Origin of the sequence: Aeribacillus composti, assembly GCF_007827555.1 — a bacterium.
Taxonomy (GTDB): domain Bacteria; phylum Bacillota; class Bacilli; order Bacillales; family Aeribacillaceae; genus Aeribacillus; species Aeribacillus composti.
Genome location: NZ_VISS01000032.1, coordinates 1 through 51,030, shown reverse-complemented (window position 1 = coordinate 51,030; position 51,030 = coordinate 1). Strand labels below are relative to the sequence as shown.

Annotated in this window: 42 protein-coding genes and 2 pseudogenes; 30 read left to right on the top strand and 14 right to left on the bottom strand. The window is 38.5% G+C overall.

Going from position 1 to position 51,030, the window contains the following annotated elements; translation table 11 throughout:
- Positions 1-378 precede the first annotated feature (378 nt).
- Positions 379-2,721, bottom strand: a complete 2,343-nt coding sequence (gene helD / locus FB379_RS15140; RefSeq protein ID WP_144598306.1) for an RNA polymerase recycling motor HelD — start codon at positions 2,719-2,721, stop codon at positions 379-381.
- Between the two features lie 1,473 nt (positions 2,722-4,194).
- On the opposite strand from helD, the pseudogene FB379_RS19315 reads away from it, so the two are divergent.
- Positions 4,195-4,317, top strand: a pseudogene (locus FB379_RS19315) (IS256 family transposase); the annotation flags it as partial.
- Positions 4,318-4,603: 286 nt separating this feature from the next.
- Here the strand turns inward: FB379_RS19315 and FB379_RS15130 are convergent.
- Positions 4,604-5,386, bottom strand: coding sequence for a CsxC family protein (locus tag FB379_RS15130; RefSeq protein WP_063388272.1), 783 nt, complete (start codon positions 5,384-5,386; stop codon positions 4,604-4,606).
- Between the two features lie 150 nt (positions 5,387-5,536).
- Entirely contained in the window at positions 5,537-9,181 is a 3,645-nt protein-coding gene (locus tag FB379_RS15125) for a BC_2427 family protein (RefSeq protein ID WP_144598305.1), read from the bottom strand.
- Positions 9,182-9,642: 461 nt separating this feature from the next.
- Between FB379_RS15125 and FB379_RS15120 the strand changes: the two genes are divergently transcribed.
- Both FB379_RS15120 and FB379_RS15115 read left to right on the top strand, forming a co-directional pair.
- Complete coding sequence (locus tag FB379_RS15120) at positions 9,643-10,029, top strand: hypothetical protein (RefSeq protein WP_117016906.1); 387 nt, start codon at positions 9,643-9,645, stop codon at positions 10,027-10,029.
- A complete protein-coding gene (locus tag FB379_RS15115; protein ID WP_412674451.1) occupies positions 10,004-10,375 on the top strand; it encodes an antibiotic biosynthesis monooxygenase family protein in 372 nt (123 codons plus the stop codon). The genes FB379_RS15120 and FB379_RS15115 overlap by 26 nt, the downstream gene beginning before the upstream one ends.
- Positions 10,376-10,726: 351 nt before the next feature.
- On the opposite strand, the gene FB379_RS15105 is transcribed toward FB379_RS15115, so the two are convergent.
- A complete protein-coding gene (locus tag FB379_RS15105) occupies positions 10,727-11,905 on the bottom strand; it encodes an oxalate decarboxylase family bicupin (RefSeq protein ID WP_117016905.1) in 1,179 nt (392 codons plus the stop codon).
- A 683-nt stretch (positions 11,906-12,588) separates the two neighbouring features.
- Here FB379_RS15105 and FB379_RS15100 point away from each other — a divergent pair.
- From FB379_RS15100 to FB379_RS15085, 4 genes are all read left to right on the top strand, one after another.
- The gene (locus tag FB379_RS15100; RefSeq protein WP_066251505.1) at positions 12,589-13,500 is read left to right on the top strand and encodes a LysR family transcriptional regulator; all 912 of its coding nucleotides are present in this window, start codon (positions 12,589-12,591) and stop codon (positions 13,498-13,500) included.
- 466 nt (positions 13,501-13,966) lie between these two features.
- Positions 13,967-15,016: an NAD(P)/FAD-dependent oxidoreductase gene (locus tag FB379_RS15095; RefSeq protein ID WP_144598304.1), complete on the top strand. Its 1,050-nt coding sequence runs from the start codon at positions 13,967-13,969 to the stop codon at positions 15,014-15,016.
- Between the two features lie 334 nt (positions 15,017-15,350).
- Positions 15,351-15,866, top strand: a complete 516-nt coding sequence (locus tag FB379_RS15090; protein WP_082829614.1) for an acyl-CoA thioesterase — start codon at positions 15,351-15,353, stop codon at positions 15,864-15,866.
- A gap of 24 nt (positions 15,867-15,890) precedes the next feature.
- Complete coding sequence (locus FB379_RS15085; protein ID WP_063388277.1) at positions 15,891-16,262, top strand: hypothetical protein; 372 nt, start codon at positions 15,891-15,893, stop codon at positions 16,260-16,262.
- A 233-nt stretch (positions 16,263-16,495) separates the two neighbouring features.
- Here the strand turns inward: FB379_RS15085 and FB379_RS15080 are convergent, their stop codons facing one another.
- Entirely contained in the window at positions 16,496-17,914 is a 1,419-nt protein-coding gene (locus FB379_RS15080) for an NAD(P)-binding domain-containing protein (protein WP_066251499.1), read from the bottom strand.
- Between the two features lie 608 nt (positions 17,915-18,522).
- Here FB379_RS15080 and FB379_RS15075 point away from each other — a divergent pair.
- The 3 genes from FB379_RS15075 to FB379_RS15065 are packed head-to-tail and all read left to right on the top strand — an operon-like array spanning position 18,523 to position 20,952.
- Positions 18,523-19,245: an ABC transporter ATP-binding protein gene (locus FB379_RS15075; protein ID WP_144598303.1), complete on the top strand. Its 723-nt coding sequence runs from the start codon at positions 18,523-18,525 to the stop codon at positions 19,243-19,245.
- The gene (locus FB379_RS15070) at positions 19,242-20,267 is read left to right on the top strand and encodes an ABC transporter permease (protein WP_094244781.1); all 1,026 of its coding nucleotides are present in this window, start codon (positions 19,242-19,244) and stop codon (positions 20,265-20,267) included. Before FB379_RS15075 ends, FB379_RS15070 begins: the two co-directional genes overlap by 4 nt.
- A gap of 31 nt (positions 20,268-20,298) precedes the next feature.
- Positions 20,299-20,952 (top strand): TetR/AcrR family transcriptional regulator, encoded by a 654-nt coding sequence (locus FB379_RS15065; protein ID WP_144598302.1) that lies wholly within the window; start codon positions 20,299-20,301, stop codon positions 20,950-20,952.
- A 216-nt stretch (positions 20,953-21,168) separates the two neighbouring features.
- Here FB379_RS15065 and FB379_RS15060 read toward each other — a convergent pair whose 3' ends face one another.
- Complete coding sequence (locus FB379_RS15060; protein WP_066251483.1) at positions 21,169-21,918, bottom strand: DeoR/GlpR family DNA-binding transcription regulator; 750 nt, start codon at positions 21,916-21,918, stop codon at positions 21,169-21,171.
- Between the two features lie 171 nt (positions 21,919-22,089).
- Here FB379_RS15060 and FB379_RS15055 point away from each other — a divergent pair, with 171 nt between their 5' ends.
- The 5 genes from FB379_RS15055 to FB379_RS15035 all read left to right on the top strand — a co-directional run bounded on the left by FB379_RS15055 (position 22,090) and on the right by FB379_RS15035 (position 26,581).
- Positions 22,090-22,785, top strand: coding sequence for a ribulose-phosphate 3-epimerase (locus FB379_RS15055; RefSeq protein ID WP_117016900.1), 696 nt, complete (start codon positions 22,090-22,092; stop codon positions 22,783-22,785).
- A 14-nt stretch (positions 22,786-22,799) separates the two neighbouring features.
- Positions 22,800-23,360, top strand: coding sequence for a 6-phospho-3-hexuloisomerase (hxlB, locus tag FB379_RS15050; protein ID WP_066251479.1), 561 nt, complete (start codon positions 22,800-22,802; stop codon positions 23,358-23,360).
- Between the two features lie 72 nt (positions 23,361-23,432).
- Positions 23,433-24,590: a mannitol-1-phosphate 5-dehydrogenase gene (locus tag FB379_RS15045; protein ID WP_144598301.1), complete on the top strand. Its 1,158-nt coding sequence runs from the start codon at positions 23,433-23,435 to the stop codon at positions 24,588-24,590.
- 33 nt (positions 24,591-24,623) lie between these two features.
- Positions 24,624-25,061 (top strand): PTS sugar transporter subunit IIA, encoded by a 438-nt coding sequence (locus FB379_RS15040; protein WP_066251473.1) that lies wholly within the window; start codon positions 24,624-24,626, stop codon positions 25,059-25,061.
- Between the two features lie 101 nt (positions 25,062-25,162).
- Entirely contained in the window at positions 25,163-26,581 is a 1,419-nt protein-coding gene (locus FB379_RS15035; protein WP_066251470.1) for a PTS mannitol transporter subunit IIBC, read from the top strand.
- A 938-nt stretch (positions 26,582-27,519) separates the two neighbouring features.
- Here FB379_RS15035 and FB379_RS15030 read toward each other — a convergent pair.
- A complete protein-coding gene (locus tag FB379_RS15030; RefSeq protein WP_066251467.1) occupies positions 27,520-28,797 on the bottom strand; it encodes a cation:dicarboxylate symporter family transporter in 1,278 nt (425 codons plus the stop codon).
- 283 nt (positions 28,798-29,080) lie between these two features.
- On the opposite strand from FB379_RS15030, the gene FB379_RS15025 reads away from it, so the two are divergent.
- Positions 29,081-30,388: a sensor histidine kinase gene (locus FB379_RS15025; protein ID WP_082829613.1), complete on the top strand. Its 1,308-nt coding sequence runs from the start codon at positions 29,081-29,083 to the stop codon at positions 30,386-30,388.
- Positions 30,389-30,392: 4 nt separating this feature from the next.
- On the top strand, positions 30,393-31,322 hold the full coding sequence (locus tag FB379_RS15020) for a response regulator (RefSeq protein WP_066251463.1): 930 nt from the start codon (positions 30,393-30,395) through the stop codon (positions 31,320-31,322).
- Between the two features lie 139 nt (positions 31,323-31,461).
- On the opposite strand, the gene FB379_RS15015 is transcribed toward FB379_RS15020, so the two are convergent.
- Positions 31,462-31,872, bottom strand: a complete 411-nt coding sequence (locus FB379_RS15015; protein ID WP_063388285.1) for an Rrf2 family transcriptional regulator — start codon at positions 31,870-31,872, stop codon at positions 31,462-31,464.
- A 184-nt stretch (positions 31,873-32,056) separates the two neighbouring features.
- Between FB379_RS15015 and FB379_RS15010 the strand changes: the two genes are divergently transcribed.
- A complete protein-coding gene (locus tag FB379_RS15010) occupies positions 32,057-32,686 on the top strand; it encodes an NAD(P)-dependent oxidoreductase (protein WP_094244775.1) in 630 nt (209 codons plus the stop codon).
- A gap of 237 nt (positions 32,687-32,923) precedes the next feature.
- On the opposite strand, the gene FB379_RS15005 is transcribed toward FB379_RS15010, so the two are convergent.
- The 4 genes from FB379_RS15005 to FB379_RS14990 all read right to left on the bottom strand — a co-directional run bounded on the left by FB379_RS15005 (position 32,924) and on the right by FB379_RS14990 (position 37,384).
- On the bottom strand, positions 32,924-34,846 hold the full coding sequence (locus FB379_RS15005) for an ABC transporter permease (RefSeq protein ID WP_117016895.1): 1,923 nt from the start codon (positions 34,844-34,846) through the stop codon (positions 32,924-32,926).
- Complete coding sequence (locus tag FB379_RS15000; protein WP_066251459.1) at positions 34,836-35,597, bottom strand: ABC transporter ATP-binding protein; 762 nt, start codon at positions 35,595-35,597, stop codon at positions 34,836-34,838. The genes FB379_RS15005 and FB379_RS15000 overlap by 11 nt, the downstream gene beginning before the upstream one ends.
- A 94-nt stretch (positions 35,598-35,691) precedes the next feature.
- Complete coding sequence (locus FB379_RS14995; RefSeq protein ID WP_144598300.1) at positions 35,692-36,696, bottom strand: sensor histidine kinase; 1,005 nt, start codon at positions 36,694-36,696, stop codon at positions 35,692-35,694.
- Positions 36,689-37,384 carry a response regulator transcription factor gene (locus tag FB379_RS14990; protein ID WP_144598308.1) on the bottom strand — a complete coding sequence of 232 codons (696 nt, stop codon included), beginning with the start codon at positions 37,382-37,384 and terminating at the stop codon, positions 36,689-36,691. Before FB379_RS14990 ends, FB379_RS14995 begins: the two co-directional genes overlap by 8 nt.
- A gap of 382 nt (positions 37,385-37,766) precedes the next feature.
- Here FB379_RS14990 and FB379_RS14985 point away from each other — a divergent pair, with 382 nt between their 5' ends.
- The 6 genes from FB379_RS14985 (at position 37,767) to FB379_RS14960 (ending at position 42,066) form a co-directional block, all read left to right on the top strand.
- Positions 37,767-37,964: a hypothetical protein gene (locus tag FB379_RS14985; protein WP_144598299.1), complete on the top strand. Its 198-nt coding sequence runs from the start codon at positions 37,767-37,769 to the stop codon at positions 37,962-37,964.
- A gap of 284 nt (positions 37,965-38,248) precedes the next feature.
- Positions 38,249-38,602: a hypothetical protein gene (locus FB379_RS14980; RefSeq protein WP_066251453.1), complete on the top strand. Its 354-nt coding sequence runs from the start codon at positions 38,249-38,251 to the stop codon at positions 38,600-38,602.
- A 239-nt stretch (positions 38,603-38,841) separates the two neighbouring features.
- Entirely contained in the window at positions 38,842-39,747 is a 906-nt protein-coding gene (locus FB379_RS14975) for a carbon-nitrogen hydrolase family protein (protein WP_063389120.1), read from the top strand.
- A complete protein-coding gene (locus FB379_RS14970; RefSeq protein WP_232515623.1) occupies positions 39,713-40,381 on the top strand; it encodes a GNAT family N-acetyltransferase in 669 nt (222 codons plus the stop codon). The genes FB379_RS14975 and FB379_RS14970 overlap by 35 nt, the downstream gene beginning before the upstream one ends.
- Before the next feature lie 247 nt (positions 40,382-40,628).
- The gene (locus tag FB379_RS14965; protein WP_063389119.1) at positions 40,629-41,174 is read left to right on the top strand and encodes a hypothetical protein; all 546 of its coding nucleotides are present in this window, start codon (positions 40,629-40,631) and stop codon (positions 41,172-41,174) included.
- A 442-nt stretch (positions 41,175-41,616) separates the two neighbouring features.
- Positions 41,617-42,066: an SgcJ/EcaC family oxidoreductase gene (locus FB379_RS14960; protein ID WP_063389118.1), complete on the top strand. Its 450-nt coding sequence runs from the start codon at positions 41,617-41,619 to the stop codon at positions 42,064-42,066.
- A 274-nt stretch (positions 42,067-42,340) separates the two neighbouring features.
- On the opposite strand, the gene FB379_RS14955 is transcribed toward FB379_RS14960, so the two are convergent.
- On the bottom strand, positions 42,341-43,912 hold the full coding sequence (locus FB379_RS14955; RefSeq protein ID WP_066251451.1) for a bifunctional metallophosphatase/5'-nucleotidase: 1,572 nt from the start codon (positions 43,910-43,912) through the stop codon (positions 42,341-42,343).
- 188 nt (positions 43,913-44,100) lie between these two features.
- On the opposite strand from FB379_RS14955, the gene FB379_RS14950 reads away from it, so the two are divergent.
- The 5 genes from FB379_RS14950 to FB379_RS14930 all read left to right on the top strand — a co-directional run bounded on the left by FB379_RS14950 (position 44,101) and on the right by FB379_RS14930 (position 49,552).
- Entirely contained in the window at positions 44,101-45,042 is a 942-nt protein-coding gene (locus FB379_RS14950) for a phosphate/phosphite/phosphonate ABC transporter substrate-binding protein (protein ID WP_133309174.1), read from the top strand.
- A gap of 114 nt (positions 45,043-45,156) precedes the next feature.
- Entirely contained in the window at positions 45,157-45,948 is a 792-nt protein-coding gene (gene phnC, locus FB379_RS14945) for a phosphonate ABC transporter ATP-binding protein (RefSeq protein ID WP_063389115.1), read from the top strand.
- A complete protein-coding gene (gene phnE, locus FB379_RS14940) occupies positions 45,932-46,723 on the top strand; it encodes a phosphonate ABC transporter, permease protein PhnE (protein ID WP_144598307.1) in 792 nt (263 codons plus the stop codon). The genes phnC and phnE (FB379_RS14940) overlap by 17 nt, the downstream gene beginning before the upstream one ends.
- Complete coding sequence (gene phnE, locus FB379_RS14935; RefSeq protein WP_395994397.1) at positions 46,717-47,520, top strand: phosphonate ABC transporter, permease protein PhnE; 804 nt, start codon at positions 46,717-46,719, stop codon at positions 47,518-47,520. Before phnE (FB379_RS14940) ends, phnE (FB379_RS14935) begins: the two co-directional genes overlap by 7 nt.
- A gap of 109 nt (positions 47,521-47,629) precedes the next feature.
- Positions 47,630-49,552, top strand: coding sequence for a motility-associated ABC transporter substrate-binding family protein (locus FB379_RS14930; RefSeq protein WP_144598298.1), 1,923 nt, complete (start codon positions 47,630-47,632; stop codon positions 49,550-49,552).
- A 288-nt stretch (positions 49,553-49,840) separates the two neighbouring features.
- On the opposite strand, the pseudogene FB379_RS19310 reads toward FB379_RS14930, so the two are convergent.
- Positions 49,841-50,120: pseudogene (locus FB379_RS19310) on the bottom strand (hypothetical protein); the annotation flags it as partial.
- A 342-nt stretch (positions 50,121-50,462) separates the two neighbouring features.
- On the opposite strand from FB379_RS19310, the gene FB379_RS14925 reads away from it, so the two are divergent.
- Entirely contained in the window at positions 50,463-50,882 is a 420-nt protein-coding gene (locus FB379_RS14925) for an ATP-grasp domain-containing protein (RefSeq protein WP_199757350.1), read from the top strand.
- Positions 50,883-51,030: the final 148 nt, after the last annotated feature.

The window sequence follows — 51,030 nt, the reverse complement described above, 5'->3', positions numbered from 1 at the left end:
CTTACGGATGAAATTCAAAAAAATGGTTCGCTAACCTATGACTTACATCTATTTTCAGCGAACCAAAAAAATTCCCACAAAGTCTTGACTGACTCAATTGGATATTGTGTATTGATCTGTTCGCGATATCCTAGTAAAAAAGCTTTTACCGAAAAATTACGGAACCTTGCTGCTTACAGAACTTTTAACACATCATATATAATTTCACATGTCTGATATAATTATTTCAGTCACTGCTGACATCCCTTCATTACCTTCCATTAAACAAGTTGCCTAACTCGGAGTATGGTATTGAAGGGATGCTGGCAAGTGGTTTTTTATATCATATATGGCCGTTTAATGACAGTGATACATTTCAGACACCAGACCAGTTTCGTGTTAACCCGGGATCTGAAGGAAACTACCCGGCGCAACGTTCTGTAAAAAGGGGCTCGGTTCGCCTACACTGTAAAGCTGCAAGTAATGCATAGCCCGGGTGCAGGCGGTGTAGAACAATCTGCGCAGGCTCTCAACGCCGTATACGTGCGATGAAGCGTTATAAATGATGACGGCGTCGAATTCGATGCCCTTCGCCAAATACGCCGGTATAACGACAACACCTTGTTCATATTCGGTAGAGCCGCTCTTCACAAGTTTTATATCTTCAACTCTTTTCAGTGCTTCGTATGCGGCGGTGCTTTCCGCAGCAGATTTACATATAATCGCGATCGTATTATATCCCCGTTTCCGCAAGTCCGCGACTTTGGAAGCAATACAGCGGTGCAGTTCAGCTTGATCGGACACTCTCGTCAACACAGGCTTATCGCCGTCGCGTTCAAAAGCAGTGATCCGTTCGCCATCGGGTACGAGTCCGCGCGTAAATTCAATGATCTGTCTTGTGGATCTGTAACTGCGGGTCAAGGTGATCGAATCCGTTTTATCCGGTCCGTATAGGCTGGTAAGCGTGTGGAAATCGACTGTTTCACTGGCATGAGCGAATATCGCTTGGTTAAAGTCGCCGAGCACAGTCATCCTCGCCGAAGGGAACAAACGCTTCAAAAATTCGAATTGAAACGGAGAATAATCTTGCGCTTCGTCTACAAGCACGTGTTTGATCGAGACGTTCGTCTGAAAGCCTTGAATCAGCTCTTTCAAAAATAAATACGGAGTTGCATCTTCGTAAAACAGTTTGCCTTCGTCTAGCGTTTTTACAGTCAATCGGCAAATATCCTCCCACTCCTCGGGTGTTTCCCCTTCCATCCACTGTTTGACCCGCGTTGGATCGACGAAAAGCTGCTTGTATACTCCCTTCATGTCGATGAAACGAAGCGTTCGGATCCGTTTGCGCAACGGTTTCAGCTTCTTGCGAACGATCAATTGGCCCAGCGCTTCGATCTCGTTCTCATAGTTGTTCAACGTTTCTGCTTTAAAGCCGTGTTTTTTCCGTAAGAGAGTATGAGCTTTATGATAATCCTCGTTGCTAAGCAGCTCGATTTCTTCCTGCACCCATGGCTTAGTCCGTTCAAGCTTCTCCGCTTCATCGATTTGCTTGTTTAGCCAATCTGCCAGCTTTTCAAGTCTGCTGTGAAAACGGAGCGAGGTGTCGCTGCTATAAAACCTTTCTGTGATTTGTTTGGCGGTGATGATCGGTTTTCCTCTAAATAGAATATCTTTGAATAGCATGCCGGATAATTCCAGCGACTTACAGTATGTTTTAATCGTCTCGAAGAAACGGGTTGATGCCTTGAATCGGATGCTCGCAGTTCTAGTCCGGTATAAAGAGTCATCCGCTTCAGTCAACATATATTCCAATTGCTCGTATGGATCCTCGATTTGAAATTCTTTGCTCAGCCGATATTCCAAATATTCCTGAAAGGTGACCTGCTGCATATTCTCTTCGCCTAGTTCGGGCAGCACATTGGATACGTAGCTGTTAAACATCGAATTAGGTGAAAATAAAATGATTTGATCGGCTCTCAGCTTATCCCGATACTTGTAGAGCAAGTAAGCGATCCGCTGCAGGGCAGCCGATGTCTTGCCGCTGCCGGCGGGTCCTTGCACGATGAGCAGCCGCCCGCGATCATGACGGATGATCTGGTTTTGTTCCCGTTGAATGGTGGCCACGATGTTGTGCATATTTTTGTCTGTCACTCTGCCAAGCACCTGCTGTAAAATGTCGTCTCCAATGGTGAGACTCGTATCGAACATCGACTTGATAACGCCGCCGCGGATGATATATTGCCACTTTTTCTCCAGCATGCCGCGGACTGTGCCTCCAGGAGTAGTATATTCGGCCGGGCCGGGCGCGTAATCGTAGTAGACACTCGAGACCGGCGCCCTCCAGTCGTAGATCAGTATGTTCTCTCCGCTTGTATCCGTGAGCGTGGAGATACCGATATAGATTCGTTCAGCAGCTGAAGTCCCTTCCTCAATGAAATCGATTCGACCGAAATAAGGCACCTCCTGCATGCGGCGCAGGGTGGACAACCTCTTGAAGGCTTGTCTGTGGGTGCTTTGGCTCACGGACAGGTTCTGCGCCTGTTGTCTCAAGGCGATGATCGTCTCAAGATAATCGTCGAACGTATCAGTATTCACCTTGACGTCATCCCAAAAATGTTTGCGGAAATCAATCACTTCTTTTCGACGCTGGGAGGTTTCGTTTTCCAGCATGCCGATTTGCTCCACAATGATCGCCATTATGCTGTCCAATCGTTCTTGCTCCTGCCGAAGTTCTGTATTCATATTAAGCACTCCTTTAAAAAATAAAAATGGGGATTGACTGAAGAGGATTTATGTTTTATAATTATAATAGGGATACTATTTTTATAATTTAAACAAAATGTGTTTCTTTACTAATTTATCATAGTTTCTCAATTTTTTCAATGTATTTAACGCTGTCGTCGATATTATAAACAAGTTGAAATTGTATGTGATGAAGATAAAAAGTTACTGTAAGGCCATTAATTAAAGTATTTCTCATGCATGGAAGAGAACCGATGGTTTTCTTTTAGACCGTCTAATAAAGTTTGCAAAATCGTGTTATAATTGAATAAGTTTGTATATATAAACAGTCTAACTAAATTAGTTAGGCTGTTTTTTTTGTTTTGTAAAAATTCTTAAATAACTATGAAAGAAGGAATTTGGAATATGTATAAAGTTGATTACAAAGATTATCCTTTAAAGAAGTTGGAAACAAAATTTAATAAAAAATCAATTATTGTCCATTTCCGAGTAGCATGCGAATTTTATCGGATAAATCATATAAGCGGATAAATCGACTATATAAAAGGATGTGACATCCTTGAATACAGGTGAAACTAATGGGGAGACATATTCCAAAGTTGATACTGTAACTAAAACGAAAGCTGGATCTTATCGTGAAAGAGTAGAGGGAAAGAAACAATAATTTTTAGACAAGCCCATTGTGCTTGTCCATTTTAAATGCGAGGGAGATTTTATGACCGAGCTGCTTGAAATTTTTGTGATTTTTAGTTTTGCCTGCATGTTTCATTTAATTTAACAATACGGCTGCTATTAATGAAAAAATACAAAATTCAAATAAAAACTGAATGGTTTCGTTTGGCGATACTATCGTATACAATTTTTTAATATATTTAGTTTGGCTGAAACCAACGGTCACTCTTGATCAATTGTATTTAAATGTAATTCCTTTTAAAACGTTAAGTCAATATATATCCGACATGTTGTATGGTACTTTGCCTTTTTCAATTGCGGTGACGAATTTATTAGGAAATATACTTCTTACCTCTCCCATCGGATTGTTCTTGTCGAGAAAAAATATGAAAAATATTAAAGTGATCTATTTATAGGTATACCTGTCTTGGTAGAACTGGTTCAGTTGCTGCTTTATCTGTTCAAAATTGGTACTAGGACAGTAGATAAAGATGATGTTCTCTTAAATATGCTCGGTATCATGGTAGGCTGTTACTGTTCAAGAATGGTTTTAAGCAAAAAATACGGATTCTTCGTCACTTTTTGTGAAATGACATAATATACATTCCGGAACATTTTCCTCAACACTTCAGCTTCATGTACGTATTCTCATGTATGTATACATATTGACGGACTGCACCTGTAGAAAATTCAACTCCATACTTGCGTTATTGCCGCTTTACGGCCTGAACTCATCAGAGTGATTTTATGTCTCAGAAATTAAACTGTACGCAATCAGGTGATGGAAGATTATACACGGACTTTGATGATGCCTCTGCTGTTCTTGCGTTTCCTAAACGCTGCGAAAACCGCTTGAGACTTACCGAGCGTGTGGAACAACTCATTGAAGAGATTCGTATTTTTCCAAACCGTGAGTCCATCCTGGTGATTGGGCTGTCTTTCGAGAAATCGATGAACAACCTAACATGACTGAATACTAAGAGCGGCGCAAAAGCACTGGAACATATCAGAGTTACTCAAGATAATGGCAAATAAGCTACGCTTAGAGCTGCAGTGAGTGAACAAGGGAAAACGTTTAGGAAAGCCTGAGCTCTCGCAGCAGGTTCAGCCGATAAAGGGCTTAAATTTTCTTTTAACGAGAAAGCGAAGAAATAACAGTTAAAAAGAAAAGTAGAAGCCATGACCCAAAAAGTCACGGCTTCTGAACTAGTTATTTGTGTTTAGATCTGTTTGCGGCAGCATCTAAAGTTCCTTCAGGGAAACTAGGAGTTACTTGTGTAGCTGTAGTTTGAAATTGTTGAACTTGTAATAATTTCACAGTAAGATCTAAGACGATTTTTTCGCGCAATGTTTTAAACTGGCCTTCAGGTCCTACTTTAACTGGTGAGAAATCAAGTTCATAGAAGTTTGCGGCTATTAATTCACCGTATGGTTGTTCATTATATTTGACGAGATTTTGGAAGAAATATTTATCCAAACGAGGAACAAGGTCATTTTTCTCATTTAAGAAGAGAGCTTTGCTTTGATCAGAAATTCCTATTATTGGGAAAAGAAGGAAATCTCCGGTTGGAGCAGCGTCTGCAAGTTCTGTAAAACCAGAGAACGGAACGTCTGCAATTCTGTCTTGAAGTGCTCCATTGCAGTCTCTGGAAGCATATTCAATATCTTTGCGAATAAATCCTGATACAAATAATTTCGCTCTAGTTACTCTAAAATAGTCCGTTGTACCAATACGTGTAAATCTAACAGGTACTAGTTTCGCTTGTTCCAAAAATACGTTTTTTGTCACTCTCTTAATTTCAGTTGCTGGCGGATCAAGTGGAATATCTGCCTCTACTACAACTTGAATAGTTTTTTCTGCTAATACAACAGGAGTTTTAAGAGTTACAGTAACATCTGGTGTAAGAACTAAATCGGTATTTTCATTTGATAATGGTACTTGTTCTGTCGATTTTACTGGGCAAGCTGGGATTTGATGATCGTCTTTACTCATGAAAAAATCCACTCCTTAATTTTTTTTTTGAGTTTTCCAAACTCTGCATTAATACAATATGCAGCATTCATTTTTAAGTTTGGGCTTTTCACATAATCATTTTTCTCATTTTTAAATCAAAGAGTGGATTTCGTATACATTCGATGATCTCTAGATTCCATTGCTAGCATAACTGACTCGAACTTGTTGTACTTGTAATAAATGAACGATTAAATCCAATATAATTTTTTGGTGCAATTGACGATAGTAAGGTACTGATTCATTTTGTTTGGAACCTTCATTTCCGTTGTCTGCGGCAGTGTACTCAATATTTTGTGATATATATCCTTTTATAAATAAATTTCCTTTCAGTGCTGTACATGTTCCATTATCTAATGATGGGGAGAATTGAGTAGGTACGAATTTACAATTTGTTAGTACGACCTCTTTAGAGATTTCTTTAACGCCCAAAATCTCTTCTTCAAATACAACATCTTCTTCTAAAATTATTTCCATTTTGTATTCCCCTGCTACAACTGGAACTCTAATTTGTATAAAGTCATGAGATGTACAAGTTTTGTTATCTGTTTCGCTTGTTTTCGCAGCTTTTGAGTCATGCAGGGGAACTGCAATAGATTGATAATGATTGTTTTTATTATTCTTACTATAACTGGAAACAGTGTCAGTTAAAGAGATCATTTCATGAATTTTAGAGCAAACTAAACGGCAATCAGGCTGTTCAGGATAATAAGTTGTAGTATTGAGTAATTTTGTGTTTAATTGAGGAGTTTGTTTATTGTTTAAGTCAAGAAATTCAGCTGAATTTTGAACTATACTGCTAAAGATAGGAGAATGAAGAAAGTCATCTATTTCTACAAAAGTCGAAAATGGTCTTTTTATAGTCATCGAACATGTTTTTCCATATTTGATAGATTCATCTGCATTATCAAAATTAATAGCTTTTTGATCATTCGTTCCATCCGATTCGGATGAAGGATGAACAGGCTCAAAAACAGAATCGGTCGGAGATTTTTTATTTATCTCCTGTTCAGCATGAGAAACCTCATCCGTTTTCACAGTATGCTCAACATCAGCTGAGGAAATTTGTTCAGGAACGACACCATCCGACGAATGATCCGGCTCAACTTTATGGTCAATAAAATTGGTTTCATGGATATTTTCTTGATCATTTATTTCATCCGGGCCGGATGAAGCAGGAACAGGTTCAAAAACTGAATCGGTTAGAGCATGATCCTTTATATCCTGTTCAAGACCAGCAGCATGAGGAGTTTCATCCATTTTCGAAGCACGAACAACATCTGTTGTAGGAACTTGTTCAGAGTCGGCAATATCCAATGGACGAGTTAGTTCGACTGTATGGTTAATAAAATTGATCTTAAAGACATCTTGATCGTTCATTTCATCCGAACTGGATGAAGCATGGGCAGGTTCAAATGCTGAATCTGCTGGATGATCCTTTTTATCCTGTTCAAGATCAGCATGAGAAGCCACATCCGTTTTCACAGCATGTTCATCAACAGCTGAAGGGGATTGTTCAGGATCAGCTCCATCTGATAAATGAACCGGCTCAACTGTATTGTTAATAAGATGGATTTTAAAGATATCTTGATTATTTATTTCACCCGAATTGGGTGAATCATGGGCAGATTCAAAAACGGAATCGGTTGGAGGATGATCCTTTGTCTCCTGTTCAAGACCAGCATGGAAATACTCATCCGTATTCACAGCATACTCATCAACAGCTGGAGGAGATTGTTCAGGAACGGCATCGTCCGATGATGAATGAACTGGCTCGACTGTATAGTCAATAGGATTGGTTTCACTGATATTCTCTTGATCATTTATTTTATCTGAGCTGGATGAGTCATGGGCAAATTCAAAAACGGAATTGGTAGTAGATTGATTATTTGTCTCCTGTTCAAGATCAGCATGGGAATACTCATCCGTATTCACAGCATACTCATCAACAGCTGAAGAAACTTGTTCAGGAACGGCATTGTCCGATGAATGAACTGGCTCAACTGTATAGTCAATAGGATTGGTTTCACTGATATTCTCTTGATCATTTATTTTATCTGAGTTGGATGAATCATGGGCAAATTCAAAAACGGAATCGGTTGGAGGATGATCCTTTGTCTCCTGTTCAAGACCAGCGTGGGAATACTCATCCGTATTCACAGCATACTCATCAACAGCTGGAGGAGATTGTTCAGGAACGGCATCGTCCGATGATGAATGAACTGGCTCGACTGTATAGTCAATAGGATTGATTTCACGGATATCCTTATGATTGTTTATTTCATCCGAGCTGGATAGAGCATGAACTAGCTCAAAACCCGAATTGGTTGAAGGTTGATCATTCGTCTCCTGTTCATCAAGACCAGTTAGAGAAATCTGCTTAATATGAGAAGACTCATCCGTATTCACAGCATGCTCATCAACAGCTGGAAAAACTTGTTTAAGATTGTTTTCATCCAATAAATGAGCAAGCTCGACTGAATAATCAAAAGAATTGGTTTCAAAGTGACCCTCTTGATCATTTATTTCATTCGAGCTGGATGCAAAGGTATACACAAGTTCAAAAACTGAATCCATTGAATCTTGATCGTATTTCTCATGATGTTCAAAATCAGTTAAAGAAATACGCCTAACATGAGAAAAACCATCCATTTTCAAAGTATGATCATTACTAGCGAAGAGAACTAGTTCAGAATTGGTTCTATTCGATGATGAATGAGCGGGCCAGACTGAATGATCAATAGGATCAGTATCAAAGTCATCCTCTTGATCATTTATTTCATCCGAATTGGATGAAGTATGAACAGGCTCAAGAACCGAATCGGTTGGAGGCTGATCCTTTGTCTCATGGTCAGGGCTAGGTAGAGAAATCTGCTTAATATCATGGGAAGAACAATCCGTTTTCAAATCATGATCAGCATTAGCTAAAGGCATTAGTTCAGAATCGTTTCCATCCGATGATGAATGAGCTCTATCGACTGAATGATCAATAGGATCAGTATCAAAGCCATCTTCTTGATCATTTATTTCATCCGAATTGGATGAAGGATGAACAGGCTCAAGAACCGAATCGGCTGAGGGATGATCCTTTGTCTCATGGTCAGGGCTAGGTAGAGAAATCTGCTTAATATCATGGGAAGAACAATCCGTTTTCAAATCATGATCAGCATTAGTTAAAGGCATTAGTTCAGAATCGTTTCCATCCGATGATGAATGAGCTCTATCGACTGAATGATCAATAAGATCAGTATCAAAGTCATCCTCTTGATCATTTATTTCATCCGAATTGGATGAAGGATGAACAGGCTCAAGAACCGAATCGGCTGAGGGGTACTCCTTTGTCTCATGGCTAGGGCTAGGTAGAGAAATCTGCTTAATATGGGAATCATCCGTTTTTAAAGTGTGGTCATCAGTTGAGGAAACGTGTTCAGGATCAGTCGTTCTATTCGATGGTTGAGTAGGACCACAGATGCTGCCTGTATGATTTCCTTTAGACATATTATACTTTTTGTATAAATTCATCAGTTTGGAAACATTATTTTTATTTTTGTTTAGTTTGGTCACCTTTTTTATACCGTAATTTTCATGTGAATCATCTGCTTCTGCTGTATCAATGCGATTTGGCACAATATCTGATTTGTGACTATCATCATCTTCTTCTGTATGCTGAAAATTGGGACATACAGATTTTTTTTGAACTCTTGAAGATTTAAAAATGTTCATTTGTTTAGAACGTATTTGCTGCATCCTCTCATGGTGAATCCATGGAGTTTTCATGACACCTCACTCCCAAATTAACGAATTTTTACTGTATTTATTTATGCTTTATTTCCCGCATTTGTCCCTGTACAATTCAGGAAATTTCAAAAATAAGCTCTATGTAGCATTTTTCTCAAATCAGATGATTTGCCGGCTGGGTGTTTCATCGTTGGAAGAATCTTGAGCTTTCTGACGTTGTGCTTTCTTGATTCCTCCATTCGTTCGCTTCATGAATGATTTCCAAGCCTGATTGTTTGCGGAAATGAGGCATCAGAGAGGGATTAAACGGTTGACCTTCTTGAAACTCTGGAAAACCAAAGAAGTATCGTCGATAGTGGCGGTTTTTACATTTTTAAAAAGGGCAATTATGAAGTTGATTCAGTGACATAAAAATTTCCCATAATGGAAAATTTGACATGTTGTATACAAATGTATACAATAATAATCGTATACATTTGTATATAGAAAGGAGTGCACAAATGAGAGATAAATTCGGTAAAGGGTTCGGTCCGAACGAGAAATTTTCACACGAAGGGCAACACCATCCAAAAGAGGGGGGATACCGCAGAAAAAAGCATCATCACGGTGCAAAAACATTCCGTCGTGGGAGAGCTATTGAGTTTTTAAACAGGCTGAATGTAAAACGTGCGACATTAAAACAGCAGCTGGCTGCACCAGAACTGCAATCGATTAACCAAGTTTTGGTTGGAGAGCTGAAAGCCATTGAAATGGTGATCAACGAATTCACCCAACTGTTTGAAATTCACGAAGAAGAAATTGAGCAATACGACAGCCTGACAGATGGGAAAGACAAATCCGGAGAAGAGTCAGCAACTGAGGATGAAGAAACACAGTCTGATCAATAAAAAATGGGAGAAAAAATATGTTTGTACAATTAAGAAAAATTACGGTGACAGAAGGAACGCAGAGAAAGTGGTTGAACAATTCAGCAAACCGGGAATCATTGAACAGCAGGAAGGGTTTGTTGACATTAAAATTATGGTGAAAAAACAAAGGGATGGGAAGGAGAAGTCATTGTCCTTCACCTGGGAATCAGAAGAACATTGGAAGCGGTGGAAAAAAAGCGATGCGCATATTGCCGCTCGCAGAGAAAAGCGCAACCATCCGAAACCAGAATACATGCTTAATGTTGAAGTAGGCATGTACGAAGTAAAAGCAGTAAAAGAAAGAAACGTGAAACAAGCAGAATGAATCATCTGTGTGAAGCGCCGTCACAATTAGAATAAAAGGGCGAACATTCGGGGATAGGAAGAAGCAGAGACCATGGAATGATCAATCGCTAATTCTTTCGCCACCGTTTTGTAGCCCATGTCCTCTTTCAAATATAAATCCACAACGTTACATCATAGGTTTTTCGTATTTTCCCCATAGAAAAAGCTCCTCTATAATAGTCAGATGAATGGGCTTTCTTTTTTCTGTCTACTATGAGGGGATCGTATCAAATGAAGTGATTCTTTATAACTATTGTTTTTTTAGCAACTGTAATTGACTGAGCGAAAGTACAAAATAATTCCCATCTGTTTAGGAATTTCCTATTTGCCGTTAGTTCCCATCGTATTTAACGACCGGCCATTTTTCCTTCCGCAGTGCATTCATCAGTTCCGGACCTGCATGCAGGTTGTTCTCTACCAGCTCCCGAGGAGTCAGCGCCATCCATTGGTTCAGTGACACATCGGCGAAACGGTCGCTTTTGAATATCTCCAGAAACCACAGACTTTGGTCACCAGTGTTTTGAATGTAATGTCCAAAAGCGAACGGTACGTATCCTACATCACCAGCCCGGAAATTGAAGGTTCGAGCCTTGCCGTTTGCTGCAAATACCGTCATACGCGCTGTGCCCGTGAGGTAATACTGCCATTCGTCGTTATTCGGTTGCCAATGCATTTCCCTCATTCCGCCCGGCTTGACTTCTACCAGCGCGGCTGCAACCGTAGTTGAAATGGGAAAGTTAGTGGAATCGACTATGCGCACCGTCCCGCCCGGGGTAACGATTGGCTTCTGTGCAAGCAGCCGGTGAGTGAAGCTCTTTGGAACAGTACCGTAAGGATCCGGCACTTTTTGACTTTCCAGAGGGCCGGGCACCTTCGATTGAAAAATATATCGCTGTTCCGTCGGAATATGAGCGAAGGCACTTTCCGGTACACCGAAATTCGCCGCTAGCACGTCCTTCGGTGTGTGTGCGAACCAATCGGAGATGGAGAAGGTATCGAGGTCGGAAAAGTTGCCATCGTCGAAGACAAGCAGAAACTCACAGCCTTCCTCCAACCCTTGAATCGAGTGGGGAATACCTGGGGGAAAGTACCATAAATCGCCTGGACCGACATCGGCTATAAAATTCCTCCCGTTCTGGTCGACCGCTGTGATTCGTGCCCGGCCCAAGATCATGTAGGACCACTCCGCTTGCTTATGCCAATGCAACTCTCGAACACCGCCCGGCGTCAGACGCATGTTCACCCCCGCAAGCGTGGTCGAGATCGGCAGCTGACGAACTGTTACTTCCCGTGACCAGCCGCCGTGATTTAACTGCATATTAGTGTCGGAGAAAGAAAACTTCAAGTTGGGGATTGTTCCGGCATCGGTAGCCGGCGGAACGAACATATCGGGGTTTTCAAGGTCCCGCATGACGTCACGCGGACCGAAATCGGTCGCACCGGCACCATCGTCCCTTATCGGCTGCGGCACATTTCCATACGCTGGATGATTCCGAGTTGGATTATCCATGAAATACGCTCCTTTTCTTTGGATCATACAGTAAGCATTCTCTATTGGATTGTATGATGGTTTTGATATGTGTATGTCTGGCGGTGTTTATTAAAAATTTAAAACATATCATGTCAATCACGGTTTTACGGCAAGTGAGGCTTCCGATAAACAAATATGCCGTATACAGTAGAAAGGAAATTTTATTTGGTGGGATTTAATTAAGAACACTGCGAAAGTGAATGGAGAGAAAAAGATTCAAGATCTATAAATGAATGGTTTAAAGAGGAAAATGATAATTCAAAAAAATATTCGTAAGGTTGATAGTATTCGAAAAGCGTTTTGTAAACAGGATTCAGGATAGAGCCAGTGGGATTAAATTTACAATATTAGTGAAAATATAAAGGTAGAGGCTCGACTTGATAAGACATTTTTTCAACTATTAAAGCTATTAAGAGAAAAGCATAAAGGCATTGCGATAGCGCTTCCTAGTACAGCTTGCCAAGTATTAATAAACTTTTGCGGGATTCCATTTTGATCCTTTTAAAGTAAATGCTTCTGATTCCCATTGAATATATTCCTAATCCTAACAAGAACATCAAGGTTTTATGCTTCGTCAATTTGATAAAACAAATTTAAAGCGCTAAAGTGAAAAGTATGGTAAACTTTATTATCATTAAAATGTAATAGGGTGTTTGATTCAATTGGAAATTAAACAATTGAAGTGTTTTCTTGAGGTTACACGTACCGGCAATTTTACCACTGCATCTGAGAACCTGTTCATTACGCAGCCTGCTCTCAGTAGAATTATCAAATCATTGGAGGATGAAATTGGAGCACCGCTTTTCATACGTACTAGAAAAAAGCTGATATTGACGGATGCAGGCCGTATTTTAAAAAAACATGCTTTAAAAATTGAAAATCAGTTGCAGCAATTGGATGCAGAACTAGATAAAATGTTTATGCAAAGAAAACGACAAATTCGCATCGGGCTACCTACGATTACGAATTCCATTTTCTTCTCAAAATTGATTGCATCGTTTCATGAAGAATATCCAGAGGTGATTTTCCTACTAGAAGAGGATGGTTCCAAACCAGTTGAAGAGAAGGTTCTCAATAATTTATTGGATTTTGGGGTCGTTGTTCTTTCTGAGGAAAATGAAAATCTTGACAGTATTATATTTGTGAATGAGAAATTAAAACTAGTTGTCTCTTCGTCTCATCGTCTGGCGGGAAAACAAGAAGTGTCTTTGCAGGAGCTAAAAAAAGAGGACTTTATTATGTTCGACCGGGATTTTGTGCTAAGAAATCTTGTCATCAATTCTTGTAAAGAAGCCGGTTTTCAACCGAAAATTATTTCGGAAACATCACAACTGGAGTTTATTCAAGAATTGGTTGCCTACAATATAGGTATTACTTTGCTGCCTGAAAGTACGTGTATAGAACTAACAGATGATTTTAAAACGATCACCGTCACTAATCCGGAAATCGAATGGAATCTGGCAATGATTTGGAGAAAGGATGCAAGCTTATCACAGATTGCGCAGGAATTTATACGATTTGCAAAAGAAAAGCTGTCGACGGCTAATCCCGGCCAGGATTCTAAATCCGATTGAGTCAACTATAAGAAGGCTTCCTTTTATGAAAGGAAGCTTTTTTTACTTGAAGCAGAAACAAGAAAAAAGTGTCTTTTTTGTGTGGAGCCGTCTCTTGTACTTAAGCAGGGGCTAGGAAGGATTCATATGAATATCATGTTTCATATGTTCGTGGAAGCGGCCGCTATCTTTTCATGAAGAATAGATAGAGGTTCTAGATGTCCGTTGCTTTCCTGCATCTACAAACGATTTTCATAGATAGCTTGAAGAAAGACGGATGTTTCCAACGGTTAGGGACCGTCTGGGACTTGCTCTCGTTGTGCGAATGCGAGACAGTGGTCCGACCGTCCATAAACAATACGAGCTCTATATGGTGTAAACATTTTTTTCAATAGTCAATCACTATTCGTTGTAAAAGAGGTAAAAACAATGTATATTTAATTGAGAATGATAATCATTTCCTGAGTTCTAGGAGAGGTGGAAATAGATGAAACATGACGAATTATACGATGTGACGATTATTGGCGGCGGACCAGCGGGGTTGTATGCGGCATTTTATAGCGGATTGCGGGAAATGAAAACAAAGCTGATTGAGTATCAGCCGCAATTGGGCGGCAAGCTTCATGTTTACCCGGAGAAAATGATTTGGGATGTTGGAGGACATGCACCGATTACAGGAGAGCAATTAATTAAGCAGCTTGTCAAGCAAGGATTAACATTTAATCCTACAGTGGTTCTAAATGAAAAGATTGAATCGATGAAACGAAAGGAAGATGGCACTTTTATATTGCAGACCGCTTCTGGACGGCAGCATTTTTCCAAGACGGTCATTGTCGCAGTGGGAAGCGGTATATTGAAGCCGCAAAAACTGGAGATCGAGGGTGCAGAAAAGTTTGAGGTGGCTAATCTGCATTATACAGTGAAATCGTTAAAGCTCTTCAAAAATAAAACGGTCATCATTTCAGGAGGAGGCAATGCGGCTATTGATTGGGCGAATGAATTAGTGCCGATTGCTAAAAAAGTGTATTTGACGTATCGAGGGGAGATGTTAAAAGGTCATGAATCGCAGGTGACTCAGCTTCTAAACAGCTCGGCTACTTGTTATTTTCATACCTCGATTACCAAATTGATTGCCAGCGAGGACCATGAACGGATTGAACGAGTCGAGCTAACAAACCGTGAAACAGGAGAGATCACCTATTTATCGATTGATGAAGTAATTGTGAATCATGGCTATGAGCGCGATTCCTCCTTGCTGGAAAAAAGCGAGCTGAATATTCAAATGATTGACAATCACTACATTGCGGGCAACGCCCATAGCGAATCTTCTGTACCGGGACTTTATGCAGCGGGGGATATTCTAAAATACGATGGGAAATTGCATTTGATTGCGGGGGCCTTTCAGGATGCCGCAAATGCGGTAAATAGCGCTAAACAATTTATTGAACCTAAGGCTGATAAATTTGGCATGGTATCATCCCATAACGAAATCTTTAAAGAACTCAACCGAGAATTGATAAAGCAAATGATGAAATAAAAGTTTATTTGGAATAGAATGTAACACACGACCAAGCTCAATGATACGATCCCTTTATAGTAGACAGGAAAAAGAAAGCCTGTTCATCTGTCTATTATGGAGGGATTTTTCTATATGTGCTTTTTTATTCCTGTCTACTTGACTGGGGACAGCTCATCACACGGGTGGTTTTTTGTTTAGGTTAAAGAGCGCTTCCATACTATTTTGTTATGAATTGTATATAGGATTGGCATTGTATCTTTGCAAACCAGCTATATTATAATTCTCTTTGTAAAAATTTTAATACGGATGAAGCGTACGCTTCAAAAGTATTTTTATACGTAAGGTGATCATGATGGAAGCAAAAAAAGTTAAAGAAACACGTGTTGTTCAAACAGATCAAGTGCTCATTAATGATTTGAACAATTATCATACATTATTTGGCGGAGTTTTAATGAAGAAGATGGATGCATGTGCGACGCTTTCCGCCCGCAGACATACAAGGGTAAAGGAATGTGTTACGGCGTCGACCGACTCCGTTAATTTCCTTGAACCGATCCGGGTAAGTGATTCGGTTTGTATTGAATCATTTGTTAGCTATACAGGTAAAAGATCCATGGAGATTTTCTGTAAAGTGATTGCAGAAGATCTAGAAACTGGGAAACGAAGAATTGCAGCTACTGCATTTTTCACTTTTGTTCCCTTGGATGAGAATAAAAGACCGTTGGAAGTACCGCCTATTATTCCAGAAACAGAGGAAGAAAAATATCTCTACGAAACAGGAAAAGAACGTGAAAGCATTCGCAAGTTAAAAAGACAACAAAATAAAGAACTCGTGTCCAGACTTTCACTGAATAAACCGTGGGATTAATACGGAACAAAGGAATGATATAGTGTGATAATAGACTCTAGTTACGATGAGTTGAAAAATGCACAAACCGCTATCGAAAACTTAAAGGCAACAACACCAACTATTTATCGGAAATTTTTAAATATCGTCCATTTGACTCGTCAATTACAATATGGATATCAATATATGGGCTCTTTACTAATGGATGAAGACCCGGATCGATTCCAACCGAAATTTCAGGATGATTATGTATTGTCTATCTATCATCAGGAAATCGAAAAACTAAAAAAAGATAAAAGATTTCCGGAATTAAAACAATTGCTGCAATCATATAAACATATTAGCTATACAAACATTAGCAAGCTGGCTTTAGGGGAAAAACCAGCAGCATTAATTGGTCCAGCCGTGGTCCATTAATTGTTCGAAGGAAACTGAAAAAATTTAATTGGGTGGATCGAACTTTGATTCGATTCACCTTATTTATTTTTAAAGAGTGTTAAAAGGCCGCTTTCTCAGACCATAAATTCCTTGCATTACAAACAGCTGTCCGAAAAAAATATAAACGTTATTTTTATTTGAAAAAGGGGCGCCTCTTAGCTGAAAAATCAGCTTGAGACAGCCCCCACACTACCAACGGTTATTCTAAGGCCTTACTCCTTTTTAGTCCATTCACCGACAAATTCGATTTCGTTATAGGAATAGAAGTCTTTCAATATCTTTTCGCAATCATCTAAGAAAAGCTGATCCGCTACTTCTGACACGAGCTTGCGTATCCCGTATTTCAGGCCGGAAAGAGCAGCTGCTGTAATGCCGCAGCTGATCAAACCCGAATAGTTGAAAGCGAAAATTCCGTACAGAAGCTTTTTGCCCTTTTCATCGCGGCTTATAAAAGCGAAACCAGGGCTGAGATAAGGATGGGCATCAAGCATTGGATTGGCCAGCTCCTTCGGGGGATGATAGCGGTCTCCCCAACGAGCAATGTGGCTTTCGACAAGTCTCAGCTCCGGACGCAAAGCAGGATCAGTGACGAGTCCGGTGCAGATGATCAGAAAATCGAAGGTGAACTTGCCCTGAGGTGTGGTCACTACTGCACCTTGATCTGCAGCTTCAACATCAAGCCATGGTGCTCCTAAGTGCAGGTGAAAACCGGGCCATGAGGCTGCGCGTCCGAAGGTATCGTTGGTCGGCGGCTGATTATATTTAAAGAAATGAGCGATGATTGCATATTTATCAGCGTCCGATAGAGCTTGGAAACGTTCAATTAGACCGGAAACTTCCATATAGCGGATCGGATTGATACGCTGCAATTTCTTGCGGCGGACAAAGACATGAACTTCGGCCGCACCCTCTGATAAGGCAAAATTGGCATTATCAAAGGCAGATGCGCCGCCGCCCAAAATTCCGATCTTTTTCCCTTGTAGTGCTGTAAAATCAATTGCTTCTGAGGAGTGGGCATAGAGATGATGCGGCAATTTTTCAGCAATGAAAGGAGGAACATGCCATTCGCCGCCGCCTTGAATTCCCGTGGCTAAAATAACCTTTCGTGCGAGCAATATGTCAGATGGTGCACCCGTTCCTTCAATATGAAGCCGATGAATCCCTTCATCAGTCGGCTCTATCAACTTCAACTTTACTTCATTGATGACGGGCAGATTGAGAACTTTCCGAAACCAGCGCAAATAATTCATCCAATCTCCCCGAGGAATTTTGTCTAGCGCTTCCCAGCCTTCCGATCCGAATTGTGCTTCCCACCAAGCGCGGAAGGTTAGGGAAGGAATCCCAAGGTCGATGGAGGTCAAATGTTTAGGTGTTCGCAAGGTCACCATACGGGCGTAGGTTTCCCACGGTCCTTCCCAGCCCTCTCGGTTTTCATCAATGACAAGAATGTTGGATATCCGTTCGCGTAGAAGACCGAAAGCCGCGCCTAAGCCGCTTTGGCCGCCGCCGACGATCACGACATCGTAGACATGCCCTTCAGGTTTTTTTAGCGTTCGCACCCAGCTTGGACCTCCGAAGGCGAGATAGGAAAGATCGGTTTTCACTTGTTTGTTTAATGCCTCTAAGCTCATCTTTTTTCACTTCTTTCAACTGTAAGAATTTGAAAGTCACATATGTCAGCCTTATCCGTAAACAGAAATCCGCATGAGAAGAATTATTATATTGAATCAATCATTATTGTTTTACAGTACCACTTGCCCATATAGTATCACTTCAACCATTTTTATTGAATGTGTATTGTATCTAAAATCTCCTTTAATCATTATGTAAAATAACTAAAAATGCTTGTTTAATTTCCTCTAAGGAACGAATACCAAAGCTATCTTCATCTAGTCGTTCCTGTAAAACACTCCTAATGAGCCAATAGCTAACCGATTGCCCCGATTTCTCCTGCCTATTAATAAATGGGCATAATTTGTGCAAAAAAGCGCATCTTCTGATGTTCATTCCTCAGTCAATTTGTGTGGATGTTTTTTCTAGTTCAAATGCTTATTGTTGCTTTTTGTATAAATCCGCAGCGGTCAGCTTTTTTAAGACGATAACTATTAAAGCCGAATCTGTTAAAAAAATTTTCCTATCATTCGCAAAAAAATGAGTGATTACTCACTTCACAAAATTCGTTTGCACAACTATAATGTATGTGAGTACTCACTCATTTTATACGAAAGGATGGGAAAAAATGGCCTCAATGATTATTGTCCGTAAAGCTGCGATTTCATTTGGGAAGGAAAAAGTGCTAAAAAATATTGATTTGGACGTAAATGAGGGAGAGATTTTCGGGCTTCTTGGTCCATCCGGCTCCGGGAAAACGACGTTGGTCAAAATGATCACAGGAATTTTAGAGGGAGATCAAGGAGAAATTTTTATCAAAGATCAAAAGGTTCCTTCACTCGAGCTAATGAAATCAATCGGTTATATGGCGCAATCGGATGCTCTTTATCAGGAGTTGACCGCGAAAGAAAACCTGGAATTTATAGCCGCTATTTACGGGCTAAAACGCCAAGAACGGAAGAAAGCGATTCAGGAAGTTTTGGAAATTGTCGATTTAACTGATCATATGGATAAAGTTGTCAAGGACTTTTCAGGTGGGATGAAAAGGCGGTTGTCTCTAGCTGCTTCGCTCATGCATAAACCGGATCTATTAATTTTAGACGAACCGACGGTTGGAATCGATCCAGTGCTTCGCCAATCGATATGGAGTGAATTAAGAAAACTAAAAAACAACGGGATGACCATTTTAGTTACGACACATGTCATGGATGAAGCGGAAAAGTGTGATCGTCTGGCCATGCTAAGAGACGGTTATATCATTGCTTGTGACACGCCGGAAAAGCTAAAGGAAAACCAAAAGGTCGATTCACTTGAAGAAGCATTTTTAGCATACGGGAGGAATGAGAAATGAGAGTAGGAGCTGTTGTCATCCGAATTATAAGACAGCTGTTAAGGGATAAACGGTCGATTGCTTTATTGATCTTTGCGCCGCTTTTAGTTATCACTCTTGTATGGCTTGTATTAGACGGCGACCCATACGAACCGAAAATAGCAGCAGAAAATATACCGGCGCCGCTTGAGCAAGTATTGCAAAATGAATTGGAGAAAGATGTTGTTCAAATGTCCGAAAGTGAAGCGAAGGAGGCTTTTCAAAAAGAGGATTTAGATGCATTTATAACGATAAAAAATCATGTTCCGTATGTTTTGCTGGAAGGAAGCGACCCGACAGCCAATTCAGCGGTTATGAAGGTGATTCAAACCGCCTTCAGCTCCCTGTCAGACCAAAAAAATATTCAGCCTGATGTCGAATATTATTATGGCTCTGACAAAATCAATCTTTTTGATCAGACGGGTTCAGTACTAATCGGTTTTTTTGTCTTTTTCTTTGTTTTTGTGCTAGGCGGTATTTCATTTTTGCGGGAAAGAACACAAGGAACGTTAGAAAAATTGCTGTCGACGCCGATTAAAAGATGGGAGATTGTAACAGGCTATTTGCTAGGATTTGGCTTATTCACGATTATTCAATCGTTCGTTATTGTCACGTATTGCGTATATGTACTTGATATTTGGATGGCAGGGGATTTTTGGCAGCTGTTAGTAGTTACATTTTTATTAGCCATCACTGCGCTGGCGCTTGCGACCCTTTTATCAGCCTTTGCAAATAATGAGCTGCAAATCATGCAGTTTATTCCGATTGTCATCATTCCACAAGCATTTTTTTCGGGAATCTTTAACTTGGAGACATTGGCAGAGTGGTTGCAAGTGTTGAGTAAATTTATGCCGCTTACTTACGGAGCGGACGCCATTCAAGAAATCATGATTAAAGGAAAAGACTTGGTCGATCTTTGGCAGGATTTGCTAATATTGTTCGGCTTTGCGCTGCTTTTCTATGTCTTAAATATATTTGCATTGAAAAAACATCGCAGGTTATAACAATAAAAGAGAGAAATAAGGAGGAAAGTGTATGGACCAGAAAAATTTTATGGACGAGTTCATGAAGGCAGCGAATCAAGATTTAACGCCAAAGCAGGCAAAAATTCTTCAAGCGGCAGTCGAAATTTTCGCCGAAAAAGGGTATGCTGCGACATCCACGAGCGAAATTGCGAAAAGAGCCGGGGTAGCGGAAGGAACGATTTTCCGCCATTACAAAACAAAAAAAGATTTGCTGATATCCATCGTTTCACCGATCATTATAGAATTTGCCGTCCCCTTATTTGCTGAAAGGTTTATCAATGAAGTTTTCCAGGATCAACGACTTGATGATTTTGAAGATCTGTTAAGGAAAATCATCCGCAACCGCTATCAATTTGTCAAAAACAATGTCCCATTGTTAAAAATTTTTTTTCAGGAAATGGCGTTCCATGCAGAAATTCAAGAAAAATTTAGCGCGGTTTTTACTGAAAAAGTTTTGCCTCAGTTTATAAAAGTTGTCAACCATTTTAAACAAAATGGGCAAATAGGTGATTTTCCCACCGAGACTGTCATTCGTTTAACGATTAACGCGATCGTTGGGTTTTTCATTACCCGCTTTTTGGTCATGCCGGACTATCCATGGGATGACGAGAAAGAAATGGAATACACGATCCAATTTATTCGGAACGGGTTAAAGGGGATTTGACGGCTTAATCAATCATCAAAGATACATGATTTTTTGCAGGATAGTCTACCCTGAAGGAAGACTATCCTCTTTTAATTAAATTGGAATTAACCAAGCGGTCTTCGAAATTTAGCAATATGGTATATATTAGCAATACCAGCGGCTTGTTGAATCTGATTTCATTTACCCTCGTTTTTTCTCATCAAACTGCTGATTATCAAATTTGTTAATGCATTATCAATCAACCACCACTACTTGTTGGCTGCCATATATCTTTTTAATGTTAGGACTAATATTTTCTGTTATTAAGTATGTTAAATCTTTAGTAGGACATACAATGTGATTGGAAACAGTGCTTAATTTATCAGATGTTGCCATCCCTAATATTTCAGAAGAGATGGAAGCCATTTTCCGCTTTACTAATGCTTCTGATAAGCTTGGGACGCTGATTCCTATATAAGGATCAATTTTGTAAATTCCCATGATATATAAATCTGCTCTCATATTACTTAAAGATTCGACAGTGTCTATTCCTAAATTAACCATTGATTGTTTGAATAAAGTTCCGCCGATCATAATAACATCAATATGTTGATGATTAGTCAGAGCCATAGCGATTGGCGGGCTGTTTGTAATGACGGTGGCTTTTAATGTTAAAGGTAATTGGTTTACTAGATGTAAATTAGTCGTTCCTCCATCAATTAATAAAACCATGTCTTCTTTTATAAAGGATAAAGCTTTTTTAGCTAATTTAATTTTAACTTCATTAAACATGTGCTGCCTTGTTGAAAAATCAACAACAGGAGGCCCTATCCTCAAAGCTCCGCTATGAACCCTTTTAATAAGTCCGCGGTTATCAAGCTCCTTTAAATCTCTTCGAATTGTATCCTCCGAAACTGACAGGCGTTTACTTAAATCGCTTGCAATAACTTTATGTTCTTCATTTAAAATCTGCAAGATTTTTTGTTGACGTTCTTCCTTTAGCATAGTGACTTTACTCCTTTAAGTCTTTCTTATAGTTTATCATAATTTCAACAATTGATCAAAACGCATTCGCGCAAATAATGGCATGAAAACGCAAAAACATGCTTTACTTTTCATTGTATGCGTTTTATAATAAAGGAAAACATGCAAACACATGCAAATGGAGGCACAAACATGCAAAATAATAAAAAAATAACGATTGCACCTTCTATAATGTGTGCTGACTTATGTAATTTAGAAAAAAGTGTAAAAGAAATTGAGAAAGAAGGACTGGATACTTTACATATTGATATTATAGATGGACACTTTAGCCCTAGTATGCCATTGGGAATAGATACTATTAAGCAATTACGAAAAATAACAGATATGAATTTTGATGTCCACATTATGTCCAATAATAATGAATTTTTTATACAAGAGATGATCAAAATTGATGTACAACAAATATCATTTCACTATGAAACGAGCACTCATATTGATCGATACATTAACTTAATAAAAAACAATGGAATTAAAGCAGGTTTAGCACTCAACCCAGCAACTCCCCTGTCTGTCCTGGATTATATTTTGCCGAAGTGCGATACCATTTTGTTAATGTTAATCAATCCAGGCTTTGCAACTGATGAAAATGAAAAGCAAGTTTCTTATGCAATAAAAAAAGTAGAAGATTTGGCGCGATTAATAAAAGAAAAAGAATTGGATACAAATATTGAGGTTGATGGCAGAGTATCTTTAGACACAATACCAAGCTTAGTAAAAGCTGGGGCCGACATACTAGTTGCCGGGAGTACAAGCTTATTTATTCGAGACAAAAGTTTAGCTGAGAATAAAAAAGCGATGGAAAAATGCATCATAGAAGGTTTATTGTGAAAAGAGGGGAAATAATGGTTAATTACTATGATATTGTAAAGGAAATTACAAACGAACTCACCACTACTTTAAACCAAATTGATATGAATGAAGTCAATAAATTGTTAATCGAGATAAAAAAAGCAGATAAAGTATTTTTTGTCGGGGTTGGAAGAGTTCTATTATCTTTGAAAGCTATCGCTAAACGATTAGCTCATCTTGGTATTAAAACTTATATTGTCGGCCAAATCACTGAGCCTGCAATAACTGAAAAAGACTTGTTGATAGTGGGATCGGGAAGCGGAGAAACGGCTTTTCCATTAATCATTGCAAAGAAGGCAAAGCAATTTAAAGCAAAAGTTGCTCATATAGGTGCAAATCCAAATAGCTCAATGAATGAGTATTCAGATTGTTTCGTAAGGATACCAGTAGGTACAAAACTACAGCTGCCAAATGAAGTGAAATCTGTACAACCAATGACAAGCTTATTTGAACAAAGCTTATTGTTATTAGGCGACGCGTTAGCCTTAATGATGATTAGAGAGCAAAATATTGATATGTCTAGTCTTTGGCAATATCACGCGAATTTAGAGTAAAAAGTTAATAGCTTCGCTGGATTGGATATTCTTTGATAAAGAGTTTTAAGTATTGTAAAGGGAGATAATATTATGCTAGCGTTGCATTTTGGTGCAGGGAATATAGGGAAAGGTTTAATTGGTTACTTATTAAACAAAACTGGGTATGAAGTTTGTTTCGTGGATATAAATCAAAAAACGGTTGATAAATTTAACAATTACAATAGTTATCAGGTTGAGATATTAGATGATAATCATACGATAGAGACTATCTCTCCGGTTTCAGCATTAAACAGTGTAACACAAGAAGAAGAAGTGATCAATGCTATTGTGAATGCAGATTTAATTACAACATCTGTCGGCATCAATAACATACCTAAAATAGCTAATATATTAGCTCAAGGCCTTTTGAAAAGAGCAAAAGAAAATAAAAAGAAGATCGACATTATCGCAAATGAAAATGCAATTAACGCTTCTTCCAGTTTGAAACGTGAGATAAAGAGATATGTTTCAAATAAAGAAATGGAAAATATATGTACTTTTGTTGGCTTTCCTAATTCAGCTATTGATCGCCTAGCTTTATCAAAACATAGCGAAGGGGGTGAGAGTGTTCTTGTAGAACCGTTCTATGAATGGATCATTAACAAATCAGAAATCGTTAATGCAGATTCGCCTATTATAAAAAACGCAATCTATGTTGAAGATTTACAGCCTTATATTGAAAGAAAATTATATTTAGTGAATATGGGTCATGCGGCAACTGCTTATATTGGGTTTTTAGCAGGAGAATCTACAATACAGAGCGCTTTGAGAAATGCAAAAATTGAACATCTTGTACGGGAAACGCTAAATGAAGCTTCCCAATATATTTTAAGGAAATTTAATATGGACCCAAAAGATATGAGTGATTTTATTGAAAGAATTATAAAGCGCTTTAAAAACAAAAATATTAGCGACTCGATTTTGCGAGTAGGAAGATCGCCGATTCGCAAACTGGGCTATAATGAACGATTAATTAAACCCACTAGAGAACTTTTTGATTTAGGACTTTCAATAGAATATTTATCAGTTGCCGTTGCTGCTGCATTTTTATTCGATAACCCTGATGATGAAGAGTCTGTAATTTTGCAAAACTACATTTGTGAAAATGGGATCGAACAAGCCATTTTACATTTTACAGAGTTAGAAAATAAAACAATTAGAGAAAAAATTAAAGAAATTTATTATCAACTAAAAATACAGAAATGGTAGTGTAAATAGAATCATGAAGAAAGGTGAAACGGTGTGTTAAGTGAATATTTAAAAGGTAATATAAATTTCTTGAATAGAGTATCTTCATGGGAGGAATCTATAAGAGTTGCTTCCGATCCTTTATTAAAAAAAGGTAATATTACTCCTAAATATATTCAAGATATGATTGATAATGTCAATAAAAATGGTCCATATATAGTAATTGTTCCGGGAATTGCCATGCCGCATGCAAGAAACGAAGGAGGAGTAATCAAAACAGGCATTTCTTTTTTGAAATTACAAAACAACGTGCAGTTCCCAGAGGGAAAAGAAGTGAATATTATTATCGTCTTAGCGGCTGAAGACAATTCAAGTCATTTAGGTTTGCTATCCGACTTATCTTCTATACTAATTGATGAAGATGTTGTAAACAAGTTTAGAAATTCAAGCAATGAAGAAGAAATAATGAATGTTATTAAAATGGTAGAATAAAAAATGTTTTTTTGATTAAATTTAAAATTTAAACATCGTTTTTTTTCAAAAAAGTATAAAAATTTCTTCTATAATATTGATATGAAGAAAGGGTGTTATACATGGAAAATGTAATTAAAGCCAAAACTCCATCTTTTCGTGCACGCATCCAAGCTGTTGGAGGATTCTTGACCAATATGGTTTTGCCGAATATTGGAGCTTTTATTGCATGGGGATTATTAACAGCTTTGTTTATACCTTCTGGCTGGTTTCCAAATGAGAATCTTGCTAGTATAGTTGATCCGGCAATCAAGTATTTATTGCCTTTGCTTTTAGCAAGCACAGGAGGGAGAATGGTTGCCGGCCAAAGGGGCGCTGTAATGGGTACCATCGGAGCCATAGGGCTAATAGTTGGATCCGATATACCAATGTTTTTAGGCGCGATGATTATTGGTCCTTTGGGAGGCTGGCTTATAAAGAAATTTGATAAATTGATAGATGGTAAAATACCTGCAGGATTTGAAATGATTGTTAATAACTTTTCAATTGGTATTTTAGGCTTCTTTCTAATGATTTTCTCCTTTTATTTTATAGGACCGGTTATTGAAGCGGCAAATAATGTTGTTTCATCCGCTATTAAATCTCTAGTGGATACAGGGTACTTACCATTATTATCTCTTATTAATGAGCCAGCTAAAGTATTGTTTTTAAATAACGTCATTGATCAAGGAATATATTATCCTTTAGGTATGCAAGAAACGCTTGAAGCAGGAAAATCAATTTACTTTACCGTTGCGTCAAACCCAGGACCTGGTCTTGGATTATTATTAGCTTTTAGCTTTTTCGGCAAAAAGGCTGCTAAGCGGACTGCTCCGGGTGCTATAATAATTCATTTCTTCGGAGGCATTCATGAGTTATACTTCCCATATGTATTAATGAAACCATTAACAATTTTAGCAATGATTGCCGGCGGGATGTCAGGTATTACAACTTTTTATCTTTTCGATGCGGGTCTTGTAGCTGGACCTAGTCCGGGATCCATAATATCTTATTTAGCTTTAACCCCTAAAGGTAATTTCCTAGGAATCATTTCAGGTGTAATCGTAGCTGCGGTAGTATCCTTCATCGTTACTGCAATAATATTAAAGTTTGATAAAAAAACAGATGAAGAAGATTTTACAAGTTCAATCGAAAAGTCAAAAGCAATGAAATCTGAAGGGAAACAAATTTTAAATCCATCTAATGAACTGTCTAATACAAAAATAAGTAAAATTTCATTTGCTTGCGATGCAGGTGCCGGCAGCAGTGCATTAGGTGCAACCACATTTAGAAAAAGACTGCAAAAAGCAAATATTGACGGTATTGAAGTAAAACATTATAGAATAGAGGATGTTCCAGAAGACACTGACATTATCGTCGTTCATAAAGATTTATTAGAAAGAGCAAGATTATCTCATAAAAACAAAAGAATTATCACTATAGAAAATTATATAGAAGATCCTAATTTATTAAAATTAATTGATGAATTAGGGAAAAGGTAAACAAATGGTTTTGTGTAATTGGAGATTCTTTGCTTGCAAACGTTATCAACAATTTTATAGATATTAGTATTAAAAAGAAAAATAATCATTAGGAGATTAGAGATATGAAAACAGTACTCCCTTGAGATTTAACTTTTGTGGACGTGGTGTTTTTGCAAATGGCACAAATAAGGCAATGCTCACTTTTGCAATCGCGGACGGCTCACCACGTCCACTATTCAAAATTAGATTAAACAAAGGCCCTAACTTATATAAGTTAAATAGCCTAAGATACCATAAATTTAATTTACGGTTTTTCTAATCTGAAATGAATTGAAAGCAATGGAACTCCTGATTTATCTTTTTAAAAATATGTTCAAAGTTTTTTAAGTTTCTATCTCTCTAATAAACGAAGAAGTTGTTTTATGGTAATTTTGCAAAATTAAGCGATACACCAATTATTTCAGATTCGGCTATTGTGATTTCGTGTTGAAGACAACAAGAAAATAATAAACATCCGTCCACTATAAAATTATTAATTTTCACTTTTTCAAACGTGCCTATTTCTAAGTCTTTCTATATAATACTTGAATTTGGAAACAGTTTCAAGTTTTATTTAATAATCATTATAGGTGACACCTTTTTTTCGAGTTTGAGCTGTCTGCTTATTCCTGTGAAAAATCATTCTACATGCGAAAAGCTTTTTGGGAAAGAATTGCACTTTGGAACAAACAAAGATAAAGAAATAATAGGAAATGACAGAAATGATGGAAAATACGCTCTGTTTTTTCTTAACGTTTAACTATGTAGAAAACGATCAAGATCAGAAATATCATCTTTACGAATGAATCTAACAAAGCTGTTGAAATCATTATCTTCAATCTATAGCAAAAGCCGGAATGGTATCATAACCACTCCGGCTTTTTGATTGCAAAGTTTTTGGAATTATATCGGTTATATTAAGCTGCGGATTGCTTATTATTTTTAAAAGAATTGATATATGAAATAGCTTTTTCAACATCGAACTGACCTTCCCATTTAGACATAACGACAGCGGCTAATGAATTTCCAATGACATTGACCACTGTTCTAGCCATATCGAGAATACGGTCAATACCTGCGATAAATGCAAGACCTTCAGGCGGGATGCCTACTGCTCCCAGCGTAGCCAACAGTACAACAAATGAAACGCCTGGAACGCCTGCAATTCCTTTTGAGGTCAACATTAATACTAGCACCAATGAAATTTGATCAGCGATGGACAAATCAATGCCATACATTTGTGCTATAAACAGTGCTGCTAATGCTTGGTATAGGGTTGAACCATCTAAGTTAAAGGAATAACCTGTTGGAATGACAAATGCTGTAATGGATTTTGGGCATCCAAATTTCTCCATTTTCTCCATTATTCTTGGCATAACTGTTTCTGAGCTTGAGGTTGAATAGGCAAGGATAAGCTCTTCTTTAAGTAAACGGATGATGTGAAAAATGTTTAGACCGACTAATTTTGCAACAAATCCAAGAACGACGACAACGAAGAATAACATTGTTCCATAGCCGACAATTACTAATTTACCCAACGGCACCAATGATTCGATACCGAATTTAGACACAGTCACACCGATAAGGGCAAACACACCAAATGGTGCAAATTTCATCACTTGGTTCGTCACCCAGAACATCGTTTCAGCTGTACCTTGGAAAAAGGCAATGATCGGTTTTCCACGCTCTCCGATGGCTGTGACTCCAAGTCCGAAAAATACAGAGAAGAAAATGATCGCCAGCATATTTCCTTCAACAAATGCCTGGAAAATGTTTGGTGGAACAATGTTGACAAATGTATCAGCTATTCCGTGGCTTTCAACTGCTTCTGCCGTATCGACATAACTATGAATATCTGTTTTCTCTAATGAGCTCATATCGACGCCGGAACCAGGCTGAAAAATGTTAGCTGCTAAAAGTCCGACAATAATGGCGACAGTTGTAATAATTTCAAAATACAAAATTGTTTTTCCGCCAAGCTTTCCGAGCTTTTTTGTATCACCTACACTTGCAATACCGACAATTAAGCTGGAAATAACAATTGGAATGACGATCATTTTAATTAATCGTAAAAATATATCCCCAATTGGCTGCAAAAATTTCGCAACATCTGGGTTACCATAAAAAATAGTACCAACAACAATACCTAGTACAAGACCTATTAAAATTTGCCAAGCCAAGCTTATTCTTTTCATCATAGCACCTCTTTTCTTTTATAATTGCCTCCAAAACGAATGGATGACAAAATTGATTATCATTATCTTTTAAATGATTACTCGTCGAAATAATAAGCTATAATAATTAGTAGAGTTGTTTGCGAGAGCGCTTACGAGCTATCTTATCTAATTTAAAATTGAAACTACAAGATCAGACGATAAATCTACAAAATTCTACAAATTGATTATTTACTTCGTTTTTAAAATTCTAACTTTTATTCAATTTTTTAAGAGGAACCATTATAACAAGGTTGTGGTAATATTGAACTTGCACTCTCTTGAAAAAAAAGAACTTCAATTATTGGTTGCAATGATCATTTTGGTTCCGCTCGCTGGCGAAATTAAATTTTATCCATTTAATGAAGTTTATCGGGTGAGTTTTGGACCTCCAACATTGTTTATTTTTTTATTGTGGCTGAGAAAGGTACCAGCTGTTATATGTGGTGTTCTTGCAGGCTTATCAATTGTGACATTTCGGGTTCTTCTCGATTTGATATCCCTTACATCTGTTGATTGGATGGCTTCCATTCATACAAATTCTCCTTATTTTTTCTATTACTTCACGTATGCGCTTGTTTTTTCTGTTTTAAGAATTCACCGATTTTACAATCGACCATGGGTGATCGGCCTTTTGGGGATTGTGATAGAATTGGCAGCCGGGATTGTCGAGCTACTCGCTGAAAATATTATGATTGGAACGGTAATGACTTTAGATGCCTTTAATAAAATTATGATTATTGCCATATTCCGAAGTTTTTTTGTGATCGGTTTATTTAGTATGATAAAATTGCATGAATCTAAGCTAAGGGAAGCGGAGATTCAAAAACGCAATGAACATATGATCATGCTGGTATCGAACCTTTACGAAGAGTCGGTGCTATTAAAAAAATCCGTTCAAGATGCTGAGGAAATTACGAGGCAATCTTACAACCTGTATCAAAAATTGCAGGAGATCAGGAAAGGGAAGAAAAGGCTGTCGCTGGAGGAGCTTTCACGGCATGCCTTGAGGATTGCCGGCGAGGTTCATGAGATCAAAAAAGATAATCAACGCATTTTGTCTGGACTTTCAAAAGTAATTTCAGAAGAAAGCTCCCTTGATTATTTAGATGTCCGATCACTTTTATCAATCATTGTTCGAACACATGAGAAGTATGCTGAGCTGTTGGGGAAAAACATTGAATTCAGTATTGCATATAATGGGTCACATCCTGAGTATCATGTGTATACGTTTATTTCCATTGTGAATAACCTTGTCGCTAACGCAGTGGAGGCCATCAAAGGAACTGGCAGCATTGAGATTGCAGTGGAGCGGGAAAATGATTGGCTCCAAATACGCGTTCATGATGATGGTCCCGGAATTCCCGATCAATATAAAGATATTATTTTTAAACCAGGATTCACCTTGAAATTCGACAGCACGGGTAATTCATCAACAGGTATTGGGCTTTCATATGTGAAAGAATTGGCAGAAAAGCTTAACGGGGAAGTAATGATTGCGCATCAGGAAGATAGCAAAGGGGCAACATTTATCGTTCGTCTGCCAATTGGAAATTTAACCCAGAAAAGGTGATTTTATGAGGTTTTTTATAATAGATGACGATGAGTCAATTCGTACTATGCTATGGCATATCATTGAAGACGAGGAACTTGGTGAAGTCGTAGGCGAAGCAGCAGACGGTGCTGATGTTAGCGGTGAATTTTTAAATTTGAAGAAAGTCGATATTTTATTAGTTGACCTGTTAATGCCCGTTCAGGACGGCATTGAAACGATTAAGAAAATCAAGCCGATTTTTAAAGGAAAAATTGTTATGATATCGCAGGTGGAATCAAAGGATATGATCGGCCAAGCTTATGAATACGGAATCGAAAACTATATAACGAAGCCGATTAATAAAATTGAAGTATTGTCAATCTTAAAGAAGGTGATGGGTCATATACGTTTGGAAAAAACCATTCAGGATATCCATCATTCTTTATATAGCGTTATGAACGTTGATCATCTTCTAAAGCAAAATGTAAATCCTTATAAAGAAAATTCTCTTTCTGCCAGTGCACGATTCCTCCTTTCAGAACTAGGCATTGCCGGAGAAAGCGGCAGTAAAGATCTCATTGAAATCATGCAGTTTTTATATGATTACGAACAAGAGAAAACATTTGCCGGCGGATTTCCTTCATTAAAGGAGATATTTAGAAATATTGCGTTGAAGAAGCTTGGAGAAGGAGCCAGTGAAGAGGATCTGAAAAGGGAAATTAAAGCGTCTGAACAACGTGTGCGAAGGGCGATCTATCATTCCTTGAACAACTTAGCGTCACTTGGGCTCACAGACTTCATCCATCCAAAGTTTGAAAATTACTCATCCAAATTTTTTGATTTCATTGCTGTTCGTCAAAAAATGGAGGAATTAAAAGCCGATCGGCCTGCAGCTGCATCGTCTATACGAATCAATACGAAAAAATTTATCCATGCTTTTTATTTTGAAATCAAGCACTTGATGGAGGAATAAAATCGATTTCAAAGATTCCCTGCATGCGTGCAAACTAATGAAAGTAAAAATGAATCATTCACCTTATTCAAAACAGCGAAACGGTCATAAGTGCCGAAAAAGAGGAAATAACTACCGTCTCATTTTTTATGGGCCATTCTTATTGTAAGAAATGGCCCATTACGTCTTTTAGGGATTGGCTGGACAGCTCGTCTTCCATCGCTTTTTGAACGCGCGTAAATGTGCTGTCCAGGGCGGATTGAATGTTTTTTCCAACGGGACAATTGGGGTTCGGATTTTCGTGAATAGCGAATAATTCATCTTTCGGTTCGACCGCTTTAAAAATATCCAAAAGTGTTATGTCTTCAGGGTTTTTTGTTAATTTTGCTCCGGTTCTGCCGGCATGGGAAGTTAATAGTCCCGCTTTCTTGAGCATGCTTGTAATTCGCCGGATCACCACGGGATTCGTGTTGACGCTTTTGGCAATAAATTCTGAAGACATATGCTCAAGGGGATTTGATGCTATTAAGATCATAATATGAATCGCCACTGCTAAACGGCTGTTAATCATAAGTTTCCACCACCATTTGTCACTATTTTAGTGACAAATTTGAAATTTTGTCAAACAGGTTGGCAGGCAATGATTTCCGGATGAAAGCTTCAATCAATAAGTTGACAGAGATTTATATTTGTAACTATAATAGTTACATATAATTTGTAACTGAATTGGTTACATAAAGGGAGGAAAATTGTTTATGAAAATTGCCGTTATTGGTGCAACGGGAAAAGCAGGAAGTTTAATAGTAAAGGAAGCAAAGGAACGAGGACATGATGTTACGGCTATTGTCCGCAATGCTTCTAAAGTGACTGATGTACCAGCTGTTGAAAAGGATATTTTCGATATTACATCAGAGGATATAAAAGATTTTGATGTTGTTGTAAATGCATTTGGCACTGCACCTGGTGAAGAGCATAAACATGTGGAAGCAGGAAAAGTATTAATCAATGCCTTGAAAGGAGCGCCTAATACGCGGCTTATTGTTGTAGGAGGAGCGGGCAGCCTGTTTGTCGATGAAGCGAAAACAACCCGCCTCTTTGACACACCGGATTTTCCGAAAGAATATTTGCCGGTAGCGAAAAGCTCAGCTCAAAATTTGCAAGATCTTGAAAACTCTGAAGGGATTCAATGGACTTATATTAGCCCAGCTGCATTTTTTGATCCGCAAGGTCCGCGCACAGGTGAATATAAAGTTTCAGGCGATGTGCTTGCTGTCAACTCTGAAGGCCAAAGCTACATCAGTTATAGAGACTATGCGATAGCACTTGTAGATGAAATTGAAAACCGTAAGCACATTAATAAACGTTTTTCCGTCGTATCCAAATAAAAGCTTGATTGCCGAGCGGTGCAGATTTTCTTATTTTTTTACGGTTTGAGATTTGGGAGGATTTCGGGGGTTATTCATATAATGAAATATAAGCCTCAGACACCCTGTGGGGAGCTGAGGCTTATATTTTTCTATAAAGTTGAACAAGCTACCCGTTTTTCACACGGGCGGTTTTTTTAATAAAGAGGGGGTTCCCAAAAGTCAACTTATACTGACTTTTTGGACAGTTCCTTAATATTAAAGAGCCGCTTTTATTACTTTTTTATAATAAAGTACGGAGAGAAAGCCGAAAATCGAATACAAAGCTGTATATAGCAGCATGACGAGAATCATTGGCGTCCAGAGCTCTGTGCCGAATAAAAACCATCCGGATTGAACGGCAAAGTAGCTGTGGAAAAGCCCGATGATCAAAGGAATCCCAAAATTAAAAGCTTGTTTGGCTTGAACTCCTTTGAGCAAGTCGCCTTGTGTGAAGCCGAGTTTTCTTAAAATGGTATAATTTAGCTTTTCATCTTCGCTCTCATCCATTTGTTTGAAATAAAGAATGCAGCCGGATGTAATCAGAAAAGTTAAACCTAAAAAGCCGACAATAAACATGCTGAGCCCCATAGATCGTTTTTGATTGCTGCTCATGGCGAGCCGTGAATCATGATTGCCGCTAAACGTCGTTTTTTGAAAGATTTCATCAGCTTCCTGTATTTTAGCTTCATCTTGAATATCAATTCCTATATGAACAGACGGTTTCATGTCCATGTCCTTTTGTAAACGGTCAAATATCGCTTCGTCGACAATGGCAACAGGCAGGCCACCGCTTGTGAAAAAATAGGAAATGTAGTATTCCTTTTGTAAACCTAAATATTTTTGCGGTATGACTTCGTGCCGGCCTTTTAATTCGATTTGACCGGAACTTTTCAGCGGCATAAACTTCTGCATCATATCGTTATACCCTGCAAAAAGAGTTTCATCTGGAGACAGATTGATCTTTTCTACATCGTCGTCACTAATGATTGGGAGAGTCATGGATGCCGGGTCAACTTTCAATTCCTTCAGCTTTGTATCTAATATTTTCTTCATATTGATGTTTGCGTGGATCACATCAATCATTTTTTCACTGTATGGAATGTGATGCGCATGTAATGCTTCTTTAAAATGCTTTGCATCTTCTGCATTCGTCAGAGCAAAATCGGCGGCGACATAATTTTCAGCGGATTTTTCCGATGAATAGTAGGAAATATAACTTAAAGATAACAATCCGATGGCAAGAGCAGAGACGGTTGTAATGATCGTTAATAATAAAGCATTTGACTTCATTCGGAACATAATCGATGAAAGAGATAGTACCTCATGAATATTTAAATAACCATCCTTCTTTTTTCTAATGAGATAAAAAATAAAGCTGACAGACCCTTTATAAAATAAATAGGTTCCGATAATGACAGATCCTAGTATAAAGATCATCGCAAGGAATAGCTCATTCATCGTAGTAAAATCGCCGCCAAATAACTTAGACGAAATATAGTAGCCTATAATGATGAAGAATATGCCGAGAATCCCGATAATCATTTCCAACAGGGATACTTTTTTTACTTCTGTAGTGGAAGCAACTTTAAATAAAGATAAAATGTTCTGTTTTTTAATAAATACGTAATTCAACAGCATGATACAAAGATAAATCGCACTAAAAACGATCACTGTTTGGATCAAAGCATTAGGTGAAAAAGTAAGCGTTGCAATGGCATTGACGCCGGTAATTTTAAACAAAATCATAATGAATAATTTGGAGCTGGAAAATCCAATAAAGACTCCAATGAATAATGAGCTGAAATAAATGATAAAATTCTCAGCCGTAAGAATGCGGAATATTTTCCCTTTTGTCATGCCGATTAATTGAAGCAAGCCAATTTCTTTACTGCGCCGTTTAATGAAGATGTTATTGGCATACAAGAGAAAGACAGTCACAATGACAATCAATAATACGGATGCAGTTCGAATGGCAGCAGCCCCTTTAATCGAGCCTTTTGTTGCATCCATTGACGGATCATATTGCAATGTGACAAACGCGAAATAAAGGGCTACTGTAAACATTAAGGCAAATACATATAAATAGTAGTTTTTCAGATTTTTTTTCAAATTACGGAAAATCAGCTGATTAATGCTCATTTTGCACCCCGCCTAATACCCCTTGGGTTTTCATAATATGCTGAAAGAACGTTTGTCTTGTTTCTTCCCCTTTTATTAATTGGGTATAAATTTGTCCGTCTTTTATAAAAATGACCCTGCTTGAGAAGCTTGCTGCAACCGGATCGTGGGTGACCATAACAATGGTGGCTTTTCGTTTTTGATTTAATTTTTGCAGCTTGTTTAATAGATCAGATGCCGACTTTGAATCAAGAGCGCCTGTTGGTTCGTCGGCGAAAATAATGCTCGGCTCATGAATAAATGCCCTTGCTGCTGAAGTGCGCTGTTTTTGGCCGCCGGAAATTTCATTCGGATATTTGTCTTTGATCTCATAAATTCCTAGTTCTGTCGCTAGTTCATTAAATTTTTGCTCCGCGTCTTTTTTTGCTGTTTTTGTAATGGATAAAGGCAGCAGGACGTTTTCTTTCACTGTTAGTGTATCGAGCAAATTGTATTCTTGAAAGATGAATCCTAAATGTCTTTTGCGGAATTCAGCCAGTTGTTTTTCTTTCATGCTTATAATGTCTTTTCCTTCTATTTTGATCGTTCCTTGGCTGACTTGATCAATTGAGGATAGAACATTGAGCAATGTCGTTTTCCCTGAGCCGGATGCCCCCATGATGCTGACGAATTCTCCCTTTTCGACACGAATGTCCAATCCCTTTAACACTTCTTGTTTATTAAATTTGTTTCCATAGCTTTTGTAAATTTTTGTTGCCTCTAAAATATACATATCGCGTCCCTCCTTGATATTTTTATCATAATCGTCCTTCTTGTATTTTTCCTTCGATTCAGCGAACAAAATGAAAAAGCATGTGACAAAATTGTCACATGCTTGTAATGCGGACAAATTCATTTTTCTTTGGAAAGGTTAAGGTAACAGTCGTTCCTTCTCCAAGCTTTGACTCTACTTTAATATCTATCAGCAATGTTTCGGCGGCTTTTTTCGCCAAGTATAATCCCATGCCTGTTGAGGCATTGTCCTGATGTGCGGTCGTGGATGTGAAGCCCTTGTCAAAAATACGCGGCAGATCCTTCGGGTCAATGCCACGGCCAAAATCCTTCACTTTGATCATTGTTTGATCATTTTGTCGATAGCTTTGAATGATGATATCGGATGAATCGCTGTATTTTACCGCATTTGTTAACAGCTGTCTCATGATAAAGGCGAGCCATTTCGCATCGCTTAGCACTTCGGCAGCCTCTAGCTCGACCTCAAACCCAATTCCTTTTTGCATACACCATGATTGCAAAGCTTTTATCTCTTTGAAAATGAGTGGTTCCAGTGCAACATTTTCAATATATAAATCATTTTCCATGAAAGGAATCCGTTTTTGATGAAGCTGCTGGTCAAGCAGCAGATGAATGCGCAGCCATTCATATGTCAATTGTGCTTTGATAACTTCATCATCTAATCGTTGAATGATTAAATGCATCGCTGTCAGCGGTGTTTTAACTTCATGAATCCATGACAGCAATTCATCTTTTTCCTGCTCGAGCGCAATTCGATTTTGCGAAGCCTCTTGTTTCAAAAGCTTCGTTTGGTTTATTATCCGCTGTTCAATCATTTTTTCAAAAGGGCTTTCAGCATTCGCTATACTTGTTAAATCAAGGCTGTTTTCCCATCCTTCCAAGCTTTTATAAAACTTTGTTTCTTTATTGTAGCGGATGATGACAAAAATGAAAAAAATAATCATCAATAAAAAGACAATATAGAGAACGGACTTTAATGAAATGGTTGAATCAAGATAAGAAATAAAAAGGATAAACAGCTGCATGAATAAAAAGAGAAGGATCCAGCTCTTTCTTTCAATAATATATTTTTTAATCATATACGGCTGCCTCTTCCTTTGCCATGTAGCCTTGGCCGACTTTCGTTTCAATAAAGCGTCCCAACCCGAGCTCATCCAATTTTTTTCGCAAACGATTGACATTGACCGTTAAGGTATTATCGCTGACAAAGCGCTCATCCTCCCACAGGCTTTTGATTAATTCTGTCCGGCTGACGATTTTGTTTTTCTTCTCAAGCAAATGCTTTAATATCAATAGTTCATTTTTAGTTAGTTCAATTGTTCCTTTATCATTTGTGACTGTATTGTTCTCATAATCGACCGTCGCCCCGCACCATGCCTTCAGCTTCATTTGTTCTGTATTATAGTTGTATACTCGGCGGAGAATTGCTTGTATTTTTGCGATAAGCACCTCGAAATGAAACGGCTTTTGTATAAAATCATCCGCTCCAAGCTGCATTGACATCACCATATCGGTCGGGTGATCCCGCGATGATAAAAAAATAATCGGAACATTTGAATGGGAGCGGATCATTCGGCACCAATGAAATCCATCAAACTTTGGCAGCTGAATATCAATGATGACCAAATCAGGCTTGATGGCTGTAAATTCTTCAATCACTTTTCCAAAGTCAGTAATGCCGTATACATCATAAGACCATTGTAATAACCGTTCTTTTATTTCATGAAACAGGGTGGTGTCATCTTCAATGAGCAAAATTTTAAACAATGCTTTCACCACACTTTTTTCACTTATGTTTGTTAGACTTTTTCCCGCTGTCCTATATTGTGCATGATTGAGCGGATAGCGGTGTTTTTTTGCGATTTTTCTATAATTGATTGTATAAATCATTTTCCGGCTTTCTGAAGATTGCTGTTCCCGAGGGTAAAAAAATGATCTTTGCCCTTATTATAATTGATTTTACAAGGTAATTGAAACGGTTTAATGTTGCGATGAGCCGTTTTTCAACTCGTTTAAGAGTTTTAAAGGTTTATTAAAGGCGGATGTGAGGTCAGAATACTTCTTGTTAAATTTTGTTTTTATATTAAAAATATTCCAGTTTATACCGATATAAAAAATGGAAATTTTATAAAATATGGAGGAGGTTATTATGAAAAAAATTGTCGGAGTTATTTTTACGCTGGCTGTTCTATCATTTTCGTTCGTATTTGCATTCTTTCCTGCAAAAACTTCAGCTGTATCCGCACCACCATTAACGGATTTACAGATAATTGGTATTACGTCGGATGGAAACGATAATGAATGGGAAATCATTTCACAAATCAATTGTCGGCAATCACTCCTTTAAAAGGGAGAAACATAAGAATTGCCATTTATGTTGAAGGTACTGAGCGTCCAGGCTTTCTTAGAATATATAATGGTGGAAGGGATATTACTTCTCAAACTCGTAAACCTTTAGCGGATGAACCTTTATCAGGATCTGACAAAATTGTGTATGGGTGGATCAAATATTATGAAATACCTATGAGGCTATTGACTACAGAATCGATCAGCATTTCAGCGTTAGATTATTTTTCAAATAAAACACTTTATGATCACATAAATTTTACAATTGTTAGGGAGTGATCTTATATGAATATTACTGAAACTCAATATTTTGCTGCTTATACGCAATTGACGCTTGTAGCTCCGTTCAAAAAACATTTGGAAACAGGCAGCCCTTATGGCAACGAGACAAGAGAAGAATACAACAGCAAAATGGATTTTTATGAATTTATGGACGCAATAAAGGAAGGGAAAATTGTAAATGAAGATTTAGCCAGAGAAACGTCTCATTTCCATAATAAAATTTTGGATGATAAGATGAGGTATGGTGGAGATCCATTTTTCAATGCTGAAGTAGCAAAAATTATTCAAAAAGCATTTAAACTCGGTTTAGTCGGAAAAAACGAAGAACTTATTGCCAAATACGAGCAAAGCATTTAAAAATGGAATAAAACAAGCCGCTTGAACGCCAAATCACCGGCAGTCAAACGGCTTGTTTTCGTTTTGTCTGTTAATTTTGAGTGAATTATTTCACTTCTAAATAAATAGTTCAAGTATTCTCTTTTGTTCCAGCAAAATGCTTTACACAAAATCAAATTAAATTAAAATAAACTGGTTTTATGTTATACTTTGTTCAGTAATAAGCGGGGAACAGATTATGATGAAGGGAAAGAGGCTACATGAAAATACGTGTATCTGCTGTTCAATATCATCTTCATTCCATCGGGAGCTTTGAAGATTTTGCAAACCAAGTAACGCATTATGTGAAAACCGCAGAAGAGTTTGATGCTGATTTTGTTCTTTTTCCTGAATTTTTTACGACTCAATTGCTGTCCATTCCGAATCAAAAGCAGACGATTCAAAATTTACCTCATTATACGGACCGATATTATTCACTATTTACATCGCTTGCTAAAGAAACGGGCATGCATATTATTGGAGGCACTCATATTATCGAAAAAGAGGGACGATTGTATAATACAGCCCATTTATTTTATCCCGATGGCCGGATAGCTGAACAAGCGAAGCTTCACTTGACGCCGACGGAAGTGAAAGAATGGCATCTGACTCCCGGAGAAACGGTTCAAATATTTGAGACCGAAAAAGGAAAAATTGCCATGTTGACTTGTTATGATATCGAATTTCCAGAAATCGTTCGAATTGTACGAGGAATGGGAGCTGACGTTGTGTTCTGTCCGTCTTGTACAGATGACCGCCACGGATTTCAACGAGTGCGGTATACAAGCCACGCCAGAACGATTGAAAATCAAATCTATGTGGTGACAACAGGGACAGTAGGTTCGCTTCCTACCGTTGATTTTATGAGGGCAAATTTTGGCCAGGCAGCGGTCATTACTCCGAACGACATCCCATTTCCGAAAAACGGGATCTTGATGGAGGGGGAAATAAACCACGATATGATTATTACGGCGGATCTTGATTTATCTCTCTTATACAAAGTGAGAGAAAACGGATCTGTCACCACTTGGAGAGACCGCCGCTTTGATTTGTATCCTGATTTAAGTGTTCATGGACGAAAGGGGAATGGAGATGAGCCGTTACAGAAAGAGATTTTATCTGAATAATCAAGGCCGCAATGTCGAAGTGGTGATAAGGAATTATAATGAAGCAGATTTTGATGAATTAATTGAAATTCAAAAGGAAAGCTTTCCGCCGCCTTTTCCATCAGAACTTTGGTGGAATAAAGAGCAATTAACGAATCACGTGACATTGTTTCAGGAAGGCGCTTTATGTGTTGAGGTAGAAGGAACGTTAGCAGGATCGATGACATCTTTAATCGTGAATTTTGATCCCGCCCATCCTGATCATACTTGGGAAGAGATAACGGACAACGGCTATATCCGTAACCATGATCCGAATGGCAACACTTTATATGTTGTGGATATTTGCATCCGTCCGTCCCACAGAAAGCTGGATTTAGGAAAATGGCTTATGCAATCAATGTACGAAGTAGTTGTCCATAAAGGATTGGATCGCTTGCTCGGCGGCGGCAGAATGCCGGGATATTATAAATATGCGGATGAGATGTCAGCTGAACAATATGTCGATGCTGTCGTCAGCGGAGATTTAAAAGACCCGGTTATTTCATTTCTCCTCCGTTGCGGACGGACGCCTCTTGGAATTGTGGCTAATTATTTGGAGGATGAGGAATCCCGTAACTATGCTGTTCTAATGGAATGGAAAAATCCGTTTAAATAAGTAATTGAAAAAAGCTGCTTGAACGCCAATTATTGGTGATACAGCGGCTTTTTTTCATGCTCGCTCTCTGCTAATATTTTAAACTTGCTTTCACATGGAATATGAGCCAGTTTCCATATCAAACTTCGGCTTTTTGGATCTGTACCTCCGATATGATCGTTCGGCATTTACATATTGCAGCCATTGCCTATTCACTTTTGCCTAAGGTAAAATCAAACATAATAAGGCATGACTGGGGCGATAAATAGTGGATGAACGAACGAAGCATTATTTTGCGGAATTGCAGTCAAGTGATAAAAATGCGCAGTACGAAGCGTACAGCAGCATTATGAAGATCACTGAAGAAGAAGTCGATTGGGCGTATGAAGTATGGGATCAGCTGAAGGAAGAGCTGACAAGTAAAGACCCTCATAAGCGCTCGCGTGCTGCTCAGTTTTTAAGCCGCTTAGCGATCAGCGATCCCGAACAGCGAATGTTGGAGGATTTTCCTCAAGTTTGGGAAGTAACCTATGATAAAAAGTTTGTAACTGCCAGACATAGTTTGCAGGCTATTTGGAGGATTGGTTTAGCTGGGGAAAAGCAAAAAGAGATGGTTATCCGTCATTTGGCAGCTCGGTTTGACAACTGTGTTGACGAAAAACATGCGACACTTATTCGGTTCGATATTATTCAAGGGCTGCGAAACTTGTATGATAAAGTGCAGGATGAAGCGATCAAGCAGCTTGCCTTCGATTTAATTGAAAAGGAAGAAGATCCGAAATATCAAAAAAAATATGCAGCAGTATGGAAATAGAAAAAAAGAGCCGTCAGTAGCAACACTCCCAGTAAATAAATGGCAATATGATTGAAAGAATGATTGTTTGCTGATTATAGTAGTGGCTTTAGAGGATCGGAAGGTATTTGCAGACTGTCTCAGGCATTCATCTCCAACAGATTAATTGAAGAACAAACATATTCTTACAATAACAGAAGGAAAAATAATGCCCTTTTAAAGTGATTGCACATCAAATAAATGTCGTTTGAAGTGAAAAAAGAAGAAAATTTTCATTTTGAAGTATTATACGCTGTCAAGCTTCTATAAAAAATGCTTTTGATCATTCGTCTCAGCGTTTCAAAGCAGAGGTTTCAAAAGAAAAAACTGCACGTAAATATTCATCGGCAACATTTTATAAAAAATAATTTTTCAGTTGATTGGCTATCATAGAACAAAGAATTACATTTCGGAGTGATAAACGATGGAAAATTCTCAAATAAATGAAGTTCAAGAGCTGTACCAGCAACTAATCAATGCGTGGAACAATCGAACTGCTAGCGGAATGACGGATCTGTTTACTAAGGATGGCGAAAGCATTGGTTTCGATGGCAGTCAGTCGATTGGACGCGATGAAATATTCGCACATCTCCAGTCCGTCTTTGAACACCACCAGACAGCTAAATTTGTCAGCAAAGTGAAAAATGTCCGGTTTCTAGCTCCTGATATCGCTATTTTACGAGCGATTGCCGGTATGGTTCCTCACGGCCAGTCCGATTTAAATCCTGATGTGAACACTCATCATACACTTGTTGCAGTGAAAACGGAAGGAATTTGGCGTATTCAACTTTTTCAAAATACTCCAGCCCAGTTTCATGGCAGACCTGAATTGGTTGAACAAATGACCGAAGAGTTAAGACAGCTGCTTAAATAATCCATGTCCTGTTCAGGGGAATGGTGAAATATACTTTCATGCAAAAAGAAGATTAGGAAAATCCTAAATCTTCTTTTTTGATGTGTGCGAATAAAACGTTTCACATTTCATAACGGAAAAGTCATTTTTATATAATCATCGTTGATATCAAATTTGTTATTAATGACTTTTTGTTGCTGTAAGCCTTTGTGATATTTGGACAAGTATTCTTTGATACCTATTAGTGGCATTTGTTTTAAATAAAAAGCGGGCAAATCGGAAAATGCTTTTACTACTATAAAACTACCCTCCAATTATGATTGCAAGCTGCGATGATAGTTTTGTGCTCTAATATGTAGTTGGCAATGAGTTCGGTCATGTCGATGGGGATATTTTTAACGATCGGTTTTTCTTTAAACATATCAAAATTGCCTGTTCCACCTGCGCGGTAGCTGTTCATGACGACATCATATTCTTTGTCAAGCTCCAATGGGCTGCCGTGATAATTTAGCTTCACAACTCGTTGGCCAACTGGATTAGAGATTTTTAATTCGTATTCAATTCCTTCCCACATATCATAATTGTAATGCTGCGGTTTAGGATATAAGAAAGCGGGATTGACAGAGATTGTTCCGTTTTGAACCGTAAAATACTTGGCGCTTTGCTCTAAAGCATCTTTAATATCTTGGCCGCTGATGCGGATGACAGTTAATGTGTTCGGATAAATATAATTGGAAACAATATCGCGCATTGTAACATGTTGTTTGAATCCAGGCAAGTCATTATTGAATAAGGCAGTGGCAGAAATATCAACTTTGGCTGTTTCCATTTGCACCTTATTGATAAATTCTATAAAAGGATTGTCTTGTAATCGGGTCTTCAATGGATCAGATACGGTCATGTCACCAATAACGGTTCCGATCGGCTGATCCAGCCATTTTTGCGTTTCTTGTTCAATATCGGATATCAATGCCAAAACATCTTGATTCGCTTCCATTTTTTCATCAATTTTGATTAAGTTGAAATGACTAACGATTGCGGGGCTGTTTCCATTTGCCTTCTGTCTAACTTTCATCGTCACTTCACCCAAAAATTGCCCCAGATGGCTTGGCTGAATGATTGTGATGCCGTTTAGTTTATCTGCGAGTGGGCGGTGCTGATGGCCTGTGATTAAAATATCAACACCCTCTAGTTCTTGGCACATTTGGTATGCTTGGTTTTCTCCTGTCAGCTGTTCTATAGGCTCTCCAGTTTGTAGATCTCTTTCAAATCCCCCATGATATGAGACGATCATCACATCTGGTTTTTCTTTTTGGCGAATATCGCTCACCCATAATTTAGCCGTTTGCAATGCATCTTTGAAAACAAGTCCCTCAATATTTCGCGGCTCTTCCCAATTAGGGATGAAATGAGTGGTTATACCAAGTACAGCAATTTTGACTCCGTCCAATACCTTGACGAGATAAGGTGTTCCAAAAGCGGGCTCTCCTGTTGTTTGCTTCAAGATATTAGCGGACAGCCAAGGAAAAGCTGATTGATCAATCGCCTTTTGTAAATAACTTCGTCCATAATTAAATTCATGATTTCCCAATACGCATGCATCATATTGGAGATCATTCATAACTTGAATCATCGGATTTTCACTGTCGGGCCTGTTTTTTGCATGGTAATAAGTCAACGGGCTTCCTTGAATCAAGTCTCCATTATCAAGTAAAAGTACATAGCCTTTTTTTCTTTTTTCTTTTATAATCGTGGCTATTTTAGCCAGTCCGAAATTTTGTTCTTCTTTGTCTCTGTAATTGGTCGGGTAAATGTAGCCGTGAAGATCGCTGGTTACAAGCAGATGAATCGTAGTTTCCTTCTCCATTATTTTCCTCCTTCTTTTTTTTCATCATAACAAATCGTTGTAAAAATGAAATAGATAATTGAATGAAAAGAAATAATTTACAAAGTTAACAAAATATTTGTGATATTTTGTAACAAAATTTACAAATAATTAAAAATTTGGTGTTAAAATGGAAATTAGATTTTCAAAAAGATATGGGGGAAATTAATATGTTTAAAAAATTAGTAGCTTTTGGAACAATACTAGCTTTAACAGCGGTGGTCATCAGCGGATGCGGGGACTCCAGCAATTCCCAACAAACTAATAGCAGCAAAGAATCAGATGGATATATTCCGGAAACTCTTTCTGTACAATTTGTACCTTCTCAAAATGCAGATACATTGGAGGCCAAAGCAAAGCCGCTTGAAAAGTTATTGGGAGATCGTTTGGGTATACCTGTAGAGGTAAGTGTTTCAACGAACTATAATACCATTGTTGAAGCAATGGAATCCAAAAAAGTAGATGTAGGATTTTTGCCGCCAAATGCTTATGTGCTGGCGAAAGAAAGAGGAGCTGCTGAAGTAATTCTTCAAGCGCAACGTTACGGAGTGGATGATGAGACCGGGCAGCCAACAGATGAACTAGTAGACAATTACAAATCAATTTTCGTAGTGAAAAAAGATTCTGGTATTACTAGTGTGAAAGATTTAAAAGGAAAGAAAATCGCTTTTCAAGATGTCACTTCATCTGCAGGTTATGTTTGGCCGGCCGCAACGCTGATGGATAATGGGATTGATCCATTAAAAGATGTACAAGGAATAACAGTAAAAGGGCACGACCAAGCAATTATTTCTGTTTTGAACGGTGATGTCGATTGTGCGGTTGTTTTCCAAGATGCCCGCAATACCGTAGCAGGAGATTACCCAACTGTTTTCGAAGATACGAAAGTCATTGAGTTTACAGAACCGATTCCGAACGATACGATTTCCGTCCGTTCCGACATGAATTCGGAATGGATTGAAAAAATCAAGCAAGCTTTCATTGATATTGGAAAAGACGAAGAAGGGCATGCGATTATAAAAGACATTTACACGCATGAAGGCTACATAGAATCGAAAGACAGTAACTTCGATATCGTCAGGGAGTATGCTGAAAAAGTGAAAACTGAATAATTTATTTTCATAAAATATAGCCAGGCGAATCGTTCGTACTGGCTAATCCTCTATGAATAGATAAAGCAACGTCGGGATGTTTAGATAAATATTTAAAAAAGGTTGGTATGCAGAGTGATAGAATTTCATCGTGTTACAAAAATTTATCCTAATGGTGTAGTAGGATTGGAAAATATTGATTTGAAAATTGAAAAAGGGGAATTTGTTGTGATTGTCGGTTTATCTGGCGCTGGCAAATCAACGTTGCTACGTTCTATTAATAGATTGCATGAAATTAGTTCCGGAGAAATAACAATAGACGGGAAATCCATCACGAAAGCAAAGGGGAAGGAACTCCGCCGCATCCGTCGCGACATTGGGATGATCTTCCAAAATTTTAATTTAGTGAAAAGGTCGACTGTTTTGCGAAATGTTTTATCTGGAAGAGTTGGCTACCATTCTACTCTCCGAACCGTTTTGGGATGGTTTCCAAAAGAAGATGTGGATTTGGCCATGAATGCTCTGGAACGAATGAATATTCTTGAAAAAGCGTACACCAGATCGGATCAGCTTTCAGGAGGACAGCAGCAAAGAGTGTCGATTGCTAGAGCTTTGGCGCAAAAAGCTAAAATCATTTTAGCGGATGAGCCTGTAGCATCTTTAGATCCTTTGACAACAAAACAAGTAATGGATGATTTAAAAAAGATCAATCAAGAGTTAGGAATAACGCTTGTTGTCAACCTGCACTCGGTCGATTTAGCTAGACAATATGCCACAAGGATCATCGGCCTGAAAGCAGGACAAATTGTGTTTGACGGATCTGCTAGGGAAGCGACAGATAAACGGTTTTCTGAAATATATGGAAAGCCTTTTGAGGTGGGAACAAATGAAGCGGATAGAGAGTTTAAATATGAATCGATTAACTAAACAAGAAATTCCTAAAGCACCTACTAAAATAAAGCATTACTTGACAACAGCGTTGATTGTGCTGCTGATCGGCTGGAGCGCCTATCAAACGGAAAGTTCTTTCATCGATTTTGTTGAAGGGTTTCCAAATATGTTTGATTTGCTTGTACAAATGTATCCTCCCAGCTGGTCATATTTTGATGATATTGTTCCGGCAATGCTTGACACATTCCGCATGGCGGTTATTGGGACAACGATGGGAGCTTTGCTTGCGGTCCCATTTGCTTTGTTATGCGCAAGCAACATCGCTGCCAGCAATTGGATTTATTACCCGTTCAGATTTATTTTAAATTTAATTCGTACCATTCCTGAACTTCTTTTAGCCGCTATATTTGTTGCGATTTTCGGATTGGGGCCATTACCAGGAATATTTGCATTAGCTGTTTTCTCAATGGGCATTATTGCGAAATTAACTTATGAAGCGATGGAAAGTATTGATAAAGGCCCATTGGAGGCGATGACGGCAGTTGGCGCCAATAAAATTCAATGGATCGTCTACTCTGTCGTTCCGCAAGTGTCCCCTTACTTTGTCTCTTTCGTTCTTTACACCTTTGAAATTAATATAAGGGCTGCAGCTATATTAGGACTAGTGGGAGCAGGAGGAATCGGAGAATATTATGATAAAACATTAGGTTTTCTTGAATACGACAAAGTGAGTACAATCATTATTTTTACATTAATGGTTGTTTTGTTGATCGACTATATTAGTACTAAATTGCGGGAGAAACTATTATGAAGAGTGTTGCAAGACCAGTTAAACCAAAAAAGAACCGGTTCATGCTTTGGAGTATATATGTGTTGTTGGCTGCTATTTATATATGGGCATTATCCGGTATTCCAATAGAAGGATTTAAAGAAACGGCCGGCCAAATTACAAAAGCGATTTTATCCGGCATTCTTTCTCCTGATTGGGGATATGTTTACTTGCCCGAAGGCGAAGATCTGCTCCGAGGGCTATTAGATACATTAGCGATTGCCATATTAGGCACATTTATTTCAGCTTTTCTATGTATACCGTTTGCTTTTTGGGCTGCTAACAATATGACGAAAGGGAAGATTGCGGCAGGAACAGGAAAATTTATTTTAAGCTTTATCCGGACATTTCCGGAACTAGTGATGGCGTTGTTATTTATTAAAGTAGTAGGCCCTGGCTCTTTTGCCGGTGTGTTGGCGCTCGGACTCCATTCCATCGGGATGCTTGGCAAATTGTTTTCAGAAGAAGTGGAAAATATTGATTTCGGACCAATTGAAGCTTTGAAAGCAACAGGAGCAAGCGGCTTGCAAACGCTGTGGTTTGCCGTTGTTCCACAAATCATTCCTGGGTTTATCTCTTACACCTTATATCGTTTTGAAATTAACCTCCGTTCCGCAAGCATTTTAGGAATCATCGGTGCAGGCGGAATCGGTACACCGCTTATATTTGCCATGCAGTCTCGCGACTGGAGTCGTGTCGGTATTATTTTATTAGGAATCATTGCCATGGTTACGATCGTCGATATCATTTCCGGCTATTTGCGCAAGAAGGTGGTTTAGCAGATGCTCATAAGGCAGCAATGTATATCGAAAGCTTCAGCAATAGCGGCTGAACTCAATAAAAGGCTTTTGCCTTGTTGAGTTAATAAATTATGGAGGTAGAGTCATTATGAGAAAGATGCTGTTGCAGGGCCTTGTGGCAGTATTGGCGTTTTTTATTTTTGCTTTTGAAAACGTAACTGTAAGTGCAGAAGGTCCGAATGATCCGGCCCCAATCTTAGTTCCTAGCGATCCGAACGGCAAGAAAGTTTTGTTTGATAACAGCCATGGGCAAACAGCAGGACAGTCCGATTGGGTGATTGATGGTGCATTTTCCGATTTTGCCAATGCATTGCTTGAAGCGGGATATACAGTGAAGGAGCATCGGAGTTTAGATCCACTTACTCTGGAGGATTTAGAAGGTTATGATGTTTTTATTATTCCAGAGGCACAAATTCCTTTTAAGAAGTCTGAACAAGATGCTATTGCCGAGTTTGCAGAACAAGGGGGAGGCGTATTTTTTATTGCCGACCACTATAATGCCGACCGAAATTTTAACCGTTGGGATTCAAATGAAATTATGAATGGTTGGCGCAGAGGGGCTTTTGATAATCCAACAAAAGGGATGGATCAAGGTGAACAAGCTGCAATGGCTGGTGTTGAAAGCACTGATTGGCTAAGTGAAGAATTTGGTGTAAGATTTCGTTTTAACTCGATAGATAACACAACAGCAAATGTGATTGTACCATCTGATGAATCCTTTGGTATAACGAATGGTATTGATGAAATATCGATTCATGCAGGTTCTACACTGGCTATTATGAATCCGGAAATTGCTAAAGGGATTGTTTATTTGCCTGATGGGCTTACTGTAGAAGAAAACAAATGGAGCAATGCAGTTGACGAAGGGGTTTATTTTGGCGGCGGAATTCATGAAGGGCCCTTTGTAGCGATAGGAAAAAAAGAAAGAGGAAAGGCCGCTTTCATCGGCGACTCTTCTGTGGTGGAAGACAGCACCCCTAAATATCGAAATGAAGAACACGGAGGAGTCAAGAGAACGTACGACGGATTTACTGAAAAAGATAATGGCCAATTGCTAATGAAAATTGTCGAATGGCTGTCTCATAAAGAAAGTTATCTGACCTTCTCTGAACTTGGTATACCGCTTGATCAGCCTTCACCAATATTAGAAATGGAAACCCCAGAGCATTCTGAGGAGCTGAAGCCTGAGCCTTGGCGTTCACCGAATGAAGGTTATCTTTGGTATGACCAATCGACATTTGCTGACGGTTCATTTGGCTCGGAAATGGATCCTCCAAAAGACATTAAATATAACATTGAAACACCTGAATTTTTGCCAACTGGCGGAGAACCTTTTCAAGTAACACTCAAATTAACAGATATGAAACCGGGACAAGTCATTGAAAATGGAGAAATTCAAGTATATTTAGAAGGTGGTACATCAATTTCGCAAGTTCGGCTTCCGAATGGAACATGGCCAACCACTTACGGTTATCAAAGTGTTGGGAGCATTCAAGCCAATCAGCATGGTGTGGCGGAAAAAGTACTGACAATGAGGCTTAACCCAATGGTACAAGACGGAACAACAGGATATATTCGTCTTCGCATAGGGGCTGGAAACAACGTCTTTACCAAAACAGTCGGTATCGGTCAGTCAAATGTTGAGACGCCGCCTAGTGGTGAAGAGAAATATCAATTGTTAACACCGAAATTCATTCCGCTCGGTGGTATACCATTTCCGGTAGAAGTGGTGATGAATGGTTTAACACCTGGCCAAACAGTAGCAAATGGACAAATCCAAATATATTTGTCAGACGGCAAAAGCATTTCGCAAATCCAATTTGAGGACGGAACATGGCCAACCACTTACGGTTATTTCAATATCGGCAAACTGACAGCAGATGAAAATGGAAAAGCAAAGAAAACGATCATGATGCGCATTAATCCAAATGTTTCGGCGTATGAAGCCTATATCCGTTTGCGCTTAGGTTCGGGCAATAACGTTCTCACGCAGAAGGTAACTATGAGATAGCCATTACAAATTGAAAATGTGTTAGTGTGTATCAGGTTTTTAGAACAGTATTTTGCAACGGCAACGGGGGTAATAATTATGTTTACATTACCCATTCGATAAGGTATCACTAAAATGTTATTCAGCTGAAAGAAGAAGATTGTCTCCACACATAAGACTAAATATTTACTCTTATGTGTGGAAAAGCGGTGTTCCTTATATGCCCCTTTTTACATTATTTAGTTAATATAGGGACGGTTCGATAAGTCCTAATAAGATGAAGCCAGTATAGAAAAACAGCTCATTTTTCTATACTGGCTTTTGTATATGTTTACAATTTTTACTAGAAAACAGCTGGCGGATGACGGCTATCCCTTCATGAGCCTCGGCAAATTCTTGAAGCTTTCTCTCCGCTATTTCTCATTAAAATCCTGAATTGTTTTCCTCAGCTTTTGAGTTCAAACTGTACATCGACTTCAAACGTTTCCGAATCTCCTTGATCGTCTGTTCGATTACATTGGCCGCATACATCACGCTCCGAATACTGACTGGATTCGTCCATAATTGTCAGAAGGACATCCAAGTCGTTGCTGCGATTACGCCTCTCTCAGATACTTAGTAATGACGGAATGGCAGATCATAAAATATTGCCTGCGCCCCGGGAGCAATGGTGATACGCTTTCTCAGGCAGCACTGGCGGGATCACTATAAATAAAAACAAGGGGATTCCCTTTTTCCGCTTCAGAGTCGAAGTAATAGCAAAAAAACATCCGCCTGTTCTACGTCCTTTCAAGATGCCATAATGAAGTAAAAAATTTCTCACGGCATTTGAAAGGGGAAACTATTGAAAATTTTATTTGCGAAAAATTCATGAAGATTCTATTATTTATTTAGAAAATTGTTATATGTTTTGGAGTGTGGTCACGAATTTATGAAAATGGTTTCCTTTAATGCATACCGGACCATCGGAATTCCAGGTGTACACTATATAAAGCCTGACAATATGTTTAAAGAATTAGAAACCATTCGACAAGCGGATATTGTTCTTTTTCCTGAAACGTGGCAAGCCCCTGCTCTAGTATACGGATTAAAGAAAAAAATTTTCCCAAGCATTGAATCATTGCAGCTGGGCTTTAGCAAAGTAGAAATGACGAGAGCGCTGTGGACGGTGGCGCCTGAGCATGTTCCATATACGGAAATATTGGCAAGCACCCCAAGCAATATCGAAAAAGTATTAGAAACGTTCCCGTTCCCATTTGTTGCAAAGGAAGTCCGGAATTCAATGGGAAAAGGAACCTTTTTAATTAAAAATGAGTATGATTTTTATCAATATGCTAATCAAAATCTGTAGATGAGCAATTTTCATAACAATAATTACCATACCAAAAGAGACAAACAGGGTACCCCTTATGCCACATGGAGCTGTTTTTTGACAACATCAATGGGAATATCTTGCTTCGCTGCATGGTAAATGAACTCGACGAGACTATGCCCTTTCT

What these genes read in the sequence shown, in the direction of transcription:
- FB379_RS14955 (WP_066251451.1), bottom strand. Translation starts at nt 43,912, where the DNA reads ATGGAGAAGGAAACTACGATTCATCTGCTTGTAACCAGCGATCTTCAC.
- FB379_RS14960 (WP_063389118.1), top strand. Translation starts at nt 41,617, where the DNA reads ATGGAAAATTCTCAAATAAATGAAGTTCAAGAGCTGTACCAGCAACTA.
- phnE (WP_144598307.1), top strand. Translation starts at nt 45,932, where the DNA reads ATGAATCGATTAACTAAACAAGAAATTCCTAAAGCACCTACTAAAATA.
- FB379_RS15105 (WP_117016905.1), bottom strand. Translation starts at nt 11,905, where the DNA reads ATGGATAATCCAACTCGGAATCATCCAGCGTATGGAAATGTGCCGCAG.
- FB379_RS14985 (WP_144598299.1), top strand. Translation starts at nt 37,767, where the DNA reads ATGAAAAAAATTGTCGGAGTTATTTTTACGCTGGCTGTTCTATCATTT.
- FB379_RS14995 (WP_144598300.1), bottom strand. Translation starts at nt 36,696, where the DNA reads ATGATTAAAAAATATATTATTGAAAGAAAGAGCTGGATCCTTCTCTTT.
- FB379_RS15015 (WP_063388285.1), bottom strand. Translation starts at nt 31,872, where the DNA reads ATGATTAACAGCCGTTTAGCAGTGGCGATTCATATTATGATCTTAATA.
- FB379_RS15095 (WP_144598304.1), top strand. Translation starts at nt 13,967, where the DNA reads ATGAAACATGACGAATTATACGATGTGACGATTATTGGCGGCGGACCA.
- FB379_RS15000 (WP_066251459.1), bottom strand. Translation starts at nt 35,597, where the DNA reads ATGTATATTTTAGAGGCAACAAAAATTTACAAAAGCTATGGAAACAAA.
- FB379_RS15055 (WP_117016900.1), top strand. Translation starts at nt 22,090, where the DNA reads ATGCAAAATAATAAAAAAATAACGATTGCACCTTCTATAATGTGTGCT.
- FB379_RS15130 (WP_063388272.1), bottom strand. Translation starts at nt 5,386, where the DNA reads ATGAGTAAAGACGATCATCAAATCCCAGCTTGCCCAGTAAAATCGACA.
- FB379_RS14970 (WP_232515623.1), top strand. Translation starts at nt 39,713, where the DNA reads ATGAGCCGTTACAGAAAGAGATTTTATCTGAATAATCAAGGCCGCAAT.
- FB379_RS14980 (WP_066251453.1), top strand. Translation starts at nt 38,249, where the DNA reads ATGAATATTACTGAAACTCAATATTTTGCTGCTTATACGCAATTGACG.
- FB379_RS14975 (WP_063389120.1), top strand. Translation starts at nt 38,842, where the DNA reads ATGAAAATACGTGTATCTGCTGTTCAATATCATCTTCATTCCATCGGG.
- FB379_RS14925 (WP_199757350.1), top strand. Translation starts at nt 50,463, where the DNA reads ATGAAAATGGTTTCCTTTAATGCATACCGGACCATCGGAATTCCAGGT.
- FB379_RS15120 (WP_117016906.1), top strand. Translation starts at nt 9,643, where the DNA reads ATGAGAGATAAATTCGGTAAAGGGTTCGGTCCGAACGAGAAATTTTCA.
- helD (WP_144598306.1), bottom strand. Translation starts at nt 2,721, where the DNA reads ATGAATACAGAACTTCGGCAGGAGCAAGAACGATTGGACAGCATAATG.
- hxlB (WP_066251479.1), top strand. Translation starts at nt 22,800, where the DNA reads ATGGTTAATTACTATGATATTGTAAAGGAAATTACAAACGAACTCACC.
- FB379_RS15010 (WP_094244775.1), top strand. Translation starts at nt 32,057, where the DNA reads ATGAAAATTGCCGTTATTGGTGCAACGGGAAAAGCAGGAAGTTTAATA.
- FB379_RS15060 (WP_066251483.1), bottom strand. Translation starts at nt 21,918, where the DNA reads ATGCTAAAGGAAGAACGTCAACAAAAAATCTTGCAGATTTTAAATGAA.
- FB379_RS15115 (WP_412674451.1), top strand. Translation starts at nt 10,004, where the DNA reads ATGAAGAAACACAGTCTGATCAATAAAAAATGGGAGAAAAAATATGTT.
- FB379_RS15020 (WP_066251463.1), top strand. Translation starts at nt 30,393, where the DNA reads ATGAGGTTTTTTATAATAGATGACGATGAGTCAATTCGTACTATGCTA.
- FB379_RS15005 (WP_117016895.1), bottom strand. Translation starts at nt 34,846, where the DNA reads ATGAGCATTAATCAGCTGATTTTCCGTAATTTGAAAAAAAATCTGAAA.
- FB379_RS15045 (WP_144598301.1), top strand. Translation starts at nt 23,433, where the DNA reads ATGCTAGCGTTGCATTTTGGTGCAGGGAATATAGGGAAAGGTTTAATT.
- FB379_RS15030 (WP_066251467.1), bottom strand. Translation starts at nt 28,797, where the DNA reads ATGAAAAGAATAAGCTTGGCTTGGCAAATTTTAATAGGTCTTGTACTA.
- FB379_RS14950 (WP_133309174.1), top strand. Translation starts at nt 44,101, where the DNA reads ATGTTTAAAAAATTAGTAGCTTTTGGAACAATACTAGCTTTAACAGCG.
- FB379_RS15065 (WP_144598302.1), top strand. Translation starts at nt 20,299, where the DNA reads ATGGACCAGAAAAATTTTATGGACGAGTTCATGAAGGCAGCGAATCAA.
- FB379_RS15075 (WP_144598303.1), top strand. Translation starts at nt 18,523, where the DNA reads ATGGCCTCAATGATTATTGTCCGTAAAGCTGCGATTTCATTTGGGAAG.
- FB379_RS15125 (WP_144598305.1), bottom strand. Translation starts at nt 9,181, where the DNA reads ATGAAAACTCCATGGATTCACCATGAGAGGATGCAGCAAATACGTTCT.
- FB379_RS15070 (WP_094244781.1), top strand. Translation starts at nt 19,242, where the DNA reads ATGAGAGTAGGAGCTGTTGTCATCCGAATTATAAGACAGCTGTTAAGG.
- FB379_RS15080 (WP_066251499.1), bottom strand. Translation starts at nt 17,914, where the DNA reads ATGAGCTTAGAGGCATTAAACAAACAAGTGAAAACCGATCTTTCCTAT.
- FB379_RS15090 (WP_082829614.1), top strand. Translation starts at nt 15,351, where the DNA reads ATGGAAGCAAAAAAAGTTAAAGAAACACGTGTTGTTCAAACAGATCAA.
- FB379_RS15035 (WP_066251470.1), top strand. Translation starts at nt 25,163, where the DNA reads ATGGAAAATGTAATTAAAGCCAAAACTCCATCTTTTCGTGCACGCATC.
- FB379_RS14930 (WP_144598298.1), top strand. Translation starts at nt 47,630, where the DNA reads ATGAGAAAGATGCTGTTGCAGGGCCTTGTGGCAGTATTGGCGTTTTTT.